The sequence below is a fragment of the Flavobacterium sp. P3_A6 genome (assembly GCF_056403035.1).
Genome location: NZ_JBFUGG010000006.1, coordinates 173,015 through 230,685 on the forward strand (window position 1 = coordinate 173,015; position 57,671 = coordinate 230,685).

The 57,671-nt window shown below is 35.3% G+C and carries 40 protein-coding genes (2 of these 40 running past the window's edge); 19 read left to right on the forward strand and 21 right to left on the reverse strand.

What is annotated here, in order from left to right; all coding sequences use genetic code 11:
• The 8 genes in view from AC1DVP_RS08365 to AC1DVP_RS08400 are tightly spaced (at most 53 nt apart) and all read left to right on the forward strand, a layout consistent with a single transcriptional unit that may run on beyond the window.
• Nucleotides 1-712, forward strand: the 3' portion of a protein-coding gene (locus AC1DVP_RS08365) for an MFS transporter (protein ID WP_477183038.1). Its footprint begins 680 nt before the window's first position; 712 of the gene's 1,392 nt are visible here — the last part of the coding sequence; the start codon falls outside the window, past its left edge; it ends in the stop codon at nt 710-712.
• 23 nt (nt 713-735) lie between these two features.
• The gene (locus AC1DVP_RS08370) at nt 736-1,929 is read left to right on the forward strand and encodes a glycoside hydrolase family 130 protein (protein WP_477183039.1); all 1,194 of its coding nucleotides are present in this window, start codon (nt 736-738) and stop codon (nt 1,927-1,929) included.
• 2 nt (nt 1,930-1,931) lie between these two features.
• On the forward strand, nt 1,932-3,116 hold the full coding sequence (locus AC1DVP_RS08375) for an AGE family epimerase/isomerase (RefSeq protein ID WP_477183040.1): 1,185 nt from the start codon (nt 1,932-1,934) through the stop codon (nt 3,114-3,116).
• 53 nt (nt 3,117-3,169) lie between these two features.
• A complete protein-coding gene (locus AC1DVP_RS08380) occupies nt 3,170-4,201 on the forward strand; it encodes a carbohydrate binding domain-containing protein (protein ID WP_477183041.1) in 1,032 nt (343 codons plus the stop codon).
• Nucleotides 4,202-4,224: 23 nt separating this feature from the next.
• Nucleotides 4,225-5,460: a glycoside hydrolase family 26 protein gene (locus AC1DVP_RS08385; protein ID WP_477183042.1), complete on the forward strand. Its 1,236-nt coding sequence runs from the start codon at nt 4,225-4,227 to the stop codon at nt 5,458-5,460.
• Nucleotides 5,461-5,469: 9 nt separating this feature from the next.
• Nucleotides 5,470-7,197 (forward strand): alpha-L-arabinofuranosidase, encoded by a 1,728-nt coding sequence (locus AC1DVP_RS08390; RefSeq protein WP_477183043.1) that lies wholly within the window; start codon nt 5,470-5,472, stop codon nt 7,195-7,197.
• A 21-nt stretch (nt 7,198-7,218) separates the two neighbouring features.
• Entirely contained in the window at nt 7,219-8,514 is a 1,296-nt protein-coding gene (locus AC1DVP_RS08395; protein WP_477183044.1) for a glycoside hydrolase 5 family protein, read from the forward strand.
• On the forward strand, nt 8,514-10,505 hold the full coding sequence (locus tag AC1DVP_RS08400; protein ID WP_477183045.1) for a glycoside hydrolase family 97 protein: 1,992 nt from the start codon (nt 8,514-8,516) through the stop codon (nt 10,503-10,505). Before AC1DVP_RS08395 ends, AC1DVP_RS08400 begins: the two co-directional genes overlap by 1 nt.
• A gap of 29 nt (nt 10,506-10,534) precedes the next feature.
• Here the strand turns inward: AC1DVP_RS08400 and mgrA are convergent, their stop codons facing one another.
• Complete coding sequence (gene mgrA, locus AC1DVP_RS08405) at nt 10,535-11,491, reverse strand: L-glyceraldehyde 3-phosphate reductase (RefSeq protein ID WP_477183046.1); 957 nt, start codon at nt 11,489-11,491, stop codon at nt 10,535-10,537.
• A 239-nt stretch (nt 11,492-11,730) separates the two neighbouring features.
• On the opposite strand from mgrA, the gene AC1DVP_RS08410 reads away from it, so the two are divergent.
• The 6 genes from AC1DVP_RS08410 to galB all read left to right on the forward strand — a co-directional run bounded on the left by AC1DVP_RS08410 (nt 11,731) and on the right by galB (nt 25,531).
• Entirely contained in the window at nt 11,731-15,774 is a 4,044-nt protein-coding gene (locus AC1DVP_RS08410) for a hybrid sensor histidine kinase/response regulator transcription factor (protein WP_477183047.1), read from the forward strand.
• 237 nt (nt 15,775-16,011) lie between these two features.
• On the forward strand, nt 16,012-18,993 hold the full coding sequence (locus tag AC1DVP_RS08415) for a SusC/RagA family TonB-linked outer membrane protein (protein WP_477183048.1): 2,982 nt from the start codon (nt 16,012-16,014) through the stop codon (nt 18,991-18,993).
• A gap of 11 nt (nt 18,994-19,004) precedes the next feature.
• On the forward strand, nt 19,005-20,603 hold the full coding sequence (locus AC1DVP_RS08420; RefSeq protein WP_477183049.1) for a RagB/SusD family nutrient uptake outer membrane protein: 1,599 nt from the start codon (nt 19,005-19,007) through the stop codon (nt 20,601-20,603).
• Between the two features lie 32 nt (nt 20,604-20,635).
• Nucleotides 20,636-21,775 carry a SusE domain-containing protein gene (locus AC1DVP_RS08425; RefSeq protein WP_477183050.1) on the forward strand — a complete coding sequence of 380 codons (1,140 nt, stop codon included), beginning with the start codon at nt 20,636-20,638 and terminating at the stop codon, nt 21,773-21,775.
• 118 nt (nt 21,776-21,893) lie between these two features.
• Entirely contained in the window at nt 21,894-23,054 is a 1,161-nt protein-coding gene (locus AC1DVP_RS08430) for a glycoside hydrolase family 53 protein (protein ID WP_477183051.1), read from the forward strand.
• A 50-nt stretch (nt 23,055-23,104) separates the two neighbouring features.
• Nucleotides 23,105-25,531 (forward strand): beta-galactosidase GalB, encoded by a 2,427-nt coding sequence (gene galB / locus AC1DVP_RS08435; RefSeq protein ID WP_477183052.1) that lies wholly within the window; start codon nt 23,105-23,107, stop codon nt 25,529-25,531.
• A 115-nt stretch (nt 25,532-25,646) separates the two neighbouring features.
• On the opposite strand, the gene bglX is transcribed toward galB, so the two are convergent.
• The 16 genes from bglX to AC1DVP_RS08515 all read right to left on the reverse strand — a co-directional run bounded on the left by bglX (nt 25,647) and on the right by AC1DVP_RS08515 (nt 44,949).
• Entirely contained in the window at nt 25,647-27,935 is a 2,289-nt protein-coding gene (gene bglX, locus AC1DVP_RS08440; RefSeq protein WP_477183053.1) for a beta-glucosidase BglX, read from the reverse strand.
• 339 nt (nt 27,936-28,274) lie between these two features.
• A complete protein-coding gene (locus AC1DVP_RS08445; protein ID WP_477183054.1) occupies nt 28,275-29,654 on the reverse strand; it encodes a sialate O-acetylesterase in 1,380 nt (459 codons plus the stop codon).
• A 62-nt stretch (nt 29,655-29,716) separates the two neighbouring features.
• A complete protein-coding gene (locus AC1DVP_RS08450; protein WP_477183055.1) occupies nt 29,717-30,832 on the reverse strand; it encodes an SGNH/GDSL hydrolase family protein in 1,116 nt (371 codons plus the stop codon).
• A 271-nt stretch (nt 30,833-31,103) separates the two neighbouring features.
• Complete coding sequence (locus AC1DVP_RS08455; protein WP_477183056.1) at nt 31,104-31,646, reverse strand: YceI family protein; 543 nt, start codon at nt 31,644-31,646, stop codon at nt 31,104-31,106.
• Nucleotides 31,647-31,656: 10 nt separating this feature from the next.
• Entirely contained in the window at nt 31,657-32,001 is a 345-nt protein-coding gene (locus tag AC1DVP_RS08460) for a hypothetical protein (RefSeq protein WP_477183057.1), read from the reverse strand.
• Between the two features lie 18 nt (nt 32,002-32,019).
• A complete protein-coding gene (locus AC1DVP_RS08465) occupies nt 32,020-32,883 on the reverse strand; it encodes a DUF5777 family beta-barrel protein (RefSeq protein ID WP_477183058.1) in 864 nt (287 codons plus the stop codon).
• Nucleotides 32,884-33,285 carry an OB-fold protein gene (locus AC1DVP_RS08470; protein ID WP_477183059.1) on the reverse strand — a complete coding sequence of 134 codons (402 nt, stop codon included), beginning with the start codon at nt 33,283-33,285 and terminating at the stop codon, nt 32,884-32,886.
• Between the two features lie 180 nt (nt 33,286-33,465).
• The gene (locus AC1DVP_RS08475; RefSeq protein WP_477183060.1) at nt 33,466-33,828 is read right to left on the reverse strand and encodes a cytochrome c; all 363 of its coding nucleotides are present in this window, start codon (nt 33,826-33,828) and stop codon (nt 33,466-33,468) included.
• A gap of 326 nt (nt 33,829-34,154) precedes the next feature.
• On the reverse strand, nt 34,155-35,051 hold the full coding sequence (locus AC1DVP_RS08480; protein WP_477183061.1) for an IS982 family transposase: 897 nt from the start codon (nt 35,049-35,051) through the stop codon (nt 34,155-34,157).
• Between the two features lie 386 nt (nt 35,052-35,437).
• A complete protein-coding gene (locus tag AC1DVP_RS08485) occupies nt 35,438-36,031 on the reverse strand; it encodes an AidA/PixA family protein (RefSeq protein ID WP_477183062.1) in 594 nt (197 codons plus the stop codon).
• Nucleotides 36,032-36,196: 165 nt separating this feature from the next.
• Entirely contained in the window at nt 36,197-36,778 is a 582-nt protein-coding gene (locus AC1DVP_RS08490; protein ID WP_477183063.1) for an inclusion body family protein, read from the reverse strand.
• A 564-nt stretch (nt 36,779-37,342) separates the two neighbouring features.
• A complete protein-coding gene (locus tag AC1DVP_RS08495) occupies nt 37,343-38,884 on the reverse strand; it encodes an acyl-CoA carboxylase subunit beta (RefSeq protein ID WP_477183064.1) in 1,542 nt (513 codons plus the stop codon).
• A 143-nt stretch (nt 38,885-39,027) separates the two neighbouring features.
• On the reverse strand, nt 39,028-40,467 hold the full coding sequence (gene accC, locus AC1DVP_RS08500; RefSeq protein WP_477183065.1) for an acetyl-CoA carboxylase biotin carboxylase subunit: 1,440 nt from the start codon (nt 40,465-40,467) through the stop codon (nt 39,028-39,030).
• 129 nt (nt 40,468-40,596) lie between these two features.
• Nucleotides 40,597-41,082: an acyl-CoA carboxylase biotin carboxyl carrier protein subunit gene (locus AC1DVP_RS08505; RefSeq protein ID WP_477183066.1), complete on the reverse strand. Its 486-nt coding sequence runs from the start codon at nt 41,080-41,082 to the stop codon at nt 40,597-40,599.
• 313 nt (nt 41,083-41,395) lie between these two features.
• A complete protein-coding gene (locus AC1DVP_RS08510) occupies nt 41,396-42,184 on the reverse strand; it encodes a THC0290_0291 family protein (RefSeq protein WP_477183067.1) in 789 nt (262 codons plus the stop codon).
• Between the two features lie 578 nt (nt 42,185-42,762).
• Entirely contained in the window at nt 42,763-44,949 is a 2,187-nt protein-coding gene (locus tag AC1DVP_RS08515) for a B12-binding domain-containing radical SAM protein (protein ID WP_477183068.1), read from the reverse strand.
• A 162-nt stretch (nt 44,950-45,111) separates the two neighbouring features.
• Here AC1DVP_RS08515 and AC1DVP_RS08520 point away from each other — a divergent pair, with 162 nt between their 5' ends.
• Together AC1DVP_RS08520 and AC1DVP_RS08525 are read left to right on the forward strand one after the other, a co-directional pair.
• Nucleotides 45,112-45,264: a hypothetical protein gene (locus tag AC1DVP_RS08520; RefSeq protein ID WP_477183069.1), complete on the forward strand. Its 153-nt coding sequence runs from the start codon at nt 45,112-45,114 to the stop codon at nt 45,262-45,264.
• 6 nt (nt 45,265-45,270) lie between these two features.
• Nucleotides 45,271-49,188, forward strand: coding sequence for a DUF7948 domain-containing protein (locus tag AC1DVP_RS08525; RefSeq protein ID WP_477183070.1), 3,918 nt, complete (start codon nt 45,271-45,273; stop codon nt 49,186-49,188).
• Nucleotides 49,189-49,241: 53 nt separating this feature from the next.
• On the opposite strand, the gene AC1DVP_RS08530 is transcribed toward AC1DVP_RS08525, so the two are convergent.
• The 4 genes from AC1DVP_RS08530 to AC1DVP_RS08545 form a co-directional block, all read right to left on the reverse strand.
• Nucleotides 49,242-50,615 carry an alpha/beta hydrolase family protein gene (locus AC1DVP_RS08530; RefSeq protein WP_477183071.1) on the reverse strand — a complete coding sequence of 458 codons (1,374 nt, stop codon included), beginning with the start codon at nt 50,613-50,615 and terminating at the stop codon, nt 49,242-49,244.
• A gap of 241 nt (nt 50,616-50,856) precedes the next feature.
• A complete protein-coding gene (locus AC1DVP_RS08535; protein WP_477183072.1) occupies nt 50,857-51,507 on the reverse strand; it encodes an SdpI family protein in 651 nt (216 codons plus the stop codon).
• A gap of 4 nt (nt 51,508-51,511) precedes the next feature.
• Nucleotides 51,512-51,766, reverse strand: coding sequence for an autorepressor SdpR family transcription factor (locus AC1DVP_RS08540; RefSeq protein WP_477183073.1), 255 nt, complete (start codon nt 51,764-51,766; stop codon nt 51,512-51,514).
• Nucleotides 51,767-51,903: 137 nt separating this feature from the next.
• Entirely contained in the window at nt 51,904-53,181 is a 1,278-nt protein-coding gene (locus AC1DVP_RS08545; RefSeq protein ID WP_477183074.1) for an MFS transporter, read from the reverse strand.
• Between the two features lie 247 nt (nt 53,182-53,428).
• Between AC1DVP_RS08545 and AC1DVP_RS08550 the strand changes: the two genes are divergently transcribed.
• The 3 genes from AC1DVP_RS08550 to AC1DVP_RS08560 all read left to right on the forward strand — a co-directional run.
• A complete protein-coding gene (locus tag AC1DVP_RS08550; RefSeq protein WP_477183075.1) occupies nt 53,429-54,037 on the forward strand; it encodes an RNA polymerase sigma factor in 609 nt (202 codons plus the stop codon).
• Nucleotides 54,038-54,139: 102 nt separating this feature from the next.
• Complete coding sequence (locus AC1DVP_RS08555) at nt 54,140-55,255, forward strand: FecR family protein (protein ID WP_477183076.1); 1,116 nt, start codon at nt 54,140-54,142, stop codon at nt 55,253-55,255.
• Between the two features lie 166 nt (nt 55,256-55,421).
• A protein-coding gene (locus AC1DVP_RS08560) for a SusC/RagA family TonB-linked outer membrane protein (protein WP_477183077.1) crosses the window boundary here: on the forward strand, nt 55,422-57,671 show its 5' portion. 1,476 nt of this gene lie beyond the right edge of the window; only the first 2,250 of its 3,726 coding nucleotides appear in the window; its start codon is at nt 55,422-55,424; its stop codon lies off the right edge, out of view.

The window sequence follows — 57,671 nt, forward strand, 5'->3', positions numbered from 1 at the left end:
AAACAGACCTTGGTGGATTTTATTGGGTGCAGGAATCGGAGCGTTGATATTCAATTCCATCCGTGATGGAGCCGCTGTTTATTATTTTAAATATTACGTAAGCAGTACTGTAAGCTACAGCTTCAGCATTCTGGGAGAGAATTTTGCAATGACTCCTACAACACTTTACTTAGTGTTTGGCCAAGCCGCTAACATCATTGGTGTTATTATAGCTACACCTATTGCAAATAAAATCGGAAAAAAGAAAACCTTTTTTGGTGCAATGACCCTTGCCTCAATATTAAGTATCATTTTTTATTATTTAGGAAAAGAAGATATACTGCTTATCATGGTTTTCCAAGTACTTATCAGTATTTGTGCAGGCTGTATTTTCCCATTAATCTGGTCTATGTATGCTGATAGTGCCGATTACTCTGAATGGAAACAAGGAAGAAGAGCGACAGGACTTATTTTCTCAGCTTCTTCCATGTCACAAAAATTTGGATGGACAATTGGCGGTGCTGCCACAGGATGGCTTTTGGGATACTTTGGTTTCCAAGCCAATGTCGCACAAACACTAACTGCACAGACTGGAATACAATTAATGCTGAGTATTCTTCCTGCAATTGCTGCAGCTATTTCAGTACTTTTTATCATTTTCTATCCACTATCCGAAGAGAAACTGCAGGCTATTGAAGACGACCTTAATGACAAACGAAATATCAATAAATAATATACGAATTAGAACATTCAATTATGAGCACAACAGTAATAAAAGCCGATTCAAAACATATAAAAATCGAACTTGAAAAACAATTTAATACGCTAATACAAACAAAAAACCAGCCACAAGACGGCATTGGAAACGGCATATACACTCGTTATAAAAACCCTGTTTTAACAGCTGCGCATACACCGCTGGAATGGAGATTTGATTTTAATCCAAATACAAATCCGTTATTCTTGGAAAGAATTCAAATAAACGCAACCTTCAATGCCGGAGCCATGAAATGGAATGACAGTTACGTCCTGGCAGCACGTGTTGAAGGAGCCGACAGAAAATCATTTTTTGCCATTGCCGAAAGCCCAAACGGAGTAGATAATTTCAAATTCTGGGACAAACCTTGCGTTATTCCTCAAACTGAAGAGCCAGACACCAATGTGTATGACATGCGTTTAATAAACCATGAAGACGGATGGATTTATGGTATTTTCTGTACCGAAAGAAAAGATCCGTCTGCACCAAAAGGCGATACAAGTACTGCCATTGCAAATGCAGGAATTGTTCGTACCAAAGATTTAATCAATTGGGAAAGATTACCAGATTTAGTATCAAATACCGGGCAACAGCGCAATGTGGTATTGCATCCAGAATTTATAGATGGAAAATATGCTTTATACACCCGCCCTCAAGATGGCTTTATTGATGTAGGAAACGGTGGCGGAATTGGGCTTGGCTATGTAGAAGACATGACCAATCCAATCGTAAAAGAAGAAAAAATCATATATGGAAAACAATACCACACAGTATATGAATTAAAAAACGGACTTGGGCCAGCACCAATCAAAACCGAAAAAGGATGGCTGCACTTGGCTCACGGTGTGCGTAACACCGCCGCAGGTTTGCGCTATACCTTATACATGTTCATGACGGATTTGAATGATATAGCAAAAGTTATTCATGCTCCCGCCGGCCATTTTATGGGGCCAGAAGGTACAGAAAGAGTTGGAGATGTCTCTAATGTTTTATTTTCTAATGGATGGATTGAAGATAAAGACGGTACTGTTTACATCTACTATGCTTCTTCTGACACTAGAATGCACGTAGCAGTTTCTTCAGTAGAAAGATTGGTGGATTATGTTATCAATACTCCCGAAGATACTTTGACTTCTGCAGGTTCAGTAAATACCATCATCAATCAAGTGAATAGAAACAAAGAAATTTCATAATTGTGAATTCTAATTTAAAAAATCTAAAAACAGAACTAAAGCTCGAACTCCAAAGTATTCTTTCTTATTGGATGGAAAATACTTTGGACGAAAAAAACGGGGGCTTTGTTGGACAAATAGATTACAATAACAACACAAATAATGAAGCTGAAAAAGGGTCTGTACTTAATGCGAGACTGTTATGGACCTTTTCTGCAGCTTATAAGATTTCCAAAAACAAAGAACATTTAAACACCGCAAAACGTGCTTTTGAATACATTTCAAAGCATTTTTACGATACTGAGTTTGGCGGTATCTTTTGGAGCATCAATTATGACGGAACTCCAAAAGACACAAAAAATCAAGTATATGCTTTAGCCTTTGTTATTTATGGGCTGAGCGAATATTATTCGATAACCGAAGACAAAAAATCATTACATCTTGCTATTGCACTATACAATAGAATTCAAAAACACAGCTATGATACAGAAAAAGGCGGTTATTTTGAAGCTTTTACCCGCGATTGGCAGCCAATTGATGATTTACGCTTAAGCGAAAAGGACGCCAACGAAAAGAAAACAATGAATACCCACTTGCACATCGTTGAAGGATACGCAAACTTATACACCGTTTGGAAAGACGAATCATTACGAAAAGTCATTATTGAACTATTAGAAACTATCGAAAAATACTTCATCAATACTGAAACAGGACATTTAAAACTGTTTTTTGATGAGAATTGGATAGAAAAGAAAGACGTAATCTCTTATGGTCATGACATTGAAGCTGCTTGGCTTTTATTGCATTGTGCAGAAATTGTTGAAGATGCAGCATTAATTGCCAATTATAAAAAACATGCCATTCAAATTGCAGAAGTCACCAAAGAAGGAATAGATAAAGATGGCGGATTGTGGTATGAATACGATCCGGAAACTAATGAATTAATGACCGAAAAACATTGGTGGCCACAAGCCGAATTAATGATAGGCTATTTTACGGCTTGGCAGCTTACCGGCAAACAAGAGTATTTGGATATAATTTTCAAAAACTGGGATTTCACACAAAAACACATCATTGACAAAGAAAATGGAGAATGGTTTTGGGGTATTTTTAGCGATTATTCTACTATGAAAAAAGACAAAGCTGGTTTCTGGAAATGTCCCTATCACAACGGCAGAGCGTGCATTGAGTTAATTCACCGAATCTAAAAGCTTGCCAAACCTCCCTTTTTAATTTAAAGTAACCTCTAAATTTAATTATTATGAAAGCATTGCTTGTATTGGGTCTTTTTTTAATTACTGTAACAAATAATGCACAAACCAACCTTATTAAAAATGCTGGTTTTGAAACTGAATTATTAAATTGGAGAGGCGAAGATGTAGCTACCATTTCTCCTTTTGATAAAAAATCTGGTAAAAATAGCTGCACCATCAATCAATATGTGGGAGCCGAATGGAAAGCAGTCGATCAAATTATAACTATCCCTAAAAATACAGTAGCTGTTGAATTGAGTGGATGGATAAAAACAGAAGGTGTCGAAAAAGGTAAAAATGACTGGAACACTGGAAAATTTGATATTGAATTTTTAAATTCCGGAGACAAAGGAATCAAAAACGAAAGTATCGCTTCGGTTTTAGGAACAACTCCATGGTCTTTTTACAAAAAAACAATTGCCGTTCCTGCAGGAGCTTCAAAACTTAGAGTGATGCTCGCATTAGGACAAACCAACGGAACCATATTTTTTGATGATTTAAAAGCTGTTCCCTTTACGCAAGAGCAGATGGACAAAATTCAAGAAGAGGAAAATGCTAAAAAAGCAGCTGTAGCTACAAATTTTTCAGAAACCAAAACAAAAAATTTAACAAATACTGATTTTGAAAATGGAATAGATTCTTGGCGCGGTAATGCAGCAGTTTCTACTACTGTTTTCAAAGAAGGTAAAGCAGCGCTTGTACTAAATTCTTCCACATTTGACTGGACTGGAATTGACCAAATAGCCGATGTTCCAGAAAATGCAAAAACCATAACACTTTCGGGCTGGTTGAAATCGGATAATATCAAACAAGGAAAAGAAGTTTGGAATAACGGATTGTACAACGTAGAATTCACAGGAAATGACGATCAAAAAACAGGCGAGCAAAACATCGCTTTTGTAACCTCAACCACAGATTGGACATATTACACCAAAACTTTTTCGGTTCCAGCAGGAACAAAAAAATACAGAATCATGCTAGCATTAGGATTTGCATCGGGAACGCTTTATGCGGATGCTCTTTCGGTTGATTTTAAATAGCAATTCTAAATCAAAACATCATTATGAAAAAAATTTATATCCTAGCAATTCTGATTGGATTGTTATTCCTTTCTGCTTGCTCTGGAGATAATTCAGCCCCAGCGCCCACACCTACTCCAGTAGTTGATCCACCTACAGTTACAGATCTTTTGACAGCACAAAACGTAAAAACCTATATGGTCGACAAAAATGCCACTGTCGAAACGGTCGCTTTATTTTACAACCTGAAAAAACTGGCCAAAACCAAAACTGCAATTGGACAGCAAGATGCTTTTAGCGGCATTTACAATAATGGCTCTTCGGCTGAATCGGATATAAAGAAAACAACTGGATATGATCCCGCTGTTTTGGGTTCTGATTTAATGTTTATCACCGACAAAAACAATAATGGACAAGCTGACAATTGGTTTTACCAACAGGAAATTACTACAACCGATGATGTCAAAGAGGCGTATGCCAAAGGCATGATCAATACTTTCTCTTGGCACATCAGAGAACCCAATAAAGAGGATAACTTTTATACAGCTGATATGACAGCAGAGCAAAAAGTAACTGCCTTCAAAAGTATTTTGCCTGGCGGAACAAATCACGAATGGTACAAGAAAAAACTTGATAAGGTAGCCAGTGTTTTTTTAAAATTGACAGGATCAAAAGGAGAATTAATTCCGGTCATTTTTAGACCATTCCATGAGTTTGACGGAAGCTGGTTTTGGTGGGGTGCTGATTTCTGTACTCCAGAAGAATATAAGGCTGCCTATCAGTTTACAGTTACTTATTTAAGAGATATCAAAGGGGTTCACAATGTTTTGTATGCTTTTTCTCCTGACAATTCTTATACCACATCGACCAATTATTTGAGCCGTTATCCAGGCGATGCCTATGTAGATGTTTTAGGAATGGACAATTATGGTGATTTCAACAACCAAGGACAAACTGGAGCTGATAAAGCTAATGCTAAATTAAAAATGATATCAGACTTAGCAATAACAAAAGTAAAAATTGCCGCAATGACCGAAACAGGTTATCAGGTTACAGCAAGCATTTCTCCAGTCGCCAATTGGTTTTCGACTTACTTATACAGTGCATTGACAGCAAATAGCATCCAAATAAGTTATGTAGTTTTTTGGACCAATTATAAAGATGGTTATTATGTTCCAACCCCTACGGCATCTAATGCATCTGATTTTAAAACATTTGCAGCAAAAACAAAATCAGCTTTGGTGAATTCTTTGCCAAAAATGTATGAGTTACCTAAATAAATAGTCAAGATGAAAAAAATAATCCTTGTAACAGTTAGTATTCTTTTATTACAACTTTCATCTTGCTCAAAACAAGATGACAATTCTCCTGATCCAACACCAACACCGGAAGATCCTGTAATAAAACCACAAACGGATCCTTCAGTATCAAATACAATTGGTTTTTTTCTGGATAATTGGACATCCAAAAGCTTAACATCTCCAACCAATTATACTGTTGCTGCTGTTCCTGAAACAACAACTTCTACTGTTACTGTTGATTATGCCAATGTAATTACTAAAATCCCCAGCTCCATTTACGGAAATAATGCCAATTTATGGTCCGGGAAAATGATTACCAATACAACTCTGGTAAATGACATAACCAATCTGAAGCCTAATATCATCAGATTTCCAGGAGGAAGCATTAGCGATGTTTATTTTTGGAATGCGCTAAATGCTCCTTCAACTGCTCCTTCAAAATTAATAAAAGCCGATGGTACTGAAGTAGAATCCGGCTATTGGTTTGGTAAAAATGATGGTGACTGGACGATTTCATTAGATAATTATTATCAACTTTTGCAATCGACCAACAGTAAAGGAATTATTACTGTAAATTATGGTTATGCCAGATATGGAACTGGTGCAAATCCTGTTCAAGATGCTGCAAAACTAGCTGCAGACTGGGTAACTTATGATAATGGAAGAACACAATATTGGGAAATTGGCAATGAAGTTTATGCTGATTGGGAAGCAAGTTACAGAATCAATACCGCAAACAATAAAGATGGTCAGCCTGAACTTTTAAACGGTAAATTATATGCTGAACATTTTAAAATAATAGCAGCCGCTATGCGTACAGCTGCAGCAGCAGTTGGAAACACAAACATCAAAATTGGAGCTATTATGGTTGAAAATACTCCTGCCAGCTATGTACCTGATTGTTATAAAACATGGAATAATAAATTGCTTAGCAATATCAATGGTAATGCCGATTATTATGTGATTCATAATTATTACACCAACTATAATACCAATGCACCTGCAGCAGAAATTTTAGAAACTCCTAAAAAAGTAACTGCCGAAATGATGACTTTTTGTAAAAGTGAATTAACTGCAACAAGCAATGAAATCAAACCTTTTGCATTAGATGAATGGAATATCTTCTCAACCGGAAGCAAACAGCAGGTTTCGCATATAAACGGAATGCACGCAGTATTGATTTTGGGAGAAGTTTTAAAAAACAAAATTGGTCTTGCAGCACGTTGGGATTTAGTAAATGCATGGTCAAACGGAGATGATCACGGAACATTTAGTGACGGGAACGAACCAAACATCCCTAAAGGAACACCCCGACCAGCATTCTATCATATGTATTATTTTCAAAAATATATGGGAGATCGTCTGATTGAAGCCAATAAAGATGTCAACGGAAATTATGAAGTTTATGCTTCTTCATTTTCTGATGGAAAAGTAGGTCTGGCCTTTGTAAATAAAGCAACAACTTCAATTAACATAAAAGTAAAACTTAATAATTTCCTAACCGGAAAAAGAATGTTTTGGTACACTTTGGTTGGTGATACCGATAATGGAGAATTTTCAAGAAAAGTGATTATAAACGGAACTGGTCCAAGTTTAGCAGCAGGAGGGCCAACTAATTACGCCTCTTTAAAACCATTTTCAGCAGAAACGACAAAAGGGACAAATATAACACTGCCAGCCCGTTCTTCTGTTTTTGTTGTTATTGAAAAAAAATAAATTATCAAAATTTATAAAACCATGAAAAATTCTATTTCAAAATTAATTGTGTTTGTCTTTTGCTTAGCGAATTTAAATAGCCAGGCACAACAACAACTTCCAAAAATTACCGTAAAAGGAACGCAATTTTATAAAGGTGATAAGCCATATTCATACATTGGAACAAATTATTGGTATGGAAGTTTACTGGCTTCAAAAAAAATTGGGGATCGTAAAAGATTGCTTCGTGAACTTGATTTAATGAAAAAAAACGGTATCGACAACTTACGTATCCTGGTTGGTGCAGATGGCGGAAAATATGATTTTACAGTTCGTCCGGCACTACAATATGAGCAAGGAAAATATGATGAGGATTTACTTGATGGTTTGGATTTCCTGATTAATGAAATGAACAAGCGTAAAATGTACGCAGTTTTGTATTTGACAAACAACTGGGAATGGTCAGGCGGAATGTCGCAATATTTGGAATGGAATGGCAAAGGGCCAATTCCTATTCCGGCAATTGCACCAAATACCTGGCCTCAATTTATGTCATATACTGAGCAATTTCATAGTTGCGAACCTTGTATGGAAGCTTTGAATAATCATGTGAAGTTTATTATTGGCCGAACAAACTCTTATTCTAAAAAGAAATATACAGAAGACAACACGATAATGGCTTGGCAGGTTGGCAATGAACCGAGGCTTTTTACTGTAGAAAATGAAGCAAAATTTACTGCATGGCTAAATAATATTGTGGATTTAATTGATAGTTTAGATAAAAATCATTTGATATCTACCGGTTCAGAAGGATTGAACAGCTCAAATGACAGCATGGAAATTTTTGAGAGAACACATCAAAATCCGAATATCGATTATTTAACAATGCACATCTGGCCAAAAAACTGGAATTGGTTTAAGGCAGATAATGCCGAAAAAACGTTACCCACAACTTTAGAAAATGCCGGGATTTATATCGACAAACATGTAAAAGTTGCAAATAATTTAAAACGTCCAATTATCATTGAAGAATTTGGTTTACCAAGAGAAAATGAAAGTCTGTTAAATAGTTCATCTGTTGCAAACAGAGATGTTTTTTACAATTATATCTTTAACCGAGTTGCAGAAAGCGTTGCAAAAAAAGGTGTGTTACAAGCAGCTAATTTTTGGGGATTTGGCGGTGAAGGAAAACCAGTTACTGCTGATGGAAAATGGAAACCTGGAGATCCTTTGACAACAGACCCACCACAGGAACCACAGGGTTTAAATTCAGTTTTTTCAAGTGATAAATCGACTTTGAAAATTGTTAAAAAATACAATTCTAAATTCAAAAATTAATGAAGCTTACTATCTCATTACTCTTTGCGCTATGCCTCTTCAATCTTTCTTTTGCTCAAAAGAAACAAGACTTCACCTTGAATTCTCCAAACGGAAAAATTCAAGTTACAATTGCTGTTAATGACAAAATAACTTGGGCTGTTTCGCATGAAAAAGATGTTCTTTTAGCACCATCAGCAATGTCATTGACTATAGGAGAAAATGAAATTTTAGGAAAAAATGCAGTTGTTTTAAATTCGAAAAAAGAAACAGTTGATACTTCATTTGAATCTCCTTTTTACAAAAAGAAATCAGTTAAAAACAACTACAATCAGCTGACTTTAAATTTCAAAAATGATTTCAGCATAGAATATCGCACTTTTGATGATGGAGTTGCTTATCGCTTTATAACTAAAAAGAAAAAGGATATAACTGTAAAATCGGAAGAAGTGGTTTTAAATTTCGATCAGGATTATAACACGCTGATGCCTTATGTCCGTGATTTAAGAAATCCGAAAGACCCTTATATTTCTTCGTTTGAAGCGCATTATGAAAACAAAAAAATCAGCGGATTTGCCAAAGACACTTTAGCTTTTTTACCATTTTTAATTGACTATAAAAATCATAAAAAAGCCGTTTTCTTAGAAGTCAATCTGGAAGATTATCCAGGATTGTTTGTAACCAATAACAATTCTAAGTCCGGTTTTGAAAGCCGTTTTTCTAAATATCCTTTGCAGGAAAAAAACGGAGGATTCAATAATATTAACCGACTTATTACCGAAAGAGCCGATTATTTGGTTCAAACAAAAGGAACCCGAAACTTCCCTTGGAGAATTTTGGTAATCTCAGAAAATGACGCCGATTTAGCCAATAATGATATGGTTCAAAAATTATCTGAACCTACTAAAATTAAAGACGTCAGCTGGATAAAACCCGGAAAAGTAGCTTGGGACTGGTGGAATGACTGGAATATTTACAATATCAATTTTAAAGCAGGAATCAATACTGAAACCTATAAATATTACATTGATTTCGCTTCCAAAAACAAAGTGGAATATGTGGTTCTAGACGAAGGCTGGAGTCTTGAAGACGACATTATGAAACACAACCCAAATGTGGACTTAGAAGCTTTAATTGCTTACGGAAAAGAACGAAATGTGGGGATTATTTTGTGGAGTTCTTGGATGGCTTTGACCAAAAACACAGATGGAATTCTGAAAAATTATGCCAGCTTGGGAATCAAAGGATTTAAAGTTGATTTTCTGGATCGTGACGATGCCAAAATGGTCAATTCAGTTTATGATATTGCTCAAAAAGCGGCCGATAATAAATTGCTTTTGGATTTTCACGGCATGTATAAACCAACCGGTATTCAGCGTACTTTTCCAAATATTCTAAATTTTGAAGGAGTAAAAGGATTAGAAAATAATAAATGGACTCCAAATGATGATGTTCCAACTTATGATTGCTCGATTCCCTTCATCAGAATGATGGCGGGACCAATGGATTATACACCTGGAGCTATGCGCAATGCTACAAAAAGCGAATTCAAACCTAGTCATTCTAATCCGGTAAGTCAGGGAACAAGATGTCATCAATTGGCATTGTACACCATTTTTGAAGCGCCTTTACAAATGATGGCTGACAGTCCAACGGCTTATATGAAGGAACAGGAAAGCACTGATTTCATTGCTAAAACTCCGACTACTTTTGATGAAACAGTGGCTTTGGATGGAGAAGTTGGGAAATTTGTGACTATGGCTCGAAAAAAAGGGGCTACGTGGTATTTGGGCGCAATCACCAATTGGGATTCCAGAGAAGTAACCATAGATTTTTCATTCCTTGAAAAAGACAAAAAATATGAAGCCGAAATTTTCTCTGACGGACTGAATGCTGACAAAGCTGCTGTAGATTACAAAAGAGAAATTATAACTATAGATTCAATTACTAAACTAAAATACAGATTAGCAAGCGGTGGTGGATTAGCAGCAATAATTCAAGTAAAAAAATAATAAAAAATGGGACAAATTGTCCCATTTTTTTATACCAATATTTTCTCAATAGCATTTATTTCATCCAAAGAAAAATTCAAATTTTGCAGGCAGTCAATATTATTATTCAATTGCTGAACAGAACTGGCTCCTATCAACACTGAAGTAATTCGCTTGTCTTTTTGCAGCCAAGCCAAAGCCATTTGTGCCAAAGACTGATTTCGGTTTTTAGCAATTTCATTCAGCTGAATTAATTTCTGAATACGTTCCTGCGTAACCTCATCTTCTCTTAAATGTCCGTTTGGATTATGCGCTCTGGAATTTTCGGGAATTCCGTTCAAGTATTTATCTGTTAAAAGTCCTTGTGCCAAAGGAGAAAAAGCAATACAGCCCACCCCTTTTTCTTCTAAAACATTAAGTAAGCCATCTTCTACCCAGCGCACTAACATTGAATATTTCGCTTGATGGATCAAACAAGGTGTTCCCAGCTGTTTCAATACATCAACAGCTGCCCTCGTCTGTTCGTCCGAATAATTGCTGATTCCGACATATAATGCTTTTCCGCTTCTCACTGCATGATCAAGAGCCATCATGGTTTCTTCAATTGGAGTTTCAGGATCTGGACGATGCGAATAAAAAATATCCACATAATCAATATTCATCCGTTTTAAGCTCTGGTCTAAACTTGACAGCATATATTTTCTAGACCCCCAATCTCCATAAGGTCCATCCCACATGGTGTAACCTGCTTTGGTCGAAATTATAATCTCATCACGCAGATTTCCCTGAAAATTATGCCACAATATTTTACCAAAATTTTCTTCGGCAGAACCTGGAACCGGCCCGTAATTATTAGCCAAATCAAAATGAGTGATTCCTTTATCAAAAGCTTCTTTAGCAATACTCTCGGCATTTTCAAAATTATCTACTGAACCAAAGTTATGCCACAATCCTAAAGAAATTTCAGGCAGTAACAACCCGCTTTTTCCACATCTGTTATATTTCATTATTTAGATTTAATGGTTGAAGGTTTTAAAACTTAAAAATACAAAAAAATCACGCAGATTCAGCAGCTCATCTTAATCTGCCAAATCTGCGTGAAAATATTTTAAGACTTATTCGAAATCTATTTCAATTCAAAACCTTATTTTAATGCTTTACGAGTAATAATACTAAATTACTTAATTGCTTATTTTGATTTACAATTAGAAAGTAACTACTTTTATACACTCTAATGCCACAAATTTTGAAACTATTATTAAACTTTTTTGCCTTATTTTTTTTAGGCACGCTAATTTGTTTTCCCCAATCCCAAACTGTCTTTAAAAAGATAAATAAATCATCTGGACTGTCTAATGGCAGAATTACCAGCATGGCGAAAGAAAAAGACGGATTTGTATGGATCGGTACTAATAATGGACTAAACCGTTATGACGGTTTGGGTTTCAAAGTATATAACAAGAGAAACAGCACTATTGGATCCAATGATATTTCGGATATTTTAATTGACAGTAAAAACAGAATCTGGATTACAACCCTTGGAGGCGGATTGAATTATTACAATCCATTAAATGATACTTTTCAAATTTTTAAAAACAATCCCAACAATCCTAAATCGCTTATATCTGATAATGTCAGCACGTTAATTGAAGACTCAAAAGGACTTATCTGGCTCGGTACAGAAAAAGGACTGTGCTGTTTTAATCCAATTACCAAACAATTTGTTTCTTATACCAACCAGTTCGGCAACAATCAAACAAAAAAAAGCAACAGTATTACCAGCATTTATGAAGATAAAAATAAAAATTTATGGATAGGTACTTTTGGAAATGGATTGTTTTTATTCGATAAAGCTGAAAAAAAATTCACCCAGATTAAAGCTGAAAAAATACATGTTTCTGATTTCATAAATGTTATTTCGGCTTTAAATCCTGATAAAATTCTTATTGGAACCAGCGGAAGCGGTTTGCTGTTATATGATTTGGCGACACAAAAGTTTTCTGATTTTCTAAAAGACAATTTAGCTTTAAAACAAGAAATAAATATCGTCCGTTCCGTAAAAATAGACAGTAAAAATAATTTATGGATTGGTACTGATGGTAATGGTGTTTTTGAAGTTGAGTATCCCAATGCCAGTCATCCTGTGATTCATAACTATTTGTACAATCCGCAATTGGAAACCTCGCTTTCCGGCAATTCTATTTATGCCATAATTGATGATACCGACTCCAATATCTGGATTGGTACGGCATGGAACGGCATCAGCGTTTTAGATAAAAAAAACAGAAGCGAATTGCTGTTTAGCGATATTGTAGGTTTAAATCCATCGCCTGTACTTTCGATTTACAAAAAAAACAATGAACTATTTCTGGGTCTTGACGGCGAAGGACTGACAATTTTTAATACTGCATCAAATAAAGTCAGGTATTACAATGAAAAATATCATAATACGGCGATAAAAGGCCGGTATATCCAAAAAATTATCAAAACAGCAGATGGAATACTATGGCTGGGCACTTTTAAAAACGGGCTTGTCAAATTCAACAGCCAAAGTGATCAATTTGTGCAGTACAATCATAAATTTGAAAATAAAAGTTCTATCAGCTATGATGACGTAAGAGATATTATTGAAGATAAAGACCGAAATTTATGGGTCGCAACCTGGGGAGGCGGTCTGAATTATTTTGATACTAAAACAGAAAAATTCATCAGCTATAGAGAAAGTGCCAATAATAACAGAACCATAAACAATGACAACCTGATTGATATGGTTCAGGATGGAGACAAAATATGGATTGCTACTTTTGGAGGCGGATTAAATGTTTTTGATACTAAGAAAAAACTGTTTCATTATTTTAAACACAAAGATTCAGACTCAACAACGGTCAGCAATAACAATATCTTCTCTTTATGTAAAGATTCCAAAGGCTATTTGTGGATTGGTACTGCTGGCGGGGGTATAAACCGGATGAATTTAAAAACCAATAGAATTGAGCGTTTTGAAAAAAATGACAACATTAAATACCAAACGGTAACGGGTATTATTGAGGATGACAGCCATACCATTTGGTTTAGTACCAAACAAGGCATTATAAACTACAATTATTCGACCAATACCTTTAACAGCCTGCCTAAAATTACATCCGAGTTTCATATCAATTCTATTTTTAAAGACGAAAAAGGATGGATCTATTTTGGCGGAATTGACGGTGTCATTAAACTGAATCCTAAAACAATAGAAATGAACAGTAAGCCGCCAAAAGTGAAGCTTACTAATTTTAAATTATTCAATAAAGAAATTCCTGCTGAAAAAAATGGAATCTTAACCAAGGACATTGCATTTACAAAGGAAATCACGCTCGATCATAATCAGGATGTATTGACTTTTGAGTTTTCGGCATTGCTGTTTCCTTTTTCTAATAGCTGCGAATATGCCATTAAAATGGAAAATTTTGATGCAGATTGGCGTTTTATTGGAAAAGACCGAACAGCCACTTTCACTAATTTATCACCCGGTAACTATATATTTAAAGTAAAAAGTAAAGAAATAGGCGGGCAATGGGGGAAAGAATATGCCTCTGTGAGAATTCATATTTTAAGACCATACTGGTTTCAATGGTGGGCTTATTTACTTTATGGCGGTGTATTGGTTTTTCTGTTTTATTTATTTAGAAAATACACTATCGAATGGGAACGATTAAAAACTAATTTGGAGTTTGAGAAGCTGACTCACGAGAAAGACAAAGAATTATACAACCTGAAACAACAGTTTTTCACTAATATTTCGCATGAAATCAGAACACCTGTAACCTTAATTTTAAGTTCGATAAACAGATTGTTCGATAAAGGTGAAATGCTGGAAAGCAGACAGCTGAAATCGGCACATACCATTCGAAAGAACAGTAATTTATTGCTTCAATTGGTTAATGAACTTTTAGACATTAAAAAATTTGAAACAAATGATGTCCATTTAAAAATTACCGAAGGCGATTTTGTTTCGTACTGCAAAGAGATTTATCTGTCGTTTTCTGAAATTGCTTCAGACCGAGGTATCGAATATACTTTTGATTCGGAAAAACCAAAGATAGAATTGTGGTTTGACAAAAATCAATTCGAAAAAGTTGTTTATAATTTACTGACAAACGCTTTTAAATTTACCAAAAACGGCGGCACCATCAATATTGAAATAGAAACTGATGATGAAGCAGTTTATCTGATAGTGAAAGATACAGGAATTGGAATGTCCGAAGGAAATCTAAGTGAAATATTTAATCGTTTTTACCAAATTAAGAATGTAGAAACAGATGGAAAATCAGGATTTGGTTTAGGTTTATCTATTGCAAAAGAAATTATAGACCTTCATAAAGGCTCAATCGAAGTGAAAAGCGAAAAGGGCAAAGGAAGTGTTTTTGAAGTACGATTACTAAAATCCAATACTCATTTTTATGAAAATGAAATTGAAAAAACAACTCTTGTACCAAAGCAGGAATTGGATACTATTGCACATTTAAAACAAAAAACAGTAAAAAACGAAGTCAAAAAAGAAACCATTTTAATTGTTGAAGATAATATCGCGATTCAGGAATCATTAAAAGAAATATTGAATAATGAGTATGAAATCCTTCAGGCTTTTGATGGTGAAGAAGGTCTGAAAATTGCTTCCGAAAATTTTCCAGATTTAATTATAAGTGATGTAATGATGCCGGTAATGGACGGAATTGAATTTGTAAAAAAATTGAAATTAAACACTTTTACAAGCCACATTCCAATTATTATTTTAACGGCAAGAACTACAATACAAAACACAATGGAAGGCTTCGAAACAGGAGCCGATGATTATGTTGCCAAACCCTATGACGAAGAATTGTTAAAAGCAAGAATCAGTAATTTACTTAACAATCGAAAATTAATACGTGAAAAATTTATAAGTGATAATCTTTTAAATCCAAAAGAGCTCGCTATCAGTTCGCCTGACCAATTATTTCTGCAGCGTCTGTATACAAGTTTAGAACCCAAGCTGGAATCCAATGATCTAAAAGCAGAAGTAATTGCAAAAGAAATCGGGATGAGCCATTCGGTAATGTACAAAAAAATAAAAGCATTAACAGGACTGTCCTATGTAGAATTTATTCGTGATTACAGACTTTCGATCGCAAAACAGCTTATACAGGATTTGGGCTATTCCGTTTCCGATACCTGTTATAAAGTGGGCTATTCTGACCGCAAATATTTCAGTAAATTATTCAAAGAAAAGTTCAAAAAGAACCCTTCCGAATTCTTAAAAAAATAAAAACTTTTTTTGCGTTATACGTAATTTATTCAATCCTTTTTTCTCTATTTGATTAAAAATTAGCACTTCTCTGCCCAAAGCGACGAATTCCACACCCCTAATTAATGAAAGTGACCCTCATCAAAGCTCATAGAATCGAGGTAATTGCACCCAATGAATTTAGTAGGTTTTATTTTTAGCCAGTATCAAAAAATAACACATATTAAAACTAATCTAACCAATTTAAATTACATTTTTATGATGAACCGCTTTCGAAAAAGAAAGCGCTATTTCGATGTAAAACAACATTTTTTCATGGTATTGTTTTTATGTTTTACAATGGGCGCTTTTGGACAAAAATTAAAAGTTAATGGAATTATTACAGATGCCGCAACAGGAAGTACAATTCCAGGGGTAAGTGTAACTATTAAGAGTTCTAATCAGGGAACAACAACGGGATTTGATGGTAAATATCAAATTCAGGCAAATCAAAATGACATTTTGGTATTTTCTTTTATGGGATATCGAAAAGTTGAAATGACAACAAAAAAATCAGAAACGATTAACGTTCGTTTAGTAGAAGAGAATCAAAAACTAAATGAAGTTGTTGTTATTGGTTATGGAAGTACCAAATTGAAGTCTACTACAGCATCAGTAACTGCTGTGACGGCAAAAGATTTTAACAAAGGAAATATTGTTACTGCAGAAAATCTTTTGACAGGACGAGTTGCTGGTTTGACCATTACAACTGGTGGTGACCCAGGTTCTGGATCAACAATTAGAATTCGTGGAGGAGCCTCATTAGGAGCTTCAAACGATCCCTTAATCGTAATTAATGGTTTGCCGGTAGATAACAATACAATAGGAGGTTCCCGTTCTATTCTGAGTTCTATTAATCCTAGTGATATAGAGTCTTTTTCTGTTTTAAAAGATGCTGCTGCTACGGCTATATATGGTTCGAGAGCATCAAACGGTGTTATTATTATCACATTAAAAAGAGGAACTAAAACCCTTTCTGCAAGCTTAGACATGAACATGGGTGTTAATACAATTACTAATACAGTAGATGTTTTTGATGCTAACGAAATAAGAAGTTTGATAACTGAACAGGATCCAACATTATTACCTTTATTAGGAACAGCAAATACTGATTGGCAAAAAGAAATTTACAGAAACAGTATTTCTTCAAATTTGAATTTTTCTGTGAATGGAATGCTGTTTGACAAAGTTCCGTCAAGACTTTCTGTCGGCAGAACGCTACAAGAAGGTTTGATATTAACCTCAGGATTTGAACGCAGCAACGCTTCGATATCTTTGAATCCAAGTGTGCTGGATAATCATTTAAAAATTACTGTTAATGCAAATGCTTCTTTGGAAAAAAACAGATTTAACAAAGGAGTTCAGGGAACTGCGATAACTTTTGATCCTACACAGCCTGTTTATGATGCTAACTCTCCATTTGGAGGATACTTTCAATATTATAAAGATAATCATGACGGCGTTATCAACAAAAGTGATTTAACGGAACGCGCACCATTGAACCCGGTAGCAGATTTGATGCAGACCAACAGCCGAAGCGAGGTAAAAAGAATATATGGAAATGTAAAATTAGATTATACCTTCCATTTTTTACCTGAATTATCAGCAGTTTTAAATGTTGGTTTGGACAAAAGTTCAGCTGATGGTTATTCAAGAACTTCAGACCAGAATCCGCTTTCTCAGGCTGATGGACGTATTATAGGTTCGTCAACCGAATATTCTAATGAGCAGAGCAATAATTTATTAGATGGATATTTGGCCTATAAAAAAGCAATAGGAATCTTAAATTTTGATGTTACAGGCGGTTATTCGTATCAAAAATTTACGAATAAAAGATATGCTTCCAATGAATTACTGGACGACGGTGTAGATAGTTCTCCTGTTACAAACGTAGATCCGGATTTAGTTTTGATTGGATTCTTTGGAAGAACAAACTTTTCTTTTTATGATAAATACCTTTTTACATTTTCTTATCGTAGAGACGGTACTTCTCGTTTTAGTGAAGAAAACCGTTGGGGTAATTTCCCTGCAGCAGCTTTTGCTTGGAAAATCAAGGAAGATTTATTTCCAGAATCTAAAACACTATCTAATTTAAAATTAAGATTGAGCTGGGGTGTAACCGGACAGCAGGACATCGGGCGTGACAATTTAGATTTGTATATGGCAAGATACATTAGAGGTTTACCTACTTCTCAATATATTTTTGGAAATACAATTACAAATATTGGAATACCGCAATTTAGAAATGAAAATCTAAAATGGGAGGAAACTACAACTTATAATGCTGCTATCGATTTTGGAATGTTTGACGATAGATTAACAGCTACTGTTGAAGGTTTTTACAAAGAATCTAAAGACCTGCTTGCTAATGCAGCTATTTCAGATGGTTCTAACTTTAGTAATTCGGGATTCCAGAACATTGGTGATTTTACATCAAAGGGAATTGAATTTTCTATAAATGGAGATATAATTAAAAACCCAAAGGGATTTAATTGGAATGCTAATTTTAACAGCACTTTTATAAAAACACAAATTAATAGTCTGGCATTAGGTCAGGATCAGTTCATGGGTTCAACAGGCTCAGGTACAGGATCTACTGCACAGATACACAGAGTAGGTTATACTCCTTATTCTTTTTATGTGTACAAACAAATTTATAATGAAGCCGGTAAGCCAATTGAGGGAGCGTATGCCGATCTGAATGGCGATAATGCAATCACTAGTGCTGATTTATACATTCATCACAATGGTATGCCAACAGTAAGTATGGGATTTGCATCAAATATGACATATAAAAACCTGGATTTATCTTTTAATATGAGAGCAAATTTAGGTAATTACATATATAATGCTGCTAATGCTTCAAGAGCACAATATAATTTACTAAGAAACAGTTCAGTTGTATCCAACATACCAACTTCTGTTTTAGATACCAATTTCCAGTCTAACGAAGCCGTATTATTATCTGATTACTACATCGAAAATGCTTCGTTTTTAAAAATGGACAATGTAACCCTTGGATATACTTTTAAGGAAACTTTTAGTGCTCAATCCTCTATACGTTTAACTGCTGGTGTACAAAATGTATTTACTATCACCAATTACTCAGGTTTAGATCCGGAGGTATTTGAAAACGGAATCGATAATTCAATAACTCCGCGTCCAAGAACTTTCTTGGTTGGAGCTAATATGAAATTTTAAAAAGAAACAGTATGAAGAATATAATAAAACATAAAGTAATTTACATCTTAGGAACTGTATTAGTGCTTGCTGGCTGTACAAATGATCTTAATATTGACATTAAGGATCCTAATGTATTACTGGTAGAAAACTTTTATTCTACGCCAGAATCTTATAAACAGGGTTTGGCGGGTGTGTATGGTAATTTAACTTTAACGGGGGCCACAGGACCGGGAAGTTCTAATATTGCAGGACTGGATGCAGGAACAAGCCAATATGGTAGAGGTCTTTGGAACATGCAGGAACTAACAACAGATGAAGTTAAATGGTCATGGGAAAATGATCCGGGATTAAAAGGATTAAACAATGACACCTGGACATCAGACAATGTGGTTATAAGAGGTTTTTTTGGAAGATGTATGACCGAAGTGGCTTTTGCTAACGAATATTTAAGACAAACATCTGATGCTAAATTGGACAGCCGTGGCGTAAGTACTGAACTGCGCAGTGAAATTAAAACCTACAGAGCCGAAGCCCGTTTTTTAAGAGCATTATCCTATTACCATTTAATGGATTTATTTGGTAAAGCAGGATTTGTTACAGAAAATGATCCTGTTGGCGCTTATCAATCACCACAATATGGACGCCCTGAATTGTTCGCTTTTATAGAATCTGAATTAAACGCAATTATTCCAGATTTAAAAAATGCACGTCAAAATGAATATGCCAGAGCTGATAAAGCTGCTGCATGGATGTTACTGGCTAAGATTTATCTGAACGCAGAAGTTTTTATTGGTCAGAAAAAATACGATCAGTGTCTTGCGAACTGCAAAAATATAATTGATGCAGGATACATCTTATCTCCGGTATATGCCAATAACTTTAATGCAGATAATAATAGCAATTCAGCTAAAAACGAAATTATTTTCCCTGTAGTTTCTGATGGAGTTGTGACTCAAAATTACGGTCCAACTACAGTTATGATTAATGCGCAGGTAGGATCATTAGAACAAAATGGAGCTAGTTTTGGTGTTGCAGGATGGGCAGGAGGACTTAGAGTCACCAAGCAATTCTCTGAAACTATGTTAAATGGAAACTATGCAAAAGATGATAGAAATACCATTATCAGTAAAGACCGAACCATAGAATTGACAGATATGAACAATTATGGAACGGGATATATTACCGCAAAATGGTCTAATAAAACATCAACTGGAGCAAATGGTTCTGCAACTGAAATGGTTGATACCGACTTCCCTATGTTTAGATTAGCCGATGTGTATTTAATGTATGCCGAAGCCGTTCTTAGAGGAGCAACAGGAGGTTCATTAACTACAGCAAGAGACTATTTTAATCTATTGCGTACCAGAGCAAACAATACAAAAAAGATATTGACTAGTGATCTTACTTTAGACTTAATTCTTAATGAAAGAATGGTAGAATTGTATGGTGAAGCTCACAGAAGACAAGATTTAATTCGTTTTGGAAAATTCACCGGAGGAACTTACAATTGGTCTTGGAAAGGAAACGTAGTGAGCGGTATTGCAATTAGCGATATATACAAAGTATTTCCAATCCCTAAAGCGAGTATAGCTGCTAATCCAAATCTGATACAAAACACTGGTTACTAAAAAAAGATAAAAAAATCAAAAATATAGATACAATGAAAAAACTAATCTTACTATTTATAGCACTTATAAGTTTAAATGCTTGTTCTGATGACAATTCACCAGTTTTTACTGCAAAACCTGATGCAGACGGGATCGCATTTACCAATGCTTTTGCTGCCAATTATTTAATATCACAGGCCACAAAAGACAACGTAGCCGATCGATTTATGTGGGAATCTGCAGACTTTGGAGTGCCGACAAATATTACTTATGAACTTCAAGGTGCTACAAAAGCAGATTTTACAAACTTTAAAGTTGTGGGTACTACCAGCGAAAAGAATATAGCAGTTACTGTTGCTAAATTATTAGATTTTGCCAAAGACCTAGGACTTGATGACAATCCTGCAACAACTAATGCAGACGGTACTCCAAATAATACCGGGCAGGTATACTTTAGATTGAGAGCAACTGCGGGCACAACTGGAGCTAATGAAACTTTATCAAAAATACAAGCTGTTACTATTAAATGGATTGAAACTGTGGCTGCAGGAAGCAGCTGTCCTTCTCTTTTTGCTGTTGGAGAAGCTTTGACAGATATAGGCTGGAATTTTAAACCAGCTGGAGAAATGAAATGTACTAACAATGTTGTACAGATAAAAGCAAAATTAGCTAAGGGGAACTTTAGATTTTTCCAAGAATCAGGAAATTGGTCATCTGCTTTAGGTTATTCACATTATAAAGGAGAAGGCTATGCTATCGATGTAAACTTAGAAAATGCTTTAGACAATGACAGCAACTTTAAATTCGTCGGAACTCCTGGAATCTATACAATTACTATTGACAACACTAAAAAAACAATTGTATTAACAGCTTCAACTTCTCTTTGGACAGTAGGTGGAGCAGTACCGGGCGGATGGAATTTTGACGCTGCTAAAACCATTCAATTTGTTGAGGCTACTCCAGATATCTGGTCAGCATCTATTACATTATCAAATGATGTCTTCCGATTTTTCCACATATTTGGTACTTGGGATACCAAAAACAACTTTGCTTCTTATTCAGATGCAGGTTACAAAATCAATGCAAATTTGGTAAACGACGGAAGCGGAGATGCTAATTTTAAATTTGTTGGAACACCCGGCACCTATAAATTAACAATTAATGGTATTGCTAAAACAATTACCCTAGAATAAACTTAATACTGTTATGAAATGAGCATAGTCTAAAATTGGCATAAATTGAAAAATCTTCAAATACCAATAGCAGCTATGCTCATTCCATATTCCAATAAAAAACAAATAGTGTCAATATATGAAAAGAGTAATGAAATTTTACATCAATACATTTGCAATTCTAGCCTGCTTCAATTTAGGCTCTTGCCAAAGTGATGGTGGAACGACAGAAAAAGATCCCGTAGTGACTCCTCCAGTTACCGAAAATGTTTCTTTTTATTATGGTGCAGATCTTTCGTATGTAAACGAAATGGAAGATTGCGGTGCCATTTATAAAAACGATAAAGGGGCTGCGCAGGATCCTTATAAAATTTTTAAGGAAGCCGGCACAAATTTAGTCCGGGTTCGTTTATGGCACAATCCTACTTGGACAAATTATTCCAATTATAATGATGTGAAAAAAACAATTTCCAGAGCAAAAGCCCAAGGAATGAATGTTCTGCTGGATTTTCATTACTCTGATTCATGGACAGACCCAGAAAAGCAAAAAATTCCAGCAGCTTGGGAAAGCCAAATGAACAACAAAGAGGCCTTAGGGAAATTATTATACGATTACACCTATGAAACCTTAAATAATTTATCCAAAGAAAACCTGCTGCCTGAAATAGTGCAAGTTGGAAATGAAATAAATCCAATGATTTTACAAGGAGCGACTCTAGTTTGGCCAATTGACTGGACGCGAAATTCTTATCTTATCAACAAAGGAATTAAAGCTGTACGTGATATTTCAAAAGAAAAAAACAAGAAAATAGATGTTATGCTTCATATTGCACAGCCCGAAAATGCCTTATGGTGGTTTAAGGATGCTGCTGCAAATGGGATTACAGATTTTGACTGGATTGGAATATCCTACTACCCTAGTTATTCTAAATATACGCTGGACGATGTTTCGACACCTCTCAAAACGCTTATAAGCACTTATAAAAAAAGACTGATGATTGTTGAAACGGCTTATCCATTTACTTTAAACAATAATGACAACGCCAGCAACAACCTTGATTCCAAAGCCTTAATCAATGGATTTACCGCCACCCAAGAAGGACAATTAGGTTATCTAAAGAAACTAAAAGAAGTCGTAGCTGCTGCTGGAGGCGAAGGCATCGTTTATTGGGAACCGGCATGGGTTTCAACAACCTGCAAAACACTTTGGGGAACAGGTTCTCACTGGGACAATGCTACCTTATTTGACAATACTAATAAGGCAACTTTAGGGATGCAGTTTTATAATGGCTCTAAATAATTTACAGCCAACTGACATCCATTATAAAAATTAAATATCGAATATTTGCAATGAAACAGTTTAGAACTCTTCTATTCGCTTTTTTTATAGTAATACAAATTTCCTTTTCTCAAGTACGCACAGTAAGAGAATTGGATAACAATTGGAAATTTCAAAAAGGAGATTTCGAGAATGCTTTTCAAACCAATTTTAATGATTCAAAATGGGAAACAGTAACTGTCCCGCATGATTGGGCAATTTACGGTCCTTTTGATAAAGAAATTGACAAACAGAGTGTTGCAATTGTTCAAAACGGCGAAAATACAGCGTCTGAAAAAACAGGCAGAACTGGCGCTTTACCTCATGTAGGCACAGCTTGGTACAGAAATAAATTTACGGTTTCGGCTACGGAAAAAGGTAAAAAAGTGATTTTACTTTTCGAAGGTGCTATGAGTGAACCGCAAATTTATCTAAACGGCAAAAAAGTGGGCGAATGGGCCTATGGCTACAGCTATTTTTATTTTGACATAACTGATTTTATCACAGCTGGAGAGAATACTTTGGCTGTTAAGTTAACCAACAAAGAATTTGCTTCACGCTGGTATCCGGGTGCTGGTCTGTATAGAAAAGTAAGCCTTATTATCAAAAATAAGGAAAGCATCGACCAGTGGGGAACTTCTGTCACAACACCGTTTATTAGTAAAGAAGAGGCCAAAGTAAATATAAAAACAAAAGCTTCTGGAGAAAATGGCTATTTGGTTACTACTATTTTTGATGCCAATGGCCAAAAAGTAAGTTCAGATAAAGCTGTAACTCCTTTTGGAACTGAATTTGATCAAAACATTAAAGTCCAAAATCCGAAGCTATGGAGTCCAGAAACTCCTTATTTGTACAAAGCCGTTTCACAATGGTTTATAGGCAGCGAACTGAAAGATGAAGTTACTACCCGCTTTGGAATTCGTGATATAAAATACGAAGCCAATAAAGGATTTAGTTTAAACGGTGAGATTAGAAAGTTTAAAGGCGTTTGTCTGCACCATGATTTAGGTCCTTTGGGAACAGCAGTAAATGTGGCAGCTTTACGCCGTCAGTTAACGATACTGAAAGATATGGGCTGCAATGCAATCCGCAGTTCTCACAATATGCCTTCATTAGAACAATTAGAATTATGTGATGAAATGGGTTTCATGTTTCTAGCAGAAAGTTTTGATGAATGGGCAAAACCAAAAGTTCAGAATGGATACAATCGTTTTTTTGAACAATATGCTGAAAAAGATATCGTCAATCTAGTTCGTGCAACCCGAAATCATCCGTCTATTGTAATGTGGAGTTCTGGAAATGAAGTTCCTGATCAATGGGGAGAAGAAGGTGTAAAACGAGCCAAATGGCTGCAGGACATTTTCCACAGAGAAGATCCTACAAGACCAGTAACCGTTGGTATGGATCAGGTAAAAGCAACTATGGAATCAGGTTTTGGAGCTTTGCTAGACGTACCAGGATTAAACTATCGTGTTCATTTATATGAGGAAGCGTTTAAAAAATTCCCGCAGGGATTTATTTTAGGTTCTGAAACGGCTTCTACCGTTAGTTCAAGAGGAATTTATAAATTTCCAATAGTACAGGCCAAAGACAAACAATACCCAGATTTTCAATGCTCTTCTTATGATTTGGAAGCCTGCAGCTGGTCCAATGTACCCGATGAAGATTTTGTTTTACAGGATGATAAGCCTTGGGTTATAGGCGAATTTGTCTGGACAGGTTTTGATTATTTAGGGGAACCCACTCCTTATGATGAAAAATGGCCTTCCCGCAGCTCTTATTTTGGAATCAACGATTTAGCAGGATTACCAAAAGATAGATTTTATCTGTACAAAAGCCGCTGGAACAAAAGCGAGAAAACCTTACACATTTTACCGCATTGGAATTGGGAAGGACGCGAAGGTCAGGTAACGCCAGTATTTGTATATACTAGTTATGACAGTGCCGAGCTTTTTGTAAATGGAAAAAGTATGGGCATTCAAAAAAAGAATAACTCAACACCACAAAACAGATACCGTTTAATGTGGATGGATGTGAAATACGAACCTGGAACCGTAAAAGTTGTGGCATTAGATAAAGATGGCAAAGCAGTTGCAGAAGAGGAAATTCATACTGCTGGAAAAGCCTACAAAATAGTACTTGATCCTGACAGAAAAACAATCAAAGCCGATGGTAAAGACTTGTCTTATGTTACGGTTTCAATTGTGGATGAAAAAGGAATTCCTTGCCCAACAGCAGCCAATCAACTGCAATTTAAAGTTAATGGAAAAGGAACTTACAGAGCGGCATGCAATGGAGATGCAACTTCGTTAGAATTATTTCATCTGCCAACAATGAAAGCGTTTAGCGGGAAAGCAGTAGTACTTGTTCAATCGCTGAAAGAAGCTGGAAACATAGAACTTACTGTTAGTGGAAAAGGACTAAAAACCGCGGCGGTAACTATTAGTTCTTCGAACTAGAAGGTAGTGTCTCACTAACTGTGTAATTAAAAAAAATGATGGGATTTTAAAATCCCATCATTTTTTTTAATTACACAGTCTTATGAAAAAAGAAGATCTATTATCGGATGAATTTTTACTTCAATTCAAAACCGCTTTCTAATCCTTTATCAGAGCTTCCTCCAACCATAATTTTAAAAGTTCCCGGTTCTACCAAATAATTTCCGTCATTGTCATAAAAACCAAGTTCTTTATCGGTTAAAGTAAAAGAAACTGTTTTGGTCTCTCCTTTTTTCAAATTAATCAATTCAAATCCTTTCAGCTCTTTTATCGGGCGGATAATACTCGCATAATCATCATGAATATACAATTGCACCACTTCTTTTCCATCATAATTTCCTGAATTGGTAACTCCAACAGAAACCTGAACTGGCTCTCCTTTTGCGAAAGCAGTTTTACTTAACTTCAGATTTTTGTATTCGAATGCTGTATAACTCAAACCAAAACCAAACGGAAATAAGGGTGTTTTTTCGACATCTGTATAATGCGACCAAAACACATTTTTATCACTATTTACTGGTCTTCCAGTACTGTATCTGTTGTAATAAATCGGAACCTGACCCACATTTCTTGGGAAAGACATTGGCAGTTTTCCGCTTGGATTATAATCGCCGTATAAAACCTGTGCTACCGCATTTCCGGTCTGCGTTCCTAAGTGCCATGCCTCAACAATGGCAGGAACATGTTCTGCAGCCCACGGAATACTCAACGGACGGCCATTATTTAAAACCAATACGATATTTGGATTTACTTTATAAATTTCTTCCAATAATTCCTGCTGCAGACCAGGCAGATTAAGATCAGTTCTGCTGCGTCCTTCACCGCTTTGAAAACCGTGTTCTCCCAAAACCATCACAACAGCATCTGCTTCCTTAGCCGCTTTTTTAGCTGCTTCAAAACCGCTTTTATCAGTAGTATTGAAAACAACCTCATCTAAAAACGAAATTTTGCCCACAGTTAAGTCTGCTCCTTTTTCAAAAGTCAGTTTATTATCTTTATACTGCTGCATTCCTTCTAAAACCGAAACTGCCGTATTATCATCTGATGCTATTCTCCAGCTTCCCAATGGACTGGTTTTATCATTCGCTAAAGCCCCAATCAAAGCTATTTTTTGACCAGATTTCTTTAGCGGCAATAAATTTTTATCGTTCTTTAGCAATACGATAGATTTTTTGGCCATGTCCAAAACGCCTTCGTTATTGGCTTTGCTTCCTATAACTTCTTTTTCACGTTTTTCGTCACAATATCTGTACGGATCATCAAATAGTCCCAATTCAAACTTCACACGCAAAATTCTGCGCGCCGCATCATCTACCAGAGCCTCTTTAACTTTTCCTTCTTTAACCAAATCAACTAATTTTGCAACATATAAATACGATTCCATATCCATATCTGATCCCGCAACTACCCCTTTCAAAGCAGCATCTGCCTCATCTTTGGCATAACCATGCGCAATCATCTCGCGAATTGAAGCATAATCCGAAATTACAAAACCGTCAAACTTCCATTTTCCTTTCAGAATATCTCTCTGCAAAAACACATTTCCTGTTGCTGGAACGCCATTCAGCGTATTAAAAGAATTCATAAACGTACGAACTCCTGCATCAACAGTGGCCTTAAACGGCGGTAAAACCGAATTATACAATTTAGAATTACTGATATCCACAATATTGTATTCTAGTCCAGCCTCAACATAACCGTAGGCAGCAAAGTGTTTCGCACAGGCAGCAATAGTGTTTACTTTTGCCAAATCTGCAATGGTTTCACCCTGAAAACCCTTAACTCTGGCAGTCGCAATTTTACTTCCCAAATATGGATCTTCTCCTGCACCTTCCATCACACGCCCCCAGCGGGCATCATTTGCTATATCAACATTTGGCCCAAAAGTCCAGTTAATTCCAGATGCCGAAGCTTCATCAGCCGCAATAGCCGCCGATTTTTTAATCGCTTCCAAATCCCAGCTTGCCGATTCTGCGAGCGGTATGGGACTCAATGTCTTATAGCCGTGAATCACATCAAACCCAATAATCAGCGGAATCCCCAATCGGGTTTCTTCAACTGCAATTTTCTGTACAGCGCGTACATTTTTCACTCCGCGAACCGTCAGCATAGAACCAACTAATCCTTTGCGTAAATGCTCATATTTCAACTCGGCAGTACCGCCTTTTGGTGCTGGCCCGGTCACTTCCCAAAATCCGTTGTATTGGTTCATTTGTCCCACTTTCTCTTCCAGTGTCATTTGCTTCAACAGCAAATCAACGCGCTCTTCAATAGGTTTAGTTTTGTCTAAATGAGGTAATTTTTGTGCAATCATAGTTCCAATTGTAATCAGGGTAAAAATCCCTGCCGTAATTATTTTTTTCATTTTAAGAGTTAAGGGTTTATTTTTTTACATCATTTAAAAAACTAACTGTTCTGTCCTAATTACTTGGGCGTGACCACAATCAACAAAGGGGGCTACTTTAGAAATCGTTATCGCCCCCTTTATTGATCGCGGTCGGGCTATCACGAGCGCTATGGCGCCTTGTTCTATCCCTCACGCAGCTCTACGGATTTCAAGACCTTTTTATTCTTACCAGATTAAAAACGAATCAAGCTCCATAAAAAACAGAAAGCAATTTACCTTTCTAATTCTATCTTCAATAAAACAAATGATGCAAAAAACTAAGACAAATGTGTCTTTTTGTACTAAAATAAAATGAAATTATTCTGTTATAAAAGACGAAGCAGGCAAATCCGCTTTATTAAAAAGACTTCCCTGATCAGTATTTTTCCAGGCATAACGCACTTTAACCGGTGCTTTCACCTTATCCGACTGTACTATTACTGCATTATTTTTGATAACAGCAGCAGCTTTATAAAACACATTGTCACTTCCTGCCACTTCAAACAAATCAGCTTTCTTGTCCTTAAAATACAAACCATCTGCATAATCAAAAGTGACTGTTATTTTATTTTTTTCAACGGCAATTGCTTTATAAAGCGGTCCGTTTACCAATGCTGTATTCGTTTTGTAGGTATTTGCCAAAGCCAAATTAGCCAAACGAATCCCCACCGATTTTTTATCCTTTGGATGAATATCATCTATAGGCGAAATATCACTCGTGATTGCCATTCCCGTGTTCGGAACTTCCTGCAGAACTTTTCGCTGTGCATTGCGAATAATAGAACCTCCAAAATGATCTTCTCCATATTTATAAGGTGCAATCTGTACAAAATAAAACGGGAAATCATACTTCCATAATTTTCTCCACGAAGTGATTAAAGCCGAAAGCGTTTTATCATAAACCGTCGATCCCACATTGCTTTCTCCCTGATACCACAATGCTCCCGCTATTTTAAATTTTGTAAGCGGATAAATCATCGCATTAAAAGCGCGTCCCGGCTGGTTTGGCCCGTAGCTTTCTTCTTTTCTTGTCTTAGCTGCTTCCAATAAAACTGCATCGTTCTGAATCACCTCTTCCGACGTCCAAATCTCAGCCGGCGTTCCGCCCCAATTGGACGAAATCAAACCAATGGGTACATTTTTCAATTCTTCCTGCAGGCGTTTTCCAAAAAAATAGCCCACAGCACTAAAATATTTCATCGTTTCCTGCGAACATTCCGTCCAAGTTCCTGATATATTATTTTGCGGTGCAGTAGCGGTTAATTTAGGTACCAAAAAAAATCGGATGTTAGAATTCACGGCATTTTTTACCGCTTCATCACCATTCTCGATTCCCCAACTGGCATTCATTTCCATATTGGATTGTCCTGAACAAATCCAAACTTCGCCAATCAGAATGTTTTTCAGAACGATTTCATTGTAGCCTTTTATGGTGATTGTATAAGGCCCTCCTTCTTTTGGAGTCGGAATAACAATTTCCCATTTCGCCTGATTGCTGGCTTTAATTTTATAGGTTTCATTATTCCAGCTTGGCATAACCACAACTTCTTCCTGCGGATTAGCAAATCCCCAAATAGTAACTTCACTATTGCGCTGCAAAACCATATTATCCGAAAAGATATTCGGAAGCGTAACATTTGCGGAAGCAGTATTCGAAAATATCAGGAAAAAAATAAAGGCAATTATCTTATTTTTCATTTGTGTATTATATTGTTTTTTTATTTGTCAAATGGAATTCGCATACAAACTTCCCTTTTTGATTAGAGCTTCTTAGGAATGCTCATTTCATTTAATAACTTTTTAAAATAAGGAATTAATTGGTTGGCCATCACTTTATCATCAGCGATATCGGGATGGTAGCCACAGCCTTTTGGAGACATAGGCTGGAATTCGAACAGCGCAATTGGTTTGTGTGTTTTATCATTTTCAAAAGCCTGAATCACTCTTTTAAGACATTTTACCAAAGTTACATTTCGCTCTCCCGAAACCATCGGACTATTCAGTAAAACAATTCTGGTGTTAGGCGCGTGTTTGTAAACCGTTTTGATAAAATCAATATAATTTGAAACGTATTTTTCCTCATTAAACGGCAATCTCGCTTTTTTCCCATCACCATCTGAAAGATCATTGGTTCCCAAACAAATGCTCACCAAATCGGGCTGAAAAGCAAAATCATAGGGTTTTGAAGTATCCTTATTCAGATATAAATTTTCATACACATCCGGAATATTGGGTTCGTTCTGATGTTCATCATTCCAGTTGCGGTACATCCCGTAACCAGAAACAGAACTCAATACAAAATCGACATTTAATGCCCTGGAAAGCACTGGCCCATACGCCCAATATCCATTATGCTGATCGTACCAGTCTCCACTGCCGCAAGGAATTGCAGAGGTATCATTACCATAACCGCAAGTTATGGAATCACCTATCAGTTCAATTTTTTTCTTCTTTTTGGATGCAGTGCTTTCTATTAGCTTCGCTGTTGTTCCTGCAAATAAAACACCGCCGTTAGCTGCTTCGGTAGCTTTATAAATCGAAAGATGATGTGTTTTTTTACCATTGGGTACAGCAATTGGAAAAGATTTCGCATCGCCTTTTTCTATTCGTACTCTCCCAATATATTTACCATCAAGTTCCAAGGAAACATAATTTTGGTGATCCTCGATGCTTTGCAGTAAAACTGCACAGGAGTTTCCTTCAAAATCAAAAGACACTGATGAAGCGGCACCAATAAGCACCACTTTATTGTCCTGCATTTTTTCGACTCTCCCCAGATATTCAAAAAGCGATTGAGTTTCTCCCTTTTTCTGAGCAATAGAAAAGGACGAAATGGCAATCAATAAAAATATAAGGTGTTTTTTTTTGTAATTCATAATCTTTTAGGACTTTCATAATACTATTGACAACAAATATAAAGCGAATGCAATTCAAGATTAGATACTATTTTTTCAAATTATAATCAAAAAATTACTTGTATCCATTACGTTGGAATAATAAAACAAATATTTTCTTGCAATACATCTTTATTATGAATACTTAAAAACTGTCATTTCACTTGAAAAGGACACTAGAGAAACCAAAAAAAAACCACCAAATGATTTTTGGTGGTCTTATCAAGACTAGTTATGTGTATTGTCAAAAAAATTATTTTTGATCAAGAATAAAATCTACAGTAATAGTAACATCTTCAGACACTTTACTTTTCACAATACTGGGTATTTTTATATTAAAATCTTGAGCTTTGACGGTAAAACTATTGGTAACATACAATTTTCCATCTTTCAAAATTAAAGTGATTTTAGTTTTAATCTTTTTGGTGACACCATGTATGGTCAAATCCCCCTCCAAATCGTATTTTCCGGAAGTGTACAATTTTGAAGCATCAAAATTTATAATTTTTCCTTTAAAAGTAGCTTTTGGGTATTTGGAAGATTCAATATAACTTTCATTAAAATGTTCCTCCATCAAAGGGACTTTAAACTTGAAAGCCTTTACCAAAGCCAATGCGGCAAATTCACCATTCGACTCATCAAGAATCGCAGAAACCGAATTATTTACAGCCGCAACAGGTTCGAAAGAAGGTACGGAGGCCTCAAATTTTATTTCTCCAGTTCTAGTCATCATCTTTTGAGAGAAAATTATATTTCCCACAAAAATACATCCTATCAAGAGTGCTAACTTTTTCATCTGTTTTGAATTATTTTTCTACAAATCCATTGCTTACCCAAAGCTTAATCAAATCAATATTAGGCTGAGGCAATTTCCCTCCCTGAGGCATTCTAATGCCACAGTTTTCCCCTTCTATTCTACAAACCAAATTATTAACCAAGCATGCACTTCTTACTCCTTCATAGGTCTCCAAATTAGGAAATTGATTGGTTCCATAGTGGCAGCTTGTACAATTATTGGTTATAATTGGTTTTATATTGGCAGCATAAGTAGGATTGCTAATTTGTCCGGCTACTTCGCTATAAGTATTGGACTCACACGAAGCAATAAATACGCTACATAATACTATCAAAACTATTTTTATTTTTCCCATCAGAATATCGTATTAATTTTAAAAAACCCTGTACAAATTAAATCCAAAATAAAGGCTTCCCCCGCTCCAATCTCCAATAGCATTTGAAAATACATAAACATCGTTCATCGTCTGACAATTAGAGAACACTAACTGAAAAATATGCCCGCCGGTTTCAATATCCAATCCCACCGAAAGTAAATCATGATAAACCGTGTTTTCTGGTGCATCTATTCGGGGCGCATATTCTAAATTCACACTTAGCCTTTTTGTGAATTTGTATCTTCCTCCCATCCCCACTACAAATTGATTTTCCTTTTCGGTAATTTGGTCATATAGGTTTTTATGAATATAAATTGATGTTAGTTCCGCCGAAAACTTAGGGGAAAACTTTCTAGAAACCAATAATTGGGTAGTATAGGCCAAACGGTTATTAAATTCCAAATTCGGATATATATCTGTGCTTAAGTTTGTATTAATATCCATAGTGTTGTAGCCCACAATCGTGACAGGAAACCCATCAGTTTCCTGGCTTTTCAGTCTATATTTCGCTGTAAGTTCATAAATTTTATTATTGGTTTGCCGTGATACCCCAATTGACAACCAATTGGTCACACCATAAATCCCTCCTATTTTTGTGTAGGCATCATCCAAACCAAAGAAATTGTCCAACCCCTCGGTCAAATCACCAAACCGGTGTGAAATCAATACATACCATTCTCCTTTGGCTGTTAATTTAGTTGATTGCATGTTACAAATTTGCAGTCCTTTGAAACCTGCAATTTCAACTTGCTTTTCTTTGGGTTTTACGGTGTCCAATTCCTTTAACAAATCATCTTGCGCTGACGCATGTCCAATAACTGAAAGACCAAACACTAGGGATAGAAGTAATTTTATGTTCATTTAATTTATTTTTTTTATTACAAAACATTGATCCAATTTTAATTCCCCCATCAAATCATCATAGCCTATAATCCTTCCTTTTATAGTGATTATTTGATTGTTCATAATAGATGTATCCAGATTTTTCATACTACAGATAATTCTCTCGTCCAAAATAACCTCATTACCATTTATATCAGTGATTTTTCCTTTTATCGCTACCGCTTTTTCGAGGTATTTTTTATTTGCCATTTCTATGTTTGTGGTAAACTCCGACGTAATAGATGCTGAAGTTACCGTAAAATTTGTTTTTTCATCTTCCAGATGTCTCACTCCGCTATGCATAACATAATAATAGCCGATTAAGCTAATCAGACCAATTCCAATCAGAAACAAAAAAAATAATACGATTCTTTTATTCATTACTTTTCTTTTTTAAACTGCAAAAATTTATTTGAAAAAACAAAAAAACAAGCACTGACAAATAATTGTATTCCTTTTTCAGGGTTTACACAATTATGACGATTAAGTTTTTTTTTGAGAGCTTGGCCATTTTGGCTTTAAATGTATTGTGTACAAATCTTATCTTTATGAAACAAAACTTTAATTAGGCATTCCGTTGGCTATCCATTTATTGATCAAATCAATATTTGCCTGTGATAATTTTCCTCCTTTAGGCATTACCAAAGGGTCACCGGCTGGTTTTTCGATTCTTTCTTTAATTGTGGCTGCTTTGGCACTCACCTGTGCATAAGTTTGTAAAGGAACTGCACTGTTTTCTCCACCTGGGCTATGGCAGGATACACAGTTTCCATCTATGATTGATTTAATATTTGCAGTATAAGTGGGTTTATCTCCAGTGGCTGGAGGAGTTACGGGAGTTGACGAATCATCACCTCCTCCACTACATGACATTATTGATAAAGCAAAGACTAAAACGGAACAAGTTGTTTGCATTTTTTTCATGGTCAAACAATTTTTACTGATTAATAAAAGAACGATTTCAACCTAAGACAGAATAGTTTCCTCATCCTAAAAAGTATATTTTAACCAATAGAAACTATTTAAAACAACAGAAGCAAATTTTAAACATTTAACATAAAATTAAATAAAAAATTAAAAATAAACAAAACAAACAGACATTACAACAACAAATAGTTTTTTTTATTAAATTAATCAAAATAATAGAGAATTAACCTACAAGAAAATGACGATTTTTTTCTTTGTAACTCAATAATGGTAAAACTGAGTTTAAAAAAATGATTGACAACAACTTATATACCTGAACTCGATTAATAAAAAATTGCTAATTGGTTAGTTTTAACTGTTTCGTATTTCAACGAAGGTTTTTTGGGTAGAAAATTATAAGCAATTATTCCAGCAATAAGATTTGACAAAAAGTTAGTAAATGAACGATGTCTAGAGTGTTCAACTTGGCAAATATTTTTAAGTTCATCGTTAACGGTTTCGATTATTGAGCGTTTACGAAGTAAAATCTTATCACTCATTTCCATCAAACTATTTTTCATATTATTGCGAATGCTTGTAATTAATTGGATTCCATCAACAAATAATAATTGGGAGAGTTTTTCGCTTATATACCCTTTATCACCAAATAACTTTCCAAAAATAGCATTCAAAAAACCCTCATTTTTCAGTGGTTCTCTATCATCAACATTAGCTTGAGTTACAGCAAAGCTTAATAATTCTCCTTTGTCATTAATAATTATATGGAGCTTAAAGCCATGAAACCAACCCATTGTAGATTTACCAGTAGTGGCAATGCCTTTGAAAACTTTATTTCTACTGACTCGTTTGTTCTTACAAATTCTTATTGGTGTTGAGTCTATAAATGAAATTCCTGTACAATTGCCTAAACAACAAGTTTTGGCAAAAATAGTCATAGGTAAAAGAACACTTTGTATCAGTTCTAAAAAACGATTATAAGAAACTGTGTTTGGAAACTCATTTTGCATATGCTTTTGAACATAAAAAATATAATAGTGCTTGAAACAACGAAAACCACTCAAATGAAAAAGTAAATAAATTGTAATTACTTCAGATTTTGACATAATCGAAGGACGTTTGGAAGGCTTTCCTAGCAGAAAAGGTTGTGTAGTTTTCTCAAAATCTTTACAAAATTCATCAACAATAGAGAAAATATCAGTAATTTTATCGAAACAAATCATAAGGCGGAATTTAGTTAAGTATTTAATTGTCAGAGATTTAAATATACTAAATTTTGCCTTTTTGTGCAATGTTTTCAACCTAAATTATTAATCGAGTTCAGGTTAATAGGGCAGGAAATGCTGAAATTAAAGCTGGAAACACTCCAGAATCGTTCGAAGAAAATTCGAATAAAAAATCTCAAAAGAATTTAGATGCAAGGTGGACTAAAAAGAATAACATAAGCTATTATGGTTATAAGAATCACGTAAAAGTAGATGCAAAAAGCAAATTTAATTACTATAATCATTTTGACTCGAGAATAACCTGATATTTTTTTCAAAACCCTTTAATTTAAAAAAACTGTCTATAATTAGGCAGTCTTCTTTAAAATATGGTTTAATATGTACTACTCGTGAATGGTAGATAAGCCTCTAACTACTATAACCTGATTACAAATATAATAACCCCAAAGAATAGGATCTTGTTGACCTCTCCTCCTTACATATAAAGCAAACTTCAAAGAAAATATCTCTTTCCCTATCTTTTTGACACTCGATTCATAAAACCAAAAAGCCCTCTTTACAAAGACAGGCGGCAGCGGTGATTCTCCTATTGCAGCCTCAATACTAATTTTATTGAAAAACTTAGATTTAAACCTTCCAAAAACATTGGCACCTTTAACTTTTTTAACTTCACAAAGCAATACAGAATTATCCATGTTATTGTATTCTGAAATAGTATTAAATCTAATAACATCTCCTACTTCTGCATTAAGTTTCAAATTATCATCATTTTCATAACCTTTAGTAGCACTTGGTGTTGAAACAACTACATACATATAATTATGATCTACGGCAATAGGACTCTCATTGTCTGCACTAGGAGTTTCAAAATCATTTATTAATTTATCTGTATCAATAATAATTTGCACATTTATTATTTCATTTATTGAGTTGATTACAAAATCATTAGTTTCTTCGTAAATTTCTTCTGTTTTCATGTTTACTTTTTTTAGGTTTTCTGTTCCATTAAGACTTTTCAATTTTTGCTGCTTTTTTTAGATCTATCAAATAAAAAAGAACAGCTATAATATAAGAAGACTGCCCAAATTAGTTTTTGGACAGTCTCTCATAACTAATAAAACCAATAAGTGTTCTTTTAGAAATTAGAATTTCACGACAACTCTTGGATCCCAATAGAAATAGCCATATAAAACTGGATTTTCTTGACCTCTTACTCTTGTATATAATGCAAAACGGATATCAAAATCCTCTGTTCCTGCCTTTGCTATACTAGACTCATAAAACCAAAATCTTACATCTGCAAAAGTTGGAGGAAGTGGTGAGACACCTCCAGCGGCTTGAATCACTTTTTTAGTATATACCTTTGACGAAAATTCGTTGAAGACATCAGTACCACCAAACTTTTTAATTTGATACAGTAATACAGCATTATCCATATTATTATATTCAGAAACAGTATTAAATCTCACAACATCACCAACTTCAGCTTTAAACTCTAAGTCAGCAGTTCCTTGACCTTTAATATTTGCCAAAGTTGAAACAACCATAAATTGGTAACTATGATCTAAACCAGTTGGAGCATCTTTATTTGTACTAGGCGTTATACCTTTCTTTTTCATATCACTGATAATTTTATCAGTATCAATGATGATTTGAACATTGATAATTTCGTTTGATGAAGCTAGTTCAATTCCTACATTCTCATTAAGTTCTTGAGTTTCCATATATGTTATTTTTAAAATTTTCCTACTCTATTTTAGGCTTTTCGGATTACGCCGCTTTTTGTAGAGGGTATTGTATCCTCTTTTATTTTTTATGTAAACAATCTTCTTTTTTAAGACATTTAATAATACTCATTCTACAATCCTTTCAATATTCTTGATTGTCAAAAAAAGCTTTTCGTGGCAAAAAATTAAGAATACTCCTAATACAACCACTTTCTTAATCCTTGATGATTATACAAATTTCAAAAAAAACAACAAGCTCGCAATACGTACAAATACCTGATTTAAAACAGATTACAATACCATAACAATATATTTACAAAAAAAATACCTTCTAAGAATTACCCTAACTAAAAACTAGAATGAGTATTCCTTGTACAAACTTGAAAAATAATGCTGCAAATAAATTAAGAAGATTAAATCTTTGTCTGACATGGGCGAAAGCGAACTGACGAAGCAATGCCAAAACGTATCGCTATTATCCATACTTAAAATCTATAAAATCAGAAAATAGAAAAACCACCCGATTAGGGTGGTTTTTCTATTTCTATTTCAATACAAATATTACAAAGGAATATTCCCGTGTTTTCTATCAGGAGTTACACTTACTTTATTCTCAAGCATGCTAAACGCTTTTATCAGTTTGCGCCTTGTATCTTGCGGAAGGATTACCTCATCTACAAAACCTCGTTGCGCAGCTGTGTACGGATTTGCAAATAACTCGGCATATTCGGCTTCTTTTTCCAGAAGTTTGGCTTCATGGTCTTCGGCTTCATTGATTTCTTTTTTAAATATAATTTCCGATGCGCCTTTAGCTCCCATAACGGCAATCTCGGCTGTAGGCCAAGCAAAATTCATATCGGCACCAATGTGTTTGGAATTCATTACATCATAAGCGCCTCCATAAGCTTTTCTCGTAATCACTGTAACTCTCGGCACTGTTGCTTCGCTCAAAGCATATAGCAGTTTTGCTCCATGAACGATAATTCCGTTCCATTCTTGATCGGTTCCCGGCAAAAATCCCGGTACATCCACCAGTACCAATAACGGAATATTAAACGCATCACAAAAACGGGTAAATCGTGCCGCTTTTTTCGAACTGTTTACATCTAGACAACCCGCCAAAAACATTGGTTGGTTGGCCACAATTCCTATGCTTCGACCTCCCAATCGAGCAAAACCCACAAGGATATTTTCGGCATAATTTTTATGAATTTCAAAAAACGAATCTTCATCAATAATCCCTGCAATCACACTATGCATATCATACGGTTTATTCGGATTATCCGGAATAATATCGGCTAATTGCTCACGTATTTCATCCTTAAGTTCATAAGGTAAATGGCGTGCCGTTTCTTTGTTGTTTTGGGGCAAATAACTCAACAGCCTCTTGAGGTCTTCCAGGCAAACCACATCATTCACCGAAGTGCAGTGTGCCACACCCGACTTGGTAGAATGCGTACTCGCTCCTCCCAATTCCTCCGAAGTTACGGATTCGTTGGTTACGGTTTTTACTACATTCGGCCCCGTAACAAACATATAACTGGTGTCTTCAACCATCATCGTAAAATCGGTCATGGCAGGAGAATACACGGCTCCACCTGCACAAGGTCCCATAATTGCAGAAATTTGCGGAATCACACCGCTGGCCTGCACGTTTCTATAGAAAATATCGGCATAACCGCCCAACGAACGAACGCCTTCCTGTATACGCGCACCGCCCGAATCGTTCAGTCCAATCATGGGCGCACCCATTTTGACAGACATATCCATGATTTTACAAATTTTCTCGGCATGCGTTTCAGACAACGATCCTCCAAAAACCGTAAAATCCTGCGCGAAAATATAAACCAATCTTCCGTTGATGGTTCCGTATCCTGTAATTACTCCATCGCCGTAATACATTTCGTTTTCCATTCCAAAATCGGTGGTTCGGTGGGTCACCAGCATTCCGATTTCTTCAAAAGAACCTTCATCCATCAAATAATCAATACGCTCTCTTGCAGTCAGTTTTTTGTTCGAATGCTGTTTGGCGACGCGTTTTATTCCTCCGCCCAAATGGGCTTCGGCTATTTTATCGTTTAGTGTTTTTATTTTGTCTTGCATACAATTTTTTAACCGCTAAGTTTTTATTAATCCTTCCTTTTTTGGCTAAAGCCAACTCAATTTTGAACCATTAAGAGATTAAGAAAATTAAGTTTCATTTAGAAAAAATAAAACTTAATTCCTTAATGGTTCAACTAATTTTTTCAATTGGGCAATCGTACTATTTTTTGATCTTCAAAATACTGTTTCAATGCTATCAAAGCCGCGATTTCTGCTTCTTGCGCCATTTGGTTTTTCAATACATCGGTATTGTAATATTTCTTAACAAAATGCGTGTCAAATTTCCCCGAACGAAATGCCTCATGCTCAAAAACAAATTTTCCGAAAGGCAAAGTCGTCTGTACGCCTTCCACCTGATAATTCTCAATGGCTTTAATCATCAGCTGTATTGCTTCTTCACGAGTATTTCCGTAAGTAATTAATTTGGCCAGCATCGGGTCATAATAAATTGGAACATCCATGCCTTGCTCAAAACCGTTATCGACACGAATGCCTTCGCCAACAGGCTGCTGATACACATCCAAATGCCCCACACTTGGCAGAAAATCATTCAACGGGTCTTCGGCATACACACGCAATTCCAAAGCATGCCCCTTTATTTTCAAGTCTTCCTGTTTTATTGATAATGCTTCTCCCCTTGCCACTCTAATTTGCAGTTCGACCAAATCGGTGCCTGTAATCAATTCCGTAACTGGGTGTTCCACCTGCAAACGGGTATTCATTTCAAGGAAATAGAAATTATTATTTTCGTCCAATAAAAACTCTACAGTTCCTGCGCCTAAATAATCACAGGATTTTGCCACCAAAACCGCAGCTTCACCCATTCTCCTACGCAATTCCGGAGTCAAAACGGCCGAAGGCGCTTCCTCAATCACTTTTTGATGACGGCGCTGAATACTGCATTCTCTTTCAAACAAATATAAAATATTGCCGTGGCTGTCTGCCATTACCTGAATTTCGATATGTCGCGGAGAAGCCACATATTTTTCGATAAAAACCGATCCATCGCCAAACGCAGCTACTGCTTCGCTTATGGCGCGATTCATTTGGGATTCAAAATCAGCCTCGCTTTCTACCACGCGCATTCCTTTTCCTCCCCCGCCAGCCGAAGCTTTAATCAAAATAGGGAAGCCAATTGCTGTAGCCGTCTTTTTTGCTTTTTCGATATCAGTAATGGCTTCGTCTATACCAGGAACCATCGGGATATTATACTCTTTTACAGCATCTTTCGCTGCTAGTTTGCTTCCCATAATTTTAATGGCGTACGATTTTGGCCCAATAAAAATGATGTTATTTTTCTCGACTTCTTCAGCAAAATCGGCATTTTCGCTCAGGAATCCATATCCTGGATGAATAGCATCTGCATTCAAAGATTTGGCCACCTCAATAATTTTGCTTCCCGACAAATAGGATTGGTTAGAAGGAGCTTCACCAATCCAAACCGCTTCATCGGCAAATTTTACGTGCGGTGCATTCCTGTCGGCAGTTGAATAAACGGCTACCGTTTTAATTCCCATTTTCTGTGCGGTTTTCATCACCCTGATGGCGATTTCCCCTCTATTGGCAACTAATATTTTTTTCATATTTTTCAATAAGATTAAAAGAATAAAGAAAATAGAATAAAGACTGTTTTCCGCTAGAGAAGAGATCTTACAACTTAATTCATATGCCTTTTCTCTATACTCTATTCTCTTTTTTCTATACTCAATTTTCTATTCGAATTCAATTAATAACTGCCCTTTGTCCACTGCATCTCCTGTACTCACCGCAATGGATTTAATAACTCCATCGCGAGGCGACAGAAAACTGTTCTCCATTTTCATAGCGCCAAGAATGATTAGATTATCATTTTCTTTAACAGTTTGCCCAACAACAACACTAATTTCCAAAATTAATCCCGGCATCGGCGCTTTGATAGCATTAACCTGTTTGGTCAACCCCGCTTCAAATCCCATTTCCTTGATTAAAATATCCAAAGGATTAGATATTACAACAGTATAATTGGTGTTATTTACCTTAACCGTATAGCTTTTGTGATTGAAATCTGAAGCGATTATTTCCGTTTTATGAGGTGTGTTTTGATGCAGTACATGAAATGCGTTCATTTCCGTAGGCACAGCATCCAATTGAGAAATACTTTCCTTTTCAAAATCAAAATGAAAACTATCATTTACAGTTACTTTGTAATTTGAACTCATTATTTACTCTTTTTTTAAAGTAGTAAAAATAGGAAAAGAAAACGTTTTCGTAAACAAAAAAATTAAGTTGTGGACAAAATCATCCGAAGAATCAAAATCAGGGCGTGCCTCCATTAGAGAAATGGCCAACTCTACTTTGTGCATATACGACCATTTCTCTAATGGAGTCGGGCTATCCCATGCTACTTTGGTAGCTTATTACTATCCCTCACGCAAAACCAGAACAATTAATTTAGAAAGATACTATTGATAAATTCAATTTGTTTTCAATTGAATCGTGTACCTTCATTTTTACATTTGAAATAATAGTACGTTAGTCTAAGTAAAAAATATAACCAAAAGTCAGCCAAACCTGCCAGTCGTTGTATTTATTTTCGGTATAAATTTCTTTATTGGGATTTAATCCATCCACCCAATCAGAACCAAAATACTGAAGGCGGGCTTCAATCAATAAATCTGATAAAGCGGTTAATTTGTAACGGGCTCCTATGCCGGAAACAATAGACCAGGTACTGCTGTTTTCCGAAGAAAAACCATAAGGATGTCCATCTGAAGGAACTAGATATTTTGGAAAAGTTGTTTTTGAAGTCCCTAATTCTCCCATTGTTGAGGAGGAATTTGCGCTATAAAAATTATATTGAATCCCTAAGCTTATGTAAGGAGAAATTCCTCCAATAGTATATTCAAAATCGTGAATTCTGCTAAGTGGAAAATATTCTAATTGTGCACCTAAATTTAGAATAGATGATTTACCTTCCATCGCCCTTAATTGCTGTTTTCCTATACTATTACCATTTTCAGCCCATTTGCCAAAATGATTCAATGTGGTTTTATTAAAAGATAATTCTGATCTCACTTTAAAATGTTCTTTGAAATACGCACTGCTCATCGATTTGGATGAAAAATTTATATAATGCACCAAACCGATAGCGAAACCAGCATTCCCGTAACTAGAGGAATTATCATTTCTTTGGCCATAATCCGATTTCATAAAACTAGAGCCAAAAAAACCGCCTACTTCATGAGCTACTGAAGATTGAGCAGCAGATGAATTAAGGAAACCCAAAAAAACAATAAAAACACAAACAAAATTTTTGGACATTCGGGGCTAATTTATTATCGGTATAATTCTAATCTGTAGGTATTTAGTTCATAAAGAAGAATGAATTTCAATCTGCAAATAGAACGACTTAATAACGTAATAAAAATTAAACTCGTTTAATGGGTATTTTTATAGTTCAAATGCATTTTTTTCAATTAGACAGATGTATAATATTACAATACACTGACTGTCAGCGACATAAAATAGTTGTTATTTTGTAATTACTTCTGTACAACTGCAATTTTTTCTGTATTACAAATCCAAAGAGAGAAAAGGATAACGAATAGATTTGTTTAATTCCTCGAGGGCAATCAAAACGAAAAGAATATATGAAATAACTATATGAAGACAAAAAAGTAAAATGTTTCTCTTTAGCCCGATTGCTTCGCTCGTGTGAAGTGAAAATCCTTATATGCCGTCTCGTCCCAAAAGACGAGAGGCTTATAAGATTACTTCACTATACTTTTATTTTTATAGGAGTTTAGTAAACTTCGTTTGTAACGGAAAGCGGCACCTCTGTTTCTATAAATACCCGAATGCTGTTGCTCATAAAAAAACCAATATTTGGATGAAGAAAATCACAAAACCAATAGTCCAAATTCTCTCAAAGTATTCACTGGTTTGGAGTACCAAAAGAGTTCGAAATCTTCCAATTGGGTTTCAAAATCGGTTTTTACTTCCTGAAATGAATAGGTTTTACTATTCGAAACCGAGAGTTTTTGAAGCATTTCTACAAGCCATTCCCCTTCAGTTTTATTGGTCTGAATAGTGAAGCTTTCTTTTTTGTCATGAAAAGTAAGCGACATCATTTCCCAAGAGTTTCCTTTTTTGGATTTGGTAAAATGTTCTGTAACAGGTTTTCCTCCTAACCAAACAATTTTGGCAGTTGGTTTTATATTAAAATTGGTTTCTTCCTGCAGAGCGTCAAAAATAAAATCGGCACCAATTTTCGTCTTTGGAATTTTGAAATCGAACCACTCCTGCAGTTCATAGTCAAAACAGATCCCGTGCATAAAATTGAACAGCGATTTCTTGAGCCCGAAGCTAAATTTATCGTGATCGATTCCCGTTGAATCGACAAAATTAATATCGTTATTGGCAAAAGTCCCAATGGTTTCCGTTTCTTTTACGGCTCCAAACTGCTCGGGAAACATTCCTACTGGACTGTGTGCTGTCATTGCAAACTGATGCCAAAATCCCGACTGCAATACGCCCGCTTCAAACAATTGCCGCACCATTTCGAGGCTGTCCACCGTTTCTTGAACCGTTTGCGTTGGGTAACCATACATCAAATACGCATGTACCATTACGCCTGCTTCGGTAAAATTGCGGGTAACTTTAGCCACTTGTTCAACTGTTACACCTTTGTCTATCAGCTTTAACAATCTATCCGAAGCGACTTCGAGACCGCCCGAAACCGCAATACACCCCGAAGCTTTGAGTAACAGACACAAATCTTGGGTAAAACTTTTTTCGAACCGAATGTTTGTCCACCACGTAACTGCCAGTTTTCGTCGAAGAATTTCGAGTGCCAGCGCACGCATCAATGCCGGTGGCGCCGCTTCGTCCACATAATGAAAACCAGTTTCTCCCGTTTGGGCTATCATTTCTTCCATTCGGTCACACAGCAAACCCGCAGCGACAGGTTCGTACACCTTTATATAATCTAAAGAAATATCGCAAAACGTACATTTTCCCCAATAACAGCCATGTGCCATCGTGAGCTTATTCCAGCGTCCATCGCTCCACAAACGGTGCATCGGATTCACGATTTCGATAACCGAAATATATTTATCCAAAAGCAAATCCGAATAATCTGGCGTTCCTACTTGCGATTGCTTGTAATCGTGCTGCGACGAATTATTTTTGTAAACTACTTTTCCGTCTTCAAGAAGAAAAGTTCGCTTGTATGAATTGTGATTTGGATTTTCAATATTGGAAATTAATTCTTCAATTGGCGTTTCTCCGTCATCCAAAGTAATGTAATCGAAAAACTCAAAAACTCGTGCATCCGAAAGCGAACGCAATTCAGTATTTGGAAAACCTCCACCCATCGAAATTTTGATATTAGGATAGTGTTTTTTCACCCATTGTGCAGAACGAAAAGCAGAGTATAAATTTCCAGGAAATGGAACTGAAATCAAGAATAAAGTGGGCTGAATCGTATCAATTCTCTCTTTCAGAATCGAAAGCAGAATCTCGTCTATATAAGTTGGTTCTTGTTGTAACGCTTCGTACAATTCATCAAAAGAATTCGCACTTCTCCCCAATCTTTCCGCATAACGGCTGAAACCGAAATTTTCGTCAACACATTCTACTATAAAATCAGAGATATCTTCAAGGTACAAAGTAGCCAAATGCTTGGCTTTGTCCTGCGTACCCATCGTTCCGAAAGCCCAATCGAGTTCTTCCAATTGTGCAAATCTCGAAGCTTCCGGCAGGAAATCTTCTTGACAAATTTGAAGTGCCAACGTTGGATTTTTCCCTTGCAAAAAAGAAATAACCGAATCGATGGTTTTAATGTATTCGTCCTGCAAAGCGAGAATTCGTTTGCAGTTGTCCGTTGTTGGTTGTTGGTTGTTAGATTGAAATAAACTCTTCAGCCCTTCTTTCGAAAATAATTTCAAAATCACTTCAATCCCTAAATCTGCCTGAACTGATTCAATGTTTTTGGTATTCAGAAACCCTTTGATATAAGCCGTTGCCGGATACGGCGTATTCAGTTGGGTAAAGGGAGGCGTGATGAGGAAAAGTTTTAGTTTCAAAAGTAAAATTGTTTTTGTGCAAAAATAAGGGATATTTTTAGTTTCTCTCCATAAAAGCGTATAGTTACTTTTCTATTTGTTTATTTATCCCAAAATAAGAATTGAATTAGATAATTTGTAAAGATTTAAATACATTTACAAAGTCATCCAAATTTGCATAAAGTGAACTTAAAATTACTTTTCTTTTCAGTATTAATTGCTATTTCTTCATTTGCCCAAAATAAAAACAAAACTATTGGTTTTAAAGAAAACAAAGGTCAGATTATAGATCAAAAAGGCAAACCTAACAATGCCGTAAAATATCTTTTAAATTAAGGCGGATTGAATGTTCAGCTGAGAAAAAATGGTTTTTCGTATGATGTTTTTGAAGCAAAAAAGCATCCTATTAATCATTCTCACGATGAAAAGAAAAAACCTTTGCCATTTCCATCAAAAGACAATGAAAACCTTCCCGATTATACAATAGAATATCAGTATCATAGAATTGATATTGATTTTGTGAATTCAAATCCAGAGGTAGAATTGATTACCGAAGAAAAATCTTTGGATTATGACAATTACTATAATATCCCCAACAAACCCGAAGGTGTCTTGATGGTACACCAATACAAGCAAATTACCTATAAGAACATTTACCCTAACATTGATGTGGTTTTTTCGATACCAAAAGACACTTTAAAAACTGTAGAATACAATTTTGTGGTACATCCAAAAGGAAAAATATCTGATATTCAATTAAAATTTAGCGGAGCCCAAACGGAATTAGTAGACAATAAAATCCGAATGAGTGTTCGCTTCGGAGAAATGGAAGAAACTCTGCCAATGAGTTGGACTGAAGATGGTTCATGTAAAAAGGAAATTGCTGTAGGTTATGCTAAAATCAAGAAGAATGTTTATGGATTTGCGAGTTCTGAAAATGTTTCTAACAAGACGATGATTATTGATCCGGTACCAACACGACTTTGGGGGACTTATTATGGAGATGAGACAGATATACATTACATCCTTGGCCATGTTAGTCTCACTACTGATTATTCAGGAAACGCATATATGGCAGGTACAACAACTGCTTCTAACTCATCATACGCAACTACAGGGGCGCACCAAACGTCAATATCACCTTCTTTTTATGGGAGTGCAAATGGAATAATTGTAAAATTTAGCCCTAACGGAAATCGCTTGTGGGGAACATATTATGGCGGTCAAGGGCATAATTCCATAAGTGATATAAAAGTTGATTCTCAAAATAATGTTGTTATATCAGGATCTACTCTAGCTAAATCAAACATAAGTACTATGGGTTCATACCAACCAAATTTAATAGGTGGTGGTTATGATGCTTTTTTAGTAAAGTTTAATGATTTAGGCATTAGACTTTGGGGAACTTATTTTGGTGGATATGGTGGCGATTTTGCTAGTTCTCTGGATATTGATAAAAACAATAACATATATATAGCAGGAAACACCTCAAGTCAATCAAATATTGCAATAAATAGTAATTTTCAAACACAACTAAATCAAACAACTGGCTTTAATACTGATGGATTATTAGCTAAATTTGATGCTGGAGGAAATTTAATTTGGAGTACCTATGTAGGTGGAGAAAATGAAGATAAATTAAACACAATCGTAGTAAAAGATAATTATATAATTACTGGAGGGACTACAAAAAGTTATAATAATATTTCTACACCTGGAGTTTTTCAACAATCACATGATCCAATAGCCCTTTTAGATGGTACAGTCTATAAATTTTCTCTTGATGGAAAACGAATTTGGTCAACTTATTATGGAGGTAAACAAGATGATTATGTAAATGCCATTGAGGCTGATGATGACGATAATATATACCTTGGAGGAGAAACAGCAAGTGATAATAATATTACAACACCAAATAGCTTTGACAGTACTAATCCATTTTCTCGAGGTTTTTTTGCTAAATTAAATAGCAATGGAGAAAGAATTTGGGGATCCTATTTGGAAGCTGCGCTTGTTTATTCACTTATTTTTAGAAATAATTCAATTTATGTTGGAGCTACCAATGAAGGATATTACAATCAAAAATTAACAAATTCTTGTTCTTACAAATCTAGACAAAATATTGATGGATATATTGCTAAATTTTCTAAAGACGCAGACTTTATTTGGGGAACGTATGTAGGTGGAAAAAGTCCATTTGAGACAACAAAAATAGCATTGGACAATAATAATATGATATTTGTTAGTGGTATTTCTTCTCAGAGCAATGACATCGCTGATAGTAATTCTTATCAACCGAATGTTTTAGGATCATTTGACAACTATTTTTTAATGAAGTTTTCGGAAGAAAATTCATGTAACATTAACATAACACCTAAGAGTAATTCCCCTGTTTGCATAACAAATACGCTATCATTTAGTGATGTCCCATCAGGATATCACTATGATTGGACAGGTCCAAATGGATTCACGAGTAATGTTCAGAATCCAACAATCAGTAATATTAACACTACAAACAGTGGATTATATACTTTAGTTGTTAGCGACGGGAGTAATTGTGGATGTAAAATGACTTATAAACTGGATGTCATTGTAGGAGATATAGAAGCTCCTATTCCCAACCTCACAAGCCTCCCTACAATCACAGGAGATTGCCACACCTCAATAACAACAATTCCAACCGCTGCGGATGCCTGTGCAGGGGCAATTATAGCTTCTACAGCAAATCCTCTTTCTTATAGCTTGCCAGGAACTTATACTATTATTTGGGATTATGACGATGGTAATGGAAATATATCGCATCAAAACCAGACTGTTACAATTAGCAGTAAACCATTGCCAATAGTTACTTCCCCTCAAACTTTCTGCATTCAAGAAAATGCAACTTTAAACGATATTACAATAACAACAGTACAAAACATTAAATGGTATGACCAATTAACTGCTGGAAATCTATTATTAAATACAACTTTACTAGAAGACAGTAAAACGTATTATACATCACAAACCATAAGTGGCTGTGAAAGCGAAAGAGTTGAAGTTGCTATAAAAATTCAAGATACTCCAGCTCCAACTGGAGATGTAAAGCAAACTTTTTGTTCAGATCAAAATCCAACTATAGCAAACATGGCAGTAATCGGACAAGATATAAAATGGTATGATGCAACACCCAATGGAAATATTTTACTAAGCAGTGTCTCTCTACAAAATGGAACGACTTATTATGCTTCGCAAACTCTCAATTCATGTGAAGGTGAAAGGCTAGCTGTTACTATATCTATCCAAAATACGCCTGCAGTTCCTACGGGAGATGTAAAGCCAAAATTCTGTAAAAGTGAAAATGCTACTTTTAACAATATCAATATTACTGGAGAAAATTTAAAATGGTATGATTCTAATACGTCTGAAAATCCTTTAGCAAATAATACTTTAGTACAAAATAACACAACTTATTATGTTTCTCAAACCATTGGCTGTGAGAGCGACAGACTAACTGTTTTAGTAAATGTCTATGACACTCCATTACCAATTTCAAATACCTCTAAAACTTTTTGTATTGATGAAAATGCTACATTAAACAATATCGCAGTTACTGGCGAAAACTTAATTTGGTATGATGCTCCATCTATAGGTAATGTTTTGGCAACTACAACAATTCTTGAAAACAAAACGTATTATATTACTCAGACTAAGAATAACTGCGAAAGTGAAAAACTTCCAGTTGTTATAAAAATTCAGGACACTCAACCTCCAATTGGAGATACTAATCAGAGTTTCTGTATCCAACAAAATGCTACAATCAATACTATCAAAATTAATGGACAAGATATAAAGTGGTACAATGCAGAAACAAATGGAACAAATCTATCTGAATCAACTCCGCTTGAAAATGGTATTACTTATTATGCTACGCAAACCATTAATGACTGCGAAAGTCAAAGCACTCCCATAACTGTTCAAATTCAGCAAGCCACAACTGCCGATTGCATTAATTTTGTAGATGAGCTTCCGTTTCCTAAATTCTTTACCCCAAATAATGATGGACATAATGATAATTGGACAATTGAATTTGCCTATTTAGCACCAAATACCGGAATTAAAATCTTTGACCGTTATGGTAAACTGATTAAGATATTAAACATAAATCAAGTTTGGGATGGTACTTTTAATGGATATAACCTGCCTTCGAGCGATTATTGGTTTGTAGTTACACGCTTAAATGGAGCAGAATTTAAAAGCCATTTTAGCTTGAAGCGATAAACATTTGCATAAAAAAAGCCCATTATTGGGCTTTTTTATAAAATACAATTCCTCTATTTAACTTGAATCAAAATCCATTTGGAGATTTCCTCCAAGGCAATTGGAGAGAATGTCTGCTCAATAGTTCCATATTCTGCTGGCAAACCCGTTTTGCTTTCTTGAAACAAATGGTTCAAATTCGGTAAAACCTTGGTTGTTGCTTTTGAATTTCCTCCTTTCGCTAATGCTTTTTTAATTGCATCCAAATTTACATCGGCGGGAACCTGCACGTCTTTATCACCGTTAATTGCTAAAACTGGGCATTTTACTTTTTCTAAAGCGGATGCTGGATCAAATTTCAAGAAATAAACCATCCAGGGGCTAGTAATTTGAGCAGTTACTGCACTTATCTGCTGTTCATTCATCTTTTCTCCAAATTGAAGTTTCAAATAACTGTTGATTTTAGCATTTAGAGTATTATCGTTTACAGATGAAGCTAAAATAATATCATAAGCGCCTTTAAAAATTTCCTGCCCTTTTTGAATTTCATTTTCGGGAACTCCCATTTGGCGTTCGATTTTTTCTTTTTGCAAAAGCATCAATTTATCACCACGGATTCCTGTTCCAGCCAATAATACTATGAAATCTACATCTTTTGAATTTCCTGCAACAATGGGTGCAATTACACCGCCCTCACTGTGACCGATTAATCCAATTTTGGTTTTATCGATTTCTTTTCTGGTTTTCAAATAATCGGCTCCTGCCTGAACATCTTTAGCAAAATCCGAAGTGGTTGCTGTTTTGAAATCGCCTGTTGATTTTGCAACGCCACGGTCATCAAATCTCAAAACTGCAATTCCTTTTTTAGTCAAATAATCGGCTAAGACCAGAAAAGGTTTGTGCCCAAATATTTCTTCGTCCCTGTTTTCTGGACCGCTTCCTGTAATCAAAATTACAGCAGGAAATTTACCTTCTTTACTAGGCAAGCTTAAAGTTCCTGACAAAACATTTTTATCAATTTTGTTTTCAAAAGTAACTTCTTCTGTATAATACGGAAACGGAGTTTTCGGTTCTTGAGGCCTTTCTGCTTTGCTTTTTTCTGCTATTCCTCTTGACATATCCAGCACAAAAGATTGACCGCCTTGCTTAAAATTACCAGCAATTGCATTATCCTTTAATGCTCCTTCATAAGCAATTGCTACACTTGGAATTGCTAACTTCAAAACTGAATTTTCGAAACTGGTTGCCGTTACTGGAATTCCTTTGGCTCCCTGATCAGGACTGTCCATCGTCGAAGTGTAACCATTTTCATTTTTACTGATATTAAACACAACTCTTAATTGCCCTCCCGGAACTTTTAAAATTCCATTCCATTGTCCTGTAATTTCTTGCCCGAACATCGTAAAAGAGACCAAAACTACTATTAAAAAAAATACTGCTTTCTTCATTTTAGTTGATTCTATTTTTAAATTAAAATTGTAATTAAATTGTTAAAAAATTAAACTCAATTGTTATTTCTTTTCCTTTTTTGGATGATGGCAAAAAAGCTAAATATCTCCCTTTAGCCCCGGTTGAAGTGGAAAGCCTTTTGTGCTGGGGTTCAGCACAAAAGGTTGTAACGAAAAACGGGACGATGCTGGAAAAAAGAGCCAAATCATTCTGCTCCAAATTACTAATCGAAACGGTTATTTACTTTTTCTCTATCTCCTTAAACTTTATATAAGAATACACAATGGGGATTATTGCCAAAACAACAACAAGGGAAATGAAGACAATTGAGAATGAATTATTTTCAAAAATCAATCCTCCCAATACGATTGCAAACCCACCAATAACCCAAAGTTTACCAGCAAAAACATGGGTAAATTTCCAAACTTCATTATTTTCTAATGTCCAAGGAGTGCGTATCCCGATGAAATAATTGGGCTGAATTACTTTGAAATAATTGCCCAACACTAAAAACAAAACTCCGATAATGATATAGATTAAATTAGGACTGGAAAAAGACTGATTCTTCGTAGTGAAAAGGATAAAAAGAGCCAGCATCGACGTGCATAAAACAAGAAAAAACTTCAATTGATAAAACTTCCCGCCCATTAAAGCAATTCTTTTTTTAGGATCAATTTTTGGAATGACAAGCAGTAAAATATATGTCAAAACAGGCAGGATAAACAACAATCCAACGAGGGAAAACTTATCACCCCAGCGATCAGCCTCCCCTTTGTAATTCCAATGCGTTGGGACTTTTTCGGGTAATGTATTCCAAATAAAAGCCAGATAAATAAAGGGCAATAACACAATTCCAATGATGGGAAGTTCTTTTTTAAAAGTTGAATTCATTGTTTTATTTTTTAAAAGTTAAAATCCATTGCAACACATCTTCCATAATGGTCGTATTAATGGAATAGAAAATAAATTGTCCTGATTTTTCGGCAGTAATCAAATCGGCTCGTTTCAAAATATCCAAATGATGAGAAATACTTGGCTTTGACATATTGAACTGATCGGCTATTTCTCCGGCAGACAGGCTTTTTGTTTTCAAAAGCTCCAATATTTCTCTTCTCGTGGCATCATTTAATGCTTTAAATATGTCGTTCATTATTTAAAGTATTTATATATTTAGACAAATGTCTAAATATATTTTTGAACAGCCAAATTTATTTATGAAATCTATAAAACAAAAAAGAGCTGCAAAACAATTTTGCAGCTCTTTTTTATACACTATCCTTGGTTAATCTAAAATTTGTGTTCCTTTTTACTAATTGCCAATAAAGCAAATAAAGAAATACAGGCTGCAAAGATGAGATAGAACCCAACATAAGTCAAACTGTACGTTGATGCCAGCCAAATGGCAATCATTGGCGCAAAAGCTGCTCCAATAATTCCTGCCAAATTAAAGGTTAATGAAGCACCCGAATAACGAACTACAGTAGGAAATAATTCGGATAAGAATGTACCTAAAGGCCCGTAAGTAAATCCCATCAAAGCCATTCCTGTACACAAAAAGAAAGTTACCATTACCGTACTTCCGGAATTTAAAAAATAGGAAAAGAAAAAACCAAAAAATGCAATGGCTGTCGTAGCAATAATCAGCATTTTACGGCGTCCGATTTTATCAGCAACTACTGCCGATATTGGAATAAATAAGGCAAAAAACAATACCGAAAACAGCTGAATCAATAAGAAATCTCTTTTCTCGTAACCCAAATCGGATGTAGCCCAACTCAATGTAAATACGGTCATTAAATAAAACACCAAAAAAGTGGTAATAGATGCCAATGTCCCAAAAAGCAATTGATTTTTATAGGATTTAACCAAAGTAAGGAAAGGAATTTTAACTTCCTCATGCTGTTTTTTTGAATTTTCAAAAGAAGGTGTTTCGGTAATTTTAGTTCGGATATAAAAACCCACTACAACCAAAAGTGAACTGGCAATAAAAGKAATTCTCCAGCCATAATCCATAAAATCCTGACTGCTCATTGAGTCGGTTAACAGCAGGAAAGTCCCTCCAGAAAGCAACAGGCCAATAGGCGCACCCAATTGCGGAAACATTCCATACCAAGCACGTTTGTTGGGCGGTGCATTTTCAATTGCCAATAAAACAGCACCTCCCCACTCACCTCCCAGCCCAACTCCCTGTCCAAATCGGCACAGCATCAATAACAAAGGAGCAACAACACCAATACTGGCATAACCTGGCAAAAATCCAATAGTCACTGTCGAAATCCCCATAGTCAGCAAAGCAGCAACTAAAGTAAATTTACGTCCGATTTTGTCACCATAATGCCCAAAAAATGCTGAACCCAATGGACGAGATATAAAGGCTATCGAAAAAGTAGCCAAAGATTGCAATGTTGCCATCGTTGTGTCTGAACTTGGAAAAAACAACTGTGGAAAAACCAATACTGCTGCATTGGCATAAATATAAAAGTCAAAAAATTCGATTGTGGTGCCAATTAGGCTTCCAAAAAGAACATGTTTCAATGAGTTCTTTTTATTCTGGTCTTGTTTCATGCGGTTTTGATATAATTTTTTAAGAAAATAGGATGTAAAAATGAATCTTATTTTTGAATGTGGCAAATATTTGTTTTTAATATTTAAACCATAATTTTATTTAAACAATGAAAAAAACAGGACTTCATTTTGTCAAATAAATAAATCGATACCTAAAAAGAACAAAAACTTGGTGTTTTGTTAAAAAAAATGTAAAATTACAAAAAAATTAACGATACCTTAATAATCCAATAGCCTCAAATTAATTTTGAAAACACAACGTAACCATATTTACATTTCAGATGATTTCACATTGTGGAATAATTTGAAAGCTGGTGATGAAAAAGCTTTTTCGACACTTTTTGAAAAATACTATTCAGATTTAGTACGTTATGGCAATTCTTTGTGTTCCTATGACGATAGAGTACAAGATTGCGTTCAGGATGTCTTTACCGATATTTGGGTGTATCGGGAATCCCTTTCCCCTAACGTTATTATAAAAGCCTATTTATTATCCAGCGTTCGTAAAAGAATTGCACGATTGTACCAGCGCGATCCCTTTTTTAAAAAAGAAAGCAATATAGAAACTACTGAATTCTTATTTGATTTCTCTATTGAACAGCAATTAATTGATGATGAAATTACAGCCGAAAAAGTGTCACAGCTCAATATGCTGATTAACAACTTACCATCAAGGCAAAAAGAAGCTTTATATCTGCGTTATCATCAACAATTAACAGTAGAGCAGATTGCCGAAATAATGGCTGTGAATTACCAGTCTGCAAACAACATTTTATATAGAGGAATACAGAACTTGCGTAAAGACTGGAAAGAGAATATTTTAATAATTTTAATACTAGCTTCTTCATCTACATAGGGTTTTAAAATATTTGTTTAATATATTTTAAAAAAAATCATAATTAGGTGAGTATATAATAAATAAAGTGTCCTTATTGCTTTTGTAACCCTTACTATAAAGATGCAAAAGCGAAATAAATATACACAGATAGAAGACTTTTTAAGTGATGATTCCTTTCGTCAATGGATTCTGCAAAATAAAAACAATTCCAACTGGGAGAATTGGACACTCGAAAATCCTGAAAGAGCAAAATTAGTAGAAGAAGCCCGTTTATGGGTTCTTGCTACCAAAGTCGAGAAAACGCAGATGTTATCGGCAACTGTGGAATCGGCCTTAGAAAATACTTGGAAAAAAATTGCTCTTAAAGAAGCTGCTCTTAAAAATGTCCAAAATCCAAAAACTAAAATCTGGAATAACAATTGGTTTAGGTCAGCAGCCGCTGTTCTGGTAATAGGACTTGCTTTTTCTTGGGAATATACCAACTATTTTGAATTAACTGATGACAACCCTGTCTACAAAGAACTTCTTATAGAAAACAAAGAAGGATTAGTTGAGGAGACAAACAATTCCAAAAATCCTCAAATCATAACACTCTCTGATGGAAGCTCTGTTTTGTTACAGCCTAAAAGCAAACTGAGCTATCCTAAAATTTTTATCGGAAATGAACGGAAAGTGTATTTATCAGGTGAAGCTTTTTTTGAAATAAGTAAAAATAAAAGAAAACCATTTTTTGTTTTCGCTAATGAAATTGTAACCAAAGTCGTGGGAACGAGTTTTAGAATTTGTGCATTTGAAAACCAGCCTAATGTCGAAGTAGTAGTCCGTACGGGAAAAGTAAAAGTTCACTCAAATGACCAAGCGTCCAAAACTTCATCTGAAGAAGTTATTTTATTGCCTAATGAAGCTGTACGCTTCGTAAGAGAAACTGCCAAGTTTGATAAAATAACAGATGTCACAAAAGATATTGTTCTAAAACAAACCGCAAAACCCATAGAACAATTAAGTTTCGATTTTACAGACACGCCTGTTAGCCATATATTTAAAACAATCGAGCAAGCCTACGAAGTAGAGATTGATTTTCCAAAAGAAAAATTAAAAAATTGTCACTTAACCACTTCATTGATCGATCAGCCTTTACCCGAAAAATTAAAGATCATCTGTAAAAGCATTGGGAATAATACTAGTTATGAAATGAACGGAAACCAGATTATCATAACATCCCAAGGATGCAATTAAAACCCAAGCCTATGTAAAAAAAATGTATTTAAAGACAAAAAAGCGCCAAATATGCTGTAACACATTCGACGCTAAGTTAATATCAAAAAGCTTTCTGTAAAAAGCATTTTGGTAAGTTTTTCAGAACACCCGTTTAAAAAGTATTAATCAAAACTAAATCAAAATTATGAAAAAACCTGTTGTCAAACAACGATTACTCTATCGAATCATGAAAATAACACTCTTTCAGATCGTATTGGCTTTTGTCTTTTCGACTGTTGTAATGGCCAACAGCGTCAAAGGACAGAAAAAACTAGATACAAAAGTCACCATTTCGATTACCAACTTGAGTTTATCTAATGCATTATCTAAACTTCAAAAATCAGCTAACGTGAAGTTTTCTTACAATTCAAGAATAACCCAACTTAACCAAAAAGTGAGCATTAATGCTAACGATGAAATACTCTCCAGTGTTTTAAACGAAATACTTTTACCGTTAAACATCAGTTACTCTGAAATAAGCAATCAGATTGTGCTGCAGACTATATCTGCTAAAGAACCTGCAAATTTTAACCTTTTGAGTTCATTAAACTCAAATTTAATTGCTGCTACTATTGTAAAAGGAAAAGTAATAGACTCCAATGGCAATCCGTTACCAGGAGCTTCTGTATTGGTAAAAGGAACTAAAGCTGCAGCATTAACCGACTTTGACGGAGGATTCTCGATAGAAATACCTGCTGGCAGTTCAAAAATTGTGATTAGTTACATTGGTATGCAAACCAAAGAAATTGATGTGACTAACGATTTTATCACTGTGGTTTTATCTGAAATAGGACAAACTCTTAACGAAGTTGTTATTACTACCGGATATGAAAAAACCTCAAAAAGAACTTTTACAGGTGCAGTCAGCAAAATTACTGACAAAGAACTAAAAGTAGATGGAGTAGTTGATGTAAGCCGAATGATTGAAGGTAAAGCAGCCGGGGTAACGGTACAAAACGTTACCGGTACCTTTGGTACTGCACCAAAAATTACGGTACGCGGATCTTCATCAATTTTCGGAGACACAAAACCGCTATGGGTTATTGATGGAGTTGTACAAGAAGATATTATCAATCTTTCATTTGCTGATCTAGCTTCAGGAAACTCAGAAACTTTATTAAGTTCATCAATTGCGGGTTTAAACGCTAACGATATTCAAAGTATAGAAATCCTTAAAGATGCGTCGGCGACTTCTATTTACGGCTCAAGGTCTCTAAATGGTGTTGTTGTTGTTACTACCAGACAAGGCAGAAGAGATTCACCTTTAAAAATAACTTACTCATTAGAGCAATCCCTTAGAACTGTTCCAAATTATGGACAATATGACATTTTAAATTCTCAAGAGTCGATGAGCATTTTTAAAGAAATGGAAGCTAAAGGATATTTAGATTTACCAACAACGGTAAATGGCAGATATGGAGGCGCATATAATATTTTAGGAAGAGCAATCAATACGTATGTTCCAGAAACTGGCGGTTATTTAGTAAATAATGACCCTGTAAGCCGTAATAATTTCCTAAAAAAATATGAATTAGCCAATACAGATTGGTTCAATATACTCTTTAGACCATCAATTACACAAAATCACTCTTTAAGTTTTGCCGGAGGAGGTAAAAACAACACCTTTTATGCTTCATTAGGCTATTACAATGATCCAGGATGGACTATTGCCGATCAAGTAAACCAATTATCATCAAATATCAAAGGAACGTTCTTTGTAAACGATAACTTAAATATAACCTTATCAACTCTAGCTTCTGTTCGTAATCAAGAAGCTCCTGGAAGTTACGAAAGCGAAAAAGATGAAGTTTTTGGAAAAGTTACCAGAGATTTCGACATCAATCCTTTCAATTATGTTTTGAATACCAGCAGAACACTAAGACCTTATGATGATAATGGAAATTTAGAATACTATAGAAACAATTGGGCTTCGATGAATATCCTAAATGAATTGAAAAACAATTTTATGGAAATTGAAGTTAAAGACATTCGTTTTCAACTCGATTTAGATTATAAAATTAATTCCAAACTAGCCTATAATCTAACAGGATCCGGCCGTTACGCAAACACAAGCCGTGAACATAAAATATTAGAGAATTCAAATGTTGTGGGCGCTTACAAAGCAGGAACTCCTGATGGCGAAGATGGTGTTAACACATTAGTTAGGGATGAAAATATCTTTTTATATCAAGACCCTAATGACTTAACCGCTCCTAAAGTTTCGGTTTTACCCAATGGCGGTTTCTTGAGAAAATTCACAAATGATATGACTTCTTATAATCTTAGAAATAGTATTACCTACAGAGATATTTTCAAAGAAAAACATGAATTAGAAGGTTTCTTCGGGACTGAAATGCGCGTTGTAGACAGAAACAGCGATAATTTTACTGCAGCT

Excerpts from the sequence above, each read along its gene's own strand:
- AC1DVP_RS08430 (WP_477183051.1), top strand. The coding sequence starts at position 21,894 with ATGAAAAGAGTAATGAAATTTTACATCAATACATTTGCAATTCTAGCC.
- AC1DVP_RS08425 (WP_477183050.1), top strand. The coding sequence starts at position 20,636 with ATGAAAAAACTAATCTTACTATTTATAGCACTTATAAGTTTAAATGCT.
- AC1DVP_RS08480 (WP_477183061.1), bottom strand. The coding sequence starts at position 35,051 with ATGATTTGTTTCGATAAAATTACTGATATTTTCTCTATTGTTGATGAA.
- AC1DVP_RS08445 (WP_477183054.1), bottom strand. The coding sequence starts at position 29,654 with ATGAAAAATAAGATAATTGCCTTTATTTTTTTCCTGATATTTTCGAAT.
- bglX (WP_477183053.1), bottom strand. The coding sequence starts at position 27,935 with ATGAAAAAAATAATTACGGCAGGGATTTTTACCCTGATTACAATTGGA.
- AC1DVP_RS08415 (WP_477183048.1), top strand. The coding sequence starts at position 16,012 with ATGATGAACCGCTTTCGAAAAAGAAAGCGCTATTTCGATGTAAAACAA.
- AC1DVP_RS08530 (WP_477183071.1), bottom strand. The coding sequence starts at position 50,615 with ATGAAGAAAGCAGTATTTTTTTTAATAGTAGTTTTGGTCTCTTTTACG.
- AC1DVP_RS08470 (WP_477183059.1), bottom strand. The coding sequence starts at position 33,285 with ATGAATAAAAGAATCGTATTATTTTTTTTGTTTCTGATTGGAATTGGT.
- AC1DVP_RS08450 (WP_477183055.1), bottom strand. The coding sequence starts at position 30,832 with ATGAATTACAAAAAAAAACACCTTATATTTTTATTGATTGCCATTTCG.
- AC1DVP_RS08540 (WP_477183073.1), bottom strand. The coding sequence starts at position 51,766 with ATGAACGACATATTTAAAGCATTAAATGATGCCACGAGAAGAGAAATA.
- AC1DVP_RS08495 (WP_477183064.1), bottom strand. The coding sequence starts at position 38,884 with ATGCAAGACAAAATAAAAACACTAAACGATAAAATAGCCGAAGCCCAT.
- AC1DVP_RS08420 (WP_477183049.1), top strand. The coding sequence starts at position 19,005 with ATGAAGAATATAATAAAACATAAAGTAATTTACATCTTAGGAACTGTA.
- AC1DVP_RS08370 (WP_477183039.1), top strand. The coding sequence starts at position 736 with ATGAGCACAACAGTAATAAAAGCCGATTCAAAACATATAAAAATCGAA.
- AC1DVP_RS08380 (WP_477183041.1), top strand. The coding sequence starts at position 3,170 with ATGAAAGCATTGCTTGTATTGGGTCTTTTTTTAATTACTGTAACAAAT.
- AC1DVP_RS08455 (WP_477183056.1), bottom strand. The coding sequence starts at position 31,646 with ATGAAAAAGTTAGCACTCTTGATAGGATGTATTTTTGTGGGAAATATA.
- AC1DVP_RS08490 (WP_477183063.1), bottom strand. The coding sequence starts at position 36,778 with ATGGAAACTCAAGAACTTAATGAGAATGTAGGAATTGAACTAGCTTCA.
- AC1DVP_RS08510 (WP_477183067.1), bottom strand. The coding sequence starts at position 42,184 with ATGTCCAAAAATTTTGTTTGTGTTTTTATTGTTTTTTTGGGTTTCCTT.
- AC1DVP_RS08505 (WP_477183066.1), bottom strand. The coding sequence starts at position 41,082 with ATGAGTTCAAATTACAAAGTAACTGTAAATGATAGTTTTCATTTTGAT.
- AC1DVP_RS08475 (WP_477183060.1), bottom strand. The coding sequence starts at position 33,828 with ATGAAAAAAATGCAAACAACTTGTTCCGTTTTAGTCTTTGCTTTATCA.
- AC1DVP_RS08555 (WP_477183076.1), top strand. The coding sequence starts at position 54,140 with ATGCAAAAGCGAAATAAATATACACAGATAGAAGACTTTTTAAGTGAT.
- AC1DVP_RS08400 (WP_477183045.1), top strand. The coding sequence starts at position 8,514 with ATGAAGCTTACTATCTCATTACTCTTTGCGCTATGCCTCTTCAATCTT.
- accC (WP_477183065.1), bottom strand. The coding sequence starts at position 40,467 with ATGAAAAAAATATTAGTTGCCAATAGAGGGGAAATCGCCATCAGGGTG.
- AC1DVP_RS08485 (WP_477183062.1), bottom strand. The coding sequence starts at position 36,031 with ATGAAAACAGAAGAAATTTACGAAGAAACTAATGATTTTGTAATCAAC.
- mgrA (WP_477183046.1), bottom strand. The coding sequence starts at position 11,491 with ATGAAATATAACAGATGTGGAAAAAGCGGGTTGTTACTGCCTGAAATT.
- AC1DVP_RS08465 (WP_477183058.1), bottom strand. The coding sequence starts at position 32,883 with ATGAACATAAAATTACTTCTATCCCTAGTGTTTGGTCTTTCAGTTATT.
- AC1DVP_RS08395 (WP_477183044.1), top strand. The coding sequence starts at position 7,219 with ATGAAAAATTCTATTTCAAAATTAATTGTGTTTGTCTTTTGCTTAGCG.
- AC1DVP_RS08390 (WP_477183043.1), top strand. The coding sequence starts at position 5,470 with ATGAAAAAAATAATCCTTGTAACAGTTAGTATTCTTTTATTACAACTT.
- AC1DVP_RS08460 (WP_477183057.1), bottom strand. The coding sequence starts at position 32,001 with ATGGGAAAAATAAAAATAGTTTTGATAGTATTATGTAGCGTATTTATT.
- AC1DVP_RS08385 (WP_477183042.1), top strand. The coding sequence starts at position 4,225 with ATGAAAAAAATTTATATCCTAGCAATTCTGATTGGATTGTTATTCCTT.
- galB (WP_477183052.1), top strand. The coding sequence starts at position 23,105 with ATGAAACAGTTTAGAACTCTTCTATTCGCTTTTTTTATAGTAATACAA.
- AC1DVP_RS08535 (WP_477183072.1), bottom strand. The coding sequence starts at position 51,507 with ATGAATTCAACTTTTAAAAAAGAACTTCCCATCATTGGAATTGTGTTA.